51 protein-coding genes (2 of these 51 only partly in view) are annotated in these 56,878 nt (G+C 73.3%); 25 read left to right on the top strand and 26 right to left on the bottom strand.

Annotation, left to right across the window (positions count from 1 at the left end; all coding sequences use genetic code 11):
* Together ACGFH8_RS05050 and ACGFH8_RS05045 are read right to left on the bottom strand one after the other, a co-directional pair.
* On the bottom strand, positions 1–998 hold the 5' portion of the coding sequence (locus tag ACGFH8_RS05050; protein ID WP_393363513.1) for a trehalose-6-phosphate synthase. It extends 520 nt beyond the left edge of the window; 998 of the gene's 1,518 nt are visible here — the first part of the coding sequence; the start codon lies at positions 996–998; its stop codon lies off the left edge, out of view.
* A 158-nt stretch (positions 999–1,156) separates the two neighbouring features.
* The gene (locus tag ACGFH8_RS05045; RefSeq protein WP_393363510.1) at positions 1,157–2,008 is read right to left on the bottom strand and encodes a DUF308 domain-containing protein; all 852 of its coding nucleotides are present in this window, start codon (positions 2,006–2,008) and stop codon (positions 1,157–1,159) included.
* A 268-nt stretch (positions 2,009–2,276) separates the two neighbouring features.
* Here ACGFH8_RS05045 and ACGFH8_RS05040 point away from each other — a divergent pair, with 268 nt between their 5' ends.
* The gene (locus ACGFH8_RS05040; protein WP_393363507.1) at positions 2,277–2,585 is read left to right on the top strand and encodes a hypothetical protein; all 309 of its coding nucleotides are present in this window, start codon (positions 2,277–2,279) and stop codon (positions 2,583–2,585) included.
* Between the two features lie 152 nt (positions 2,586–2,737).
* Here ACGFH8_RS05040 and ACGFH8_RS05035 read toward each other — a convergent pair whose 3' ends face one another.
* Positions 2,738–6,262, bottom strand: a complete 3,525-nt coding sequence (locus ACGFH8_RS05035) for an adenylate/guanylate cyclase domain-containing protein (protein WP_393364518.1) — start codon at positions 6,260–6,262, stop codon at positions 2,738–2,740.
* Between the two features lie 162 nt (positions 6,263–6,424).
* On the opposite strand from ACGFH8_RS05035, the gene ACGFH8_RS05030 reads away from it, so the two are divergent.
* Complete coding sequence (locus tag ACGFH8_RS05030; RefSeq protein ID WP_393363505.1) at positions 6,425–6,622, top strand: hypothetical protein; 198 nt, start codon at positions 6,425–6,427, stop codon at positions 6,620–6,622.
* A 76-nt stretch (positions 6,623–6,698) separates the two neighbouring features.
* On the opposite strand, the gene ACGFH8_RS05025 is transcribed toward ACGFH8_RS05030, so the two are convergent.
* A complete protein-coding gene (locus ACGFH8_RS05025; RefSeq protein ID WP_007463121.1) occupies positions 6,699–7,391 on the bottom strand; it encodes a Crp/Fnr family transcriptional regulator in 693 nt (230 codons plus the stop codon).
* Between the two features lie 269 nt (positions 7,392–7,660).
* On the opposite strand from ACGFH8_RS05025, the gene ACGFH8_RS05020 reads away from it, so the two are divergent.
* From ACGFH8_RS05020 to ACGFH8_RS05000, 5 genes are all read left to right on the top strand, one after another.
* A complete protein-coding gene (locus tag ACGFH8_RS05020; RefSeq protein ID WP_393364515.1) occupies positions 7,661–8,164 on the top strand; it encodes a polyadenylate-specific 3'-exoribonuclease AS in 504 nt (167 codons plus the stop codon).
* Between the two features lie 89 nt (positions 8,165–8,253).
* Positions 8,254–8,757, top strand: a complete 504-nt coding sequence (locus ACGFH8_RS05015) for a pyridoxamine 5'-phosphate oxidase family protein (RefSeq protein ID WP_393363502.1) — start codon at positions 8,254–8,256, stop codon at positions 8,755–8,757.
* A 171-nt stretch (positions 8,758–8,928) separates the two neighbouring features.
* Positions 8,929–9,957 (top strand): 6-phosphofructokinase, encoded by a 1,029-nt coding sequence (locus ACGFH8_RS05010; RefSeq protein WP_393364513.1) that lies wholly within the window; start codon positions 8,929–8,931, stop codon positions 9,955–9,957.
* 72 nt (positions 9,958–10,029) lie between these two features.
* On the top strand, positions 10,030–10,848 hold the full coding sequence (gene proC / locus ACGFH8_RS05005) for a pyrroline-5-carboxylate reductase (protein WP_393363499.1): 819 nt from the start codon (positions 10,030–10,032) through the stop codon (positions 10,846–10,848).
* Positions 10,849–10,934: 86 nt separating this feature from the next.
* Positions 10,935–11,285 carry a DUF2203 domain-containing protein gene (locus ACGFH8_RS05000; RefSeq protein ID WP_393363496.1) on the top strand — a complete coding sequence of 117 codons (351 nt, stop codon included), beginning with the start codon at positions 10,935–10,937 and terminating at the stop codon, positions 11,283–11,285.
* 266 nt (positions 11,286–11,551) lie between these two features.
* Here ACGFH8_RS05000 and ACGFH8_RS04995 read toward each other — a convergent pair whose 3' ends face one another.
* The 3 genes from ACGFH8_RS04995 to ACGFH8_RS04985 form a co-directional block, all read right to left on the bottom strand.
* Positions 11,552–12,232: a class F sortase gene (locus tag ACGFH8_RS04995; RefSeq protein WP_393363493.1), complete on the bottom strand. Its 681-nt coding sequence runs from the start codon at positions 12,230–12,232 to the stop codon at positions 11,552–11,554.
* On the bottom strand, positions 12,229–13,098 hold the full coding sequence (locus tag ACGFH8_RS04990; RefSeq protein WP_393363490.1) for a DUF4397 domain-containing protein: 870 nt from the start codon (positions 13,096–13,098) through the stop codon (positions 12,229–12,231). The genes ACGFH8_RS04995 and ACGFH8_RS04990 overlap by 4 nt, the downstream gene beginning before the upstream one ends.
* Positions 13,099–13,246: 148 nt before the next feature.
* Complete coding sequence (locus ACGFH8_RS04985) at positions 13,247–13,918, bottom strand: class I SAM-dependent methyltransferase (RefSeq protein WP_393363487.1); 672 nt, start codon at positions 13,916–13,918, stop codon at positions 13,247–13,249.
* A gap of 127 nt (positions 13,919–14,045) precedes the next feature.
* Between ACGFH8_RS04985 and ACGFH8_RS04980 the strand changes: the two genes are divergently transcribed.
* Complete coding sequence (locus ACGFH8_RS04980) at positions 14,046–15,647, top strand: glycosyltransferase 87 family protein (RefSeq protein ID WP_393363485.1); 1,602 nt, start codon at positions 14,046–14,048, stop codon at positions 15,645–15,647.
* A gap of 22 nt (positions 15,648–15,669) precedes the next feature.
* Here the strand turns inward: ACGFH8_RS04980 and ACGFH8_RS04975 are convergent, their stop codons facing one another.
* Positions 15,670–16,344, bottom strand: coding sequence for an NADPH-dependent F420 reductase (locus ACGFH8_RS04975; protein ID WP_393363482.1), 675 nt, complete (start codon positions 16,342–16,344; stop codon positions 15,670–15,672).
* A 185-nt stretch (positions 16,345–16,529) separates the two neighbouring features.
* Positions 16,530–17,018 (bottom strand): glutathione peroxidase, encoded by a 489-nt coding sequence (locus ACGFH8_RS04970; protein ID WP_393363479.1) that lies wholly within the window; start codon positions 17,016–17,018, stop codon positions 16,530–16,532.
* 168 nt (positions 17,019–17,186) lie between these two features.
* On the opposite strand from ACGFH8_RS04970, the gene ACGFH8_RS04965 reads away from it, so the two are divergent.
* The 4 genes from ACGFH8_RS04965 (at position 17,187) to ACGFH8_RS04950 (ending at position 22,088) form a co-directional block, all read left to right on the top strand.
* Entirely contained in the window at positions 17,187–18,818 is a 1,632-nt protein-coding gene (locus ACGFH8_RS04965; RefSeq protein ID WP_393363476.1) for a glycosyl hydrolase family 18 protein, read from the top strand.
* A gap of 181 nt (positions 18,819–18,999) precedes the next feature.
* Positions 19,000–19,509 carry a hypothetical protein gene (locus tag ACGFH8_RS04960; RefSeq protein WP_393363473.1) on the top strand — a complete coding sequence of 170 codons (510 nt, stop codon included), beginning with the start codon at positions 19,000–19,002 and terminating at the stop codon, positions 19,507–19,509.
* An 87-nt stretch (positions 19,510–19,596) separates the two neighbouring features.
* Positions 19,597–21,003: a class II 3-deoxy-7-phosphoheptulonate synthase gene (locus tag ACGFH8_RS04955; RefSeq protein ID WP_393363470.1), complete on the top strand. Its 1,407-nt coding sequence runs from the start codon at positions 19,597–19,599 to the stop codon at positions 21,001–21,003.
* Positions 21,004–21,053: 50 nt separating this feature from the next.
* Positions 21,054–22,088, top strand: a complete 1,035-nt coding sequence (locus ACGFH8_RS04950) for a threonine aldolase family protein (protein ID WP_393363467.1) — start codon at positions 21,054–21,056, stop codon at positions 22,086–22,088.
* 142 nt (positions 22,089–22,230) lie between these two features.
* Here ACGFH8_RS04950 and ACGFH8_RS04945 read toward each other — a convergent pair whose 3' ends face one another.
* Together ACGFH8_RS04945 and pknB are read right to left on the bottom strand one after the other, a co-directional pair.
* Positions 22,231–23,097: a deoxyribonuclease IV gene (locus tag ACGFH8_RS04945; RefSeq protein WP_393363464.1), complete on the bottom strand. Its 867-nt coding sequence runs from the start codon at positions 23,095–23,097 to the stop codon at positions 22,231–22,233.
* Positions 23,097–25,079: a Stk1 family PASTA domain-containing Ser/Thr kinase gene (gene pknB / locus ACGFH8_RS04940; RefSeq protein WP_393363461.1), complete on the bottom strand. Its 1,983-nt coding sequence runs from the start codon at positions 25,077–25,079 to the stop codon at positions 23,097–23,099. Before pknB ends, ACGFH8_RS04945 begins: the two co-directional genes overlap by 1 nt.
* Positions 25,080–25,256: 177 nt before the next feature.
* On the opposite strand from pknB, the gene ACGFH8_RS04935 reads away from it, so the two are divergent.
* On the top strand, positions 25,257–25,646 hold the full coding sequence (locus ACGFH8_RS04935) for an Rv2175c family DNA-binding protein (RefSeq protein WP_393363458.1): 390 nt from the start codon (positions 25,257–25,259) through the stop codon (positions 25,644–25,646).
* Between the two features lie 179 nt (positions 25,647–25,825).
* On the opposite strand, the gene ACGFH8_RS04930 is transcribed toward ACGFH8_RS04935, so the two are convergent.
* Both ACGFH8_RS04930 and ACGFH8_RS04925 read right to left on the bottom strand, forming a co-directional pair.
* Positions 25,826–26,908 carry a polyprenyl synthetase family protein gene (locus ACGFH8_RS04930; protein WP_393363455.1) on the bottom strand — a complete coding sequence of 361 codons (1,083 nt, stop codon included), beginning with the start codon at positions 26,906–26,908 and terminating at the stop codon, positions 25,826–25,828.
* A 58-nt stretch (positions 26,909–26,966) separates the two neighbouring features.
* A complete protein-coding gene (locus tag ACGFH8_RS04925; RefSeq protein WP_393363452.1) occupies positions 26,967–27,473 on the bottom strand; it encodes a helix-turn-helix domain-containing protein in 507 nt (168 codons plus the stop codon).
* Between the two features lie 267 nt (positions 27,474–27,740).
* On the opposite strand from ACGFH8_RS04925, the gene metF reads away from it, so the two are divergent.
* Positions 27,741–28,658, top strand: a complete 918-nt coding sequence (gene metF, locus ACGFH8_RS04920; protein ID WP_393363450.1) for a methylenetetrahydrofolate reductase [NAD(P)H] — start codon at positions 27,741–27,743, stop codon at positions 28,656–28,658.
* Between the two features lie 44 nt (positions 28,659–28,702).
* Complete coding sequence (locus ACGFH8_RS04915) at positions 28,703–29,392, top strand: CDP-alcohol phosphatidyltransferase family protein (RefSeq protein WP_393363448.1); 690 nt, start codon at positions 28,703–28,705, stop codon at positions 29,390–29,392.
* Between the two features lie 39 nt (positions 29,393–29,431).
* Here ACGFH8_RS04915 and ACGFH8_RS04910 read toward each other — a convergent pair whose 3' ends face one another.
* From ACGFH8_RS04910 to ACGFH8_RS04885, 6 genes are all read right to left on the bottom strand, one after another.
* Positions 29,432–30,919 carry a phytoene desaturase family protein gene (locus ACGFH8_RS04910; protein WP_393363446.1) on the bottom strand — a complete coding sequence of 496 codons (1,488 nt, stop codon included), beginning with the start codon at positions 30,917–30,919 and terminating at the stop codon, positions 29,432–29,434.
* Between the two features lie 11 nt (positions 30,920–30,930).
* Complete coding sequence (locus ACGFH8_RS04905) at positions 30,931–32,055, bottom strand: glycosyltransferase (RefSeq protein WP_393363443.1); 1,125 nt, start codon at positions 32,053–32,055, stop codon at positions 30,931–30,933.
* The gene (locus tag ACGFH8_RS04900) at positions 32,052–32,909 is read right to left on the bottom strand and encodes a carotenoid biosynthesis protein (protein ID WP_393363440.1); all 858 of its coding nucleotides are present in this window, start codon (positions 32,907–32,909) and stop codon (positions 32,052–32,054) included. The genes ACGFH8_RS04905 and ACGFH8_RS04900 overlap by 4 nt, the downstream gene beginning before the upstream one ends.
* A complete protein-coding gene (locus tag ACGFH8_RS04895) occupies positions 32,906–33,457 on the bottom strand; it encodes a GNAT family N-acetyltransferase (protein ID WP_393363437.1) in 552 nt (183 codons plus the stop codon). The genes ACGFH8_RS04900 and ACGFH8_RS04895 overlap by 4 nt, the downstream gene beginning before the upstream one ends.
* Positions 33,454–34,191 carry a monooxygenase gene (locus ACGFH8_RS04890; protein WP_393363435.1) on the bottom strand — a complete coding sequence of 246 codons (738 nt, stop codon included), beginning with the start codon at positions 34,189–34,191 and terminating at the stop codon, positions 33,454–33,456. Before ACGFH8_RS04890 ends, ACGFH8_RS04895 begins: the two co-directional genes overlap by 4 nt.
* 104 nt (positions 34,192–34,295) lie before the next feature.
* Positions 34,296–34,784 carry a YbaK/EbsC family protein gene (locus ACGFH8_RS04885; protein ID WP_393363432.1) on the bottom strand — a complete coding sequence of 163 codons (489 nt, stop codon included), beginning with the start codon at positions 34,782–34,784 and terminating at the stop codon, positions 34,296–34,298.
* Between the two features lie 443 nt (positions 34,785–35,227).
* Here ACGFH8_RS04885 and ACGFH8_RS04880 point away from each other — a divergent pair, with 443 nt between their 5' ends.
* The 9 genes from ACGFH8_RS04880 (at position 35,228) to ACGFH8_RS04840 (ending at position 45,639) form a co-directional block, all read left to right on the top strand.
* Entirely contained in the window at positions 35,228–35,677 is a 450-nt protein-coding gene (locus tag ACGFH8_RS04880) for an SAV_6107 family HEPN domain-containing protein (RefSeq protein ID WP_007463070.1), read from the top strand.
* 105 nt (positions 35,678–35,782) lie between these two features.
* A complete protein-coding gene (locus ACGFH8_RS04875; RefSeq protein ID WP_393363430.1) occupies positions 35,783–36,508 on the top strand; it encodes a hypothetical protein in 726 nt (241 codons plus the stop codon).
* A complete protein-coding gene (locus ACGFH8_RS04870) occupies positions 36,505–38,118 on the top strand; it encodes a DNA polymerase Y family protein (RefSeq protein WP_393363427.1) in 1,614 nt (537 codons plus the stop codon). Before ACGFH8_RS04875 ends, ACGFH8_RS04870 begins: the two co-directional genes overlap by 4 nt.
* A 33-nt stretch (positions 38,119–38,151) precedes the next feature.
* Positions 38,152–41,538 (top strand): error-prone DNA polymerase, encoded by a 3,387-nt coding sequence (locus ACGFH8_RS04865; RefSeq protein ID WP_393363424.1) that lies wholly within the window; start codon positions 38,152–38,154, stop codon positions 41,536–41,538.
* Positions 41,539–41,631: 93 nt separating this feature from the next.
* Complete coding sequence (locus ACGFH8_RS04860) at positions 41,632–41,808, top strand: hypothetical protein (RefSeq protein ID WP_393318609.1); 177 nt, start codon at positions 41,632–41,634, stop codon at positions 41,806–41,808.
* An 18-nt stretch (positions 41,809–41,826) separates the two neighbouring features.
* Positions 41,827–42,576: a methyltransferase domain-containing protein gene (locus ACGFH8_RS04855; RefSeq protein WP_393363421.1), complete on the top strand. Its 750-nt coding sequence runs from the start codon at positions 41,827–41,829 to the stop codon at positions 42,574–42,576.
* Positions 42,573–43,745, top strand: coding sequence for an alkaline phosphatase family protein (locus ACGFH8_RS04850; protein WP_393363419.1), 1,173 nt, complete (start codon positions 42,573–42,575; stop codon positions 43,743–43,745). The genes ACGFH8_RS04855 and ACGFH8_RS04850 overlap by 4 nt, the downstream gene beginning before the upstream one ends.
* A gap of 119 nt (positions 43,746–43,864) precedes the next feature.
* Positions 43,865–45,124, top strand: coding sequence for a DNA polymerase IV (locus ACGFH8_RS04845; RefSeq protein WP_393363416.1), 1,260 nt, complete (start codon positions 43,865–43,867; stop codon positions 45,122–45,124).
* A gap of 116 nt (positions 45,125–45,240) precedes the next feature.
* On the top strand, positions 45,241–45,639 hold the full coding sequence (locus ACGFH8_RS04840; RefSeq protein ID WP_110564093.1) for a DUF3040 domain-containing protein: 399 nt from the start codon (positions 45,241–45,243) through the stop codon (positions 45,637–45,639).
* A gap of 658 nt (positions 45,640–46,297) precedes the next feature.
* Here the strand turns inward: ACGFH8_RS04840 and ACGFH8_RS04835 are convergent.
* From ACGFH8_RS04835 to ACGFH8_RS04825, 3 genes are read right to left on the bottom strand one after another with little or no spacing between them, the layout of a single operon-like run.
* The gene (locus ACGFH8_RS04835; RefSeq protein ID WP_393363413.1) at positions 46,298–48,775 is read right to left on the bottom strand and encodes a transglutaminaseTgpA domain-containing protein; all 2,478 of its coding nucleotides are present in this window, start codon (positions 48,773–48,775) and stop codon (positions 46,298–46,300) included.
* Between the two features lie 16 nt (positions 48,776–48,791).
* Entirely contained in the window at positions 48,792–50,090 is a 1,299-nt protein-coding gene (locus tag ACGFH8_RS04830) for a DUF58 domain-containing protein (RefSeq protein ID WP_393363410.1), read from the bottom strand.
* A gap of 1 nt (position 50,091) precedes the next feature.
* Positions 50,092–51,144 (bottom strand): AAA family ATPase, encoded by a 1,053-nt coding sequence (locus tag ACGFH8_RS04825; RefSeq protein ID WP_387197722.1) that lies wholly within the window; start codon positions 51,142–51,144, stop codon positions 50,092–50,094.
* Positions 51,145–51,546: 402 nt separating this feature from the next.
* Between ACGFH8_RS04825 and leuS the strand changes: the two genes are divergently transcribed.
* Positions 51,547–54,387 carry a leucine--tRNA ligase gene (gene leuS, locus ACGFH8_RS04820; protein ID WP_393363407.1) on the top strand — a complete coding sequence of 947 codons (2,841 nt, stop codon included), beginning with the start codon at positions 51,547–51,549 and terminating at the stop codon, positions 54,385–54,387.
* Positions 54,388–54,489: 102 nt separating this feature from the next.
* Here leuS and ACGFH8_RS04815 read toward each other — a convergent pair whose 3' ends face one another.
* The 4 genes in view from ACGFH8_RS04815 to ACGFH8_RS04800 are tightly spaced (at most 2 nt apart) and all read right to left on the bottom strand, a layout consistent with a single transcriptional unit that may run on beyond the window.
* The gene (locus ACGFH8_RS04815) at positions 54,490–55,254 is read right to left on the bottom strand and encodes an aminoglycoside phosphotransferase family protein (RefSeq protein ID WP_393363404.1); all 765 of its coding nucleotides are present in this window, start codon (positions 55,252–55,254) and stop codon (positions 54,490–54,492) included.
* A gap of 2 nt (positions 55,255–55,256) precedes the next feature.
* The gene (locus ACGFH8_RS04810) at positions 55,257–55,940 is read right to left on the bottom strand and encodes a TVP38/TMEM64 family protein (RefSeq protein WP_393363401.1); all 684 of its coding nucleotides are present in this window, start codon (positions 55,938–55,940) and stop codon (positions 55,257–55,259) included.
* Positions 55,937–56,656 carry a type 1 glutamine amidotransferase gene (locus tag ACGFH8_RS04805; RefSeq protein ID WP_393363398.1) on the bottom strand — a complete coding sequence of 240 codons (720 nt, stop codon included), beginning with the start codon at positions 56,654–56,656 and terminating at the stop codon, positions 55,937–55,939. The genes ACGFH8_RS04810 and ACGFH8_RS04805 overlap by 4 nt, the downstream gene beginning before the upstream one ends.
* Positions 56,646–56,878, bottom strand: the end of a protein-coding gene (locus tag ACGFH8_RS04800) for a MurT ligase domain-containing protein (RefSeq protein ID WP_393364511.1). The gene runs 1,015 nt beyond the window's last position; the window shows 233 of its 1,248 coding nt (coding positions 1,016–1,248); its start codon lies beyond the right edge, outside the window — the gene reads right to left on this strand; the stop codon is at positions 56,646–56,648. Before ACGFH8_RS04800 ends, ACGFH8_RS04805 begins: the two co-directional genes overlap by 11 nt.

Below are 56,878 nucleotides of genomic sequence, written 5' to 3'. Positions count from 1 at the left end.
AACTCGCCGTTGATCCGGCCCACCTCGCGCTCGATCCGCTCACGCAGGATCTGGTACTGGCCGACGCGCTCGCGGCTCGGCATCGCGACCTGCACCAACACCGTGTCGCGGACCTTGACGTCGCCGCTGGCCAGCAACTCGCTGTACGCCTTGAGGCGCTGCTCGATGCCCTTCGTGTAGTCCATCCGGTCCACGCTGAGGATGACCTGCCGGGGGTCGCCGAGGTCCTGACGTAGGCGGCGGGCTCGGGCGGCCACGTCGGGGCGGGCGGCGAGCGCGCCCATCTCGGCGGTGTCGATGGAGACCGGGAACGCGCCGATGCGGACGACCCGGTCGTCGATGCCGATCCGCCGGTCGGTGGCCGGCAGATCCAGCACCCTGGTCACCAGTTGGGCGAAGTTGTGCGCCGCCTGCACCCGCTGGAAGCCGACCAGGTCCGCGCCGAGCATCCCGCGCAGCAGTTCGGCCCGGCGCGGCAACTGCATGAACAGCTCCGGCGGCGGGAACGGCACGTGCAGGAAGAAGCCGATGCGCAGGTCCGGACGGAGCGCGCGCAGCAGACCGGGGACCAGTTGCAGGTGGTAGTCCTGGATCCAGACCACCCCGCCCTGCTCGGTGACCTCGGCGGTCGCCTCGGCGAAGCGTTGGTTGACCCGCTGGTACGCCTCCCACCACCGCCGGTGGTGCTGCGGCTGCTCGACGGCGTCGTGGTAGAGCGGCCAGAGGGTGGCGTTGGCGAACCCCTCGTAGTGGTCGCGCAGATCTTCCGGGCTGAGCGCGACGGTGTGCATCCGGACCCCGTCGACGTCCGGTAGTGCGGGGGCCGGACCGGTGCCGCCGGCCCAACCGACCCAGGTCGCCGGGGTGTGTCGCAGGAGCGGGTGCAGCGCGCTCACCAACCCACCCGGGCTGCGCCGCCACTCGCAGGCCCCGTCGGGCGCCTGACTGTCGTCGATGGGGAGGCGGTTGGCCACCACCACGAGAGAACTCTGTCGCATCTCGGGCATTCCGATCAGCAGAGGACTGACCGCCACGAGCAAGGGAAAACCGGTCAGTCAGCGGGGGAAGTGACGTACAGCGGTATTCCTACTGACAGTAAGTTACACCACTGTTACGCCCCGGGCGGGTCGGAGCCGTCCCGGGATGCGGGCCAGGATCAGACGACGGCGCCGTTGTCCGGGTCGTCGTCGTCCTCGTCGCCGGGGCGCAACCGCCAGATCAGCGTGACGAAACCGGCCAGGATGCCGGTGAACCCGAACAGGGTGACCGCCGAGCGGTCCACCGGGATCAGCGACGGGAAGAGGAAGAGCACGAAACCGAGGACCACGCCGAGCACACCGACCACCGCGTACTTGCTGACCCGCGGCAGCGGCGGTGGCGGGGGCGGGTGGTAACCCTCGTCGTCCTCGTCGTCGGGCAGGTTGGCCCCGAAGGTGTCCAGCCCGTCGAGCAGCGACGGCTCGTCCGGCCGGGTGCCGCGCCCGACCGAGATCCCGGAGATGTCGGTGGCGGAGGGCAGCCGGCGGGTGTCGGTGGCGGTCGGACCGGGCTCGTCGGTGCCCGCGCGGGCCAGCGGACCGGCGGTCGGCTCGTCCCGGGCGTCCCGTTCGTCCACGTCCTCCGCGGCCGGCCACGGGTGGTCGCCGACGGTGGACGAGGTGTGGAAGCCGGCCACGATCCGCGCCCACTCGGCGTCGATGTCCGGTTCGTCGCGCGCCGGCGGCTGCTCCGGGGTGGTCTCGTCCGCGAGCTGGGTCAGATAGTCCCGTGCGGTGGTCAGGTGCGAGCGGTCGACGTAGAGCCGGTCGACCGGCCGGGCCGGCACGGTGGTCGTGCGGGTGACCGGGTTGAGGTCGGCCGAGGGCTGCAGGTAGGCGGCGATCCCGCCGGCGGCCAGCACGTCGAGCAGGTGCTCGCCGACGCGCGGATCGACGTCGCCGACGACGGCGTACTCGTTCGCGTCGAGCCCGTTGTCCCGCCGTCCCCGGCGGGCACCACCCGCTGACACCCGGACATCCCCCTTAAGCGCCTCACGGCGCGACCCTCGACGCCCGTCCGCACGCCGTGCTCTGAATCGTGACACGTCAGGGCATGGTTCCGGGAGTGCGTTGTGTCGCGTCTTCCAAAGTCACGGCTGCCGCCGCAGGTCGCGACCGGGGTTCTTTGTCCGTTCTTGCGCGAACAGCGCCATCTCGGTGATCGTTGGCGGCGGAGCGACCCGACACGCCGGGCGCCGCGCTGCTGAGCTGCCAACGATCGAGAGCTGAGGGGCACACGTGGCCGCTGGGGAGTACGAGGAACTGGACATCCCGCCGCAGTTCCAGACTCTCGCCGACCGTCACCGCCTCGAATACCGGCAGTCGCCACCCGGGATCGCGTTCTGTCTGGGCCTGGGCTCGACCCTGCTGGGTCTGCTGCTCAGCGTGGGCCCCGTGCAGCCCGGCGACCGGATCCTCGGCTACCTGATGCTGGGCGGCGCGGCCGTGCTCCTCATTGCGGCCCGGGTGCCGCACCGGCGCATGCGAAGGCGGGAAGAGGAGCTGTACCGCGAGTACCTACAGTGGAAGAAGGGGCGGAGCGAGTAGCCAGCAGTGCACCGAGGGGTCGGGGTGGATCTGACGCTGATCATCATCCGCTGGCTGGCCGGTCCCGTGGCGTCTTCCTGCGTGAACTCGCCGCTGTATCCACCGACGGCGGCATCCTCCTCAACCGAAGCGGCCGGACGCCTGAGTCCGCGTCAGCAGGCCACGGCGGGACCGGTCGGGCTGATCGGCCGCCCGGCCAGGGCGAGCAGGCCGGGGGCGTCGTTGCGCAGCGCGAAGGTGCGTACCTCGGCCCGGGTCGCCCGTGCGCCCGCCGGGTCGCCGGCGCGGGTCAGCTCCGCCGCCGCGAGCGTGAGCGCCAACACCCGGTCGCTCACGTCCGGGATCCGCCCGTAGGTCTCGGCGGCGGCCAGGTGCAGCTCGGCGGAGCGGCGGTGGTCGCCGTCCGCCGCGGCCAGGGCCGCCGTCACGGTCCGCAACGCCGCCTCCGACCAGGGCGTGCGGTGCCCGACCCGGCCCAGCATCGTGCGGACCCGCACGGCCGCGTCGCGACCGCTCAGGGCGGCGGCGTACGCGGCCGCGGCGATCCACTCACCGCTGGCCAGGGCCGGCACCGCCGACCAGCACCCGTCCAGCTCCTCGATCAGCTCCGCCGCCTCGGTGTCCCGCCCCTGCAACGCCCGACACAACGCGGCCATGCTCAGCATCGTCCAGAGCAGCCGGTGGAACCCGCTGCGCCGCGCGGTGTCCAACGCGTCGGTCAGGTCGTCCGGATCCTCGTCGTCGCGCAGCACCAGCAGACAGCAGCGCAACCCGCGCACCTGCATGTCCCAGCTCCCGGTCGGCGTGTCCACGAACGCCTCCGCCGCCGCGAGGAGCCGGCCGAAGTCGCCGTCGAACCAGGCGCGCATCGCCTCCGCCGAGTAACTGGTGGTCAGGGTCTGACCGCTGGCGGTCCGCGCCGGCGCGGCCGAGAGCAGGGCGTTCGACCGCAGCCAGTCGCCCTCCTCGCGGATCGCCCAGGCGAGGTTCTGGGTGGCCCGGGGCAGCGCCAGCAGTTGACCGGCGCGGGCGAACTCGACGATCGCGTGCAGCTCGTCCAGGCCGACCCGGTCCCCGGACTGGTAGCGGGCGGTGGCCGCGGTGATCCGGGCGTTGGTGCGGGTCTCGGTCAGGCCCAACCGCTCGGCGATCTCGGCCGCCGTGTCCGCCGCCGCCACGGCCGGGTCCCGCTCGTAGTTGAGCATGTGCAGCCGGCCCATCTCGGCGTACGCGTCCGCCTTCTGCGGGGTGTCCGGTAGTGGCTCGAACAACTGCACCGCGCGGTCCAGGCAGGCCAACGCGTCGCCGCGGTCGGCCCGCAGCCAGGCGGCCTGGCCGAGCAGCGTCCACGCCCGGGCGGCGCAGGCGTTGTCGCCGTGCGACAGCAGCCGGTCGGCGAGGGTGTGCACCTGCTCCGGACCACCGCCGGAGAGGAACGCGTTGCCGTCCCGGTAGAACGAGATCTCGGTGCTCAGCAGCTCCAACTGGAGCCGGCCCACCGGGTCGCTGTCGTCGGCCAGGCCGAGTGCCCGGCCCGCGTGGCTGGCCGCCGCGTCCAACCCGTGCAGCGCGTACGCCCGCCGGGCCGCCCGGTGCAGCGCCTGCCGCGCCGGCCCGGCGTAGCGCTGCACCTGCATGCCCAGCGAGCGGGCGATCTCGTGCGCGGCCCAGCGGTGGTGGGCGAGCACCTCGGCCAGGTCGGTGTCGCGGGAGTGCGACAGCGCGTCGAGCCAGTCGGCGGCCCGCTCGTGGCGGGCCACCCGCTCGGTGCGCGGCAACCGCTGGTAGCAGACGTCACGGACCAGCACGTGGCGGAACCGGTACTCGGCCTGCCCGGCCATCGTCGACGCGGCCTGCTCGTGCACGAAGTCGCGCTGTTCGAGTCGGCGCAGCGAACGCTCGACCGACTCGATCTGTTGCCCGAGGGCGGCGGCGACCGCGCCGGGCCAGAACTGCACCCCGACCACCGACGCGGCGAGCAGCACCGCGCGGTCCTTGGCGTCCAGCAGGTCCACCCGGTTGGCGATCACCGCGTGCACGCTCTCCGGCATGGTCAGCTCAAGCTGCTTGTCCAGCGACCAGCCCCGCCCCGACTGGCGCAGCGCCCCCTGCTCGATCAGCATCCGGACGTACTCGTGGGCGTAGAGCGGGTTGCCGCCGGCCACCTCGATCAACGGGGTCAGCATGTCGGCGGAGAACGCGGCCTGGCCGAACAGGTGCGCGTACAGGGCGGCGATGCCGGTGTCGCGCAGTGGCGGCAGGGTGATCGTCACCGAGCCGGTGATCGACCCGGCCCAGCTCGGGTCCCGGTCGACGAGCTCCGGGCGGGCGGTGCAGAGCAGCAGCAGCGGCACGTCACGGGCCGCCGCCCCGAGCAGCTCCACGAAGCGCAGCATCGCGTCGTCGGCCCAGTGCAGGTCCTCGAAGACCAGCACGGTGGGACGCCGGACGGCAAGCGCCAGCAGGAAGCGACGCCACGCCGACTCCGCCTCCTCGGCCGGCAGCGGCGTGCCGGGCAGCCCGACCAGCGGGCGCAGCGCGTCCGCCACTCGGTCCCGTTCACCCGGGCCGATGAGCTCGCCCACGGCGGCGGTCAGCCGTTGCGCGGCGCTTGTCGCCGGGTCGGTGTCGAGGATGCCGGCCTCGGACTTCACGATGTCGGCGAGCGCGGCGAAGGTGACGTTCTCCCCGAACGGCGGGCAGCGCCCGGTGTGCCAGGTCAGCGGCTCGTCGACCAGCCGGCCGGTGTGCAGGTAGAGCTCGCGCAGCAGCCGGCTCTTGCCGATGCCGGCCCGGCCGAAGATGGTGACCACCTGCGGTCGCCTGTCGCGCAGCGACCGGTGCAGGGCGTTGACGAGCATCCCCAGTTCGTGTTCCCGGTCGACGAGCGGCGTGGTGTCCGGTTCCCGGTCGGTGGGTTGGCGACGCAGCGGGGACAGGGCGAGCCACACCTCGGTCGGCGACGACCGGCCGCGCAGGGTGACCGGGGGCTGCTCCTCGTAGCGGATCGCGTCCTTGGTGAGCGCGTGGGTGGTGCCGCAGACCAGCACCCCACCGGGTGGCGCGACCGACTGCATCCGGGAGGCCGTGTTGACCACGTCACCGGCCACGATGGCCTGTCCGCCGTCGCGCGCGGCGGCCACGTCGACAAGCGCCTCGCCGGTGGCCACCCCGACCCGGAACCGCATCTCGGTGCTGCCGGTCGGCGCGAACCGGGTGAGCACCCGTTGCAGCTCCAGACCGGCCCGTACGCAGCGCAGCGCGTCGGTCTCGGTGGCGATCGGGGCGCCGAAGAGCGCCATCACCGCGTCTCCGATGTATTTCTCCACCACCCCGCCGTACTGACCGACCACCCGGCGGGCGGCGGAGAAGAACCCGGTCTGCATGCCCCGGACCTGCTCCGGGTCGGTGCGCTCGACGTACGGCGTGAAGTCGATCAGGTCCACGAAGAGCACGCTCACCCGGCGGCGGTCCTCCTGCGGGGTGACCGTGGCCGGTCGGTCGGCGCCCGGCCGGGGCGACCCGCAGGACGTGCAGAAGGTGACGTCCGAGGCGAGCGGGCGCAGGCAGTGCGGGCACACGGCGCCCAGCTCGGCGCCGCAGCCGCCGCAGAAGCGGTCCCCGTCGGCGGCCGTGCGGCCACAGCGTCCACACTGCGCGGCGATGACATCCCCCAGAGGTGAACGGGTCGACGCCCATGGCGTCCCCTGCCCAGAATTATCGCCCCAGTCGGCCGCTGTCAGGTACCGGCCTGTTGGCTTGTGGACAGTCACCGAGGGTGCTGACCGACTAGATTCAGGCGGCCAGATATCGATCAGGGACCAGAGGGGGACAGGTCAATGGTGTACGTCAAGCTGGAGAGCGACTGGACCGACGGCAACGGGGTCAGCCACTCCGCGGGCGACTCGGTGGACGTCGACGCCGCCACGCTCGCCACGCTCCAGGCCGAGGGCATCGTCAGCGAGCAGACCCACGGCCCGGGTGGCGACGGCAAGGGCCCGGACAAGTGGGCCGGGCCGGGCAGCTCCGGGGCGTGACCCCACGCCGATGACGCCGAAACGGCCGGGTCGCCCACGGGGCGGCCCGGCCGTTTCGTGCTGCTCGGGTGAGGGGTCAGCGGTCGTTCATGCCGGCGCGGCGGCGCAGCGCGGCCACGTCGGTCACCACGATCCGGCGCCCCTCGGTACGCAGCCAGCCACGGCTGGCGAACGAACCGATCGCCTGGTTGACGCTCTGCCGGGAGCCACCCGCCATCTCGGCCAGTTGACTCTGGTTGAGCTCGATCGTGATCATCGGCGCCTGGCTCTCGCCCGCCAACCGGACGAGCGTCTTGGCCACCCGACCCGGCAGGTCGAGGAAGACGTGGTCGGCGTTCTGCTCGGTCAGCCGGCGGATCAGCCCGCCCAGCGACCGCATCACCGCGTCCAGGATGCGCGGGTTGGAGTGCACCAGCTCCATGAACGCGCCGCGCGAGAGCGCGAGCGCCGCGCAGTCCTCGATGGCCTCGGCCGAGGCGGACCGGGTGGACGCGTCGAGCAGGGAGACCTCGCCGAGCACGTCCGGGGGACGGATCACCGACAGGACGGCCCGCTCACCCGTGGGTGCGGTGCGGAAGACGGCCACCGCACCGCGGCGCAACACGATGAGCGACTCACCCGGGTCGTTCTCCACGAAGAGCAACTGCCCCTTGCGGTAGGTGCGCGGAACGGCGGCGGCGATGACGCGCTGCCGCACCTCGGGCTCCAGACCAGCGAACATCTCGACACCCGTGAGCGCGTCACCCGGCTCCGGCAGGCGCATCTCCACGGCCCAACCCCTCCCCGGTCATGGACCACAAACTCGCTCACCGGGTGAACCTGATGGCCCTGACAAGGTGAACTGACACCGATTCGGCATCCGGTAGCGGTACACATCAGATCATGACGGTCCGGTCGCTTGCTGTACACCCCTCGAAGCACTTCCGTGACCGTCGCGAGCTGCCGCGTACCCTCGTTGAAGTGCCGATCCGGCCCGTCACCAGCGGTGCGGCGGCCCCGCCGGGCGCGGCCGGGCGGCGGTGGGCGAGGATGGTCGGAATGGTCTACCGCTATTTCTACGACTGCGAGTTCATCGAGGACGGCACCACCGTCGACCTCGTCTCGATAGGTGTCGTCGACGAGTACGGCCGCGAGTTCTACGCGGTCTCCACGGAGTTCGACGATTCCCGTGCCGTGCCCTGGGTCCGGCGCAACGTGCTGGACAAGCTGCCGTCCCCGGCGGACCGGGCCTGGCGGTCGCGCGAGCGCATCCGCGACGACCTGTTCGACTTCCTGGTCGAGCCCGTCCGGGACCGGCCGGGGGAGCAGTTGGAGCTGTGGGCCTGGTACGCCGCGTACGACCATGTGGTGCTCGCCCAGCTCTGGGGTGCGATGCCGGCGCTGCCCCGGGAGATTCCCCGTTACACCAAGGAGCTGCGGCAGCTCTGGGACGACAGCGGTCGGCCGACCCTGCCGGACGCCGACGCGGCCCGGCACGACGCTCTGGTCGATGCCCGGCACAACCTGGCCCGGTGGCGGGCGATGACGGCCGGCGGGCGATGACGATCCGCCGAGCGACGGTCGTACCGTCGTAGGTTTGACCGGTTCTGTCCCGGGCATCGGTTCGACCAGCCGAGCCGAGGGAGAGTGCCATGAGCAACCAGCCCACCAGCGCCGCCGAGGCGCGAGCCCGGGTCACCGAGCTGGCCCGGGCCGCGCGGATCTGCATGCTCACCACGACCGCCCTGGACGGGCGGCAGGTGAGCCGACCGATGGGGCTCCAGGAGGCCGAGTTCGACGGGGAGCTGTGGTTCTTCGCCCACGCCGACTCGGCGAAGGTCCGTCAGCTCCGGGTGAATCCGGAGGTGAACGTCGCCTTCTCCGACCAGAAGCACAACGCCTGGGTGTCGATCTCCGGCACCGCCACCGAGGGGCTGGACCGGGCGCGCGCCGAGCGGCTGTGGAACCCGCTGCTCAAGGCGTGGTTCCCCGACGGGCTGGACACCCCGGGGCTCACCCTGATCAAGGTGCACGCCAGCTCCGCCGAGTACTGGGACTCGGCGAACAGCGCCGTGGTCAACCTGCTCGGTTACGCGAAGGCCGCCGTCACCGGGCGGCCGCCGGAGGCCGGCGAGAACCACGAGGTGACGTTCTGAGCAGCGCTCGTCGGCCCGCCGGCCCGGGGCGCGCTGTCGTCGCACCGGCGGGCCGACTACAGTGCGCAGTGACGGCCCGCCCCGGGCCGGCAACGGCGCCGATGGTCTGATCTGACACATACCCTGGGGCAATTCGGGCTTTACCTGATGCTCCAGGAGGATGAGCGGATCATGCGTATCGGCGTGCTCACCGGCGGCGGCGACTGCCCAGGTCTCAACGCGGTCATCCGGGCGGTGGTCCGCAAGGGCGTCGCCACCTACGGTCACGAGTTCGTGGGCTTCCGGGACGGTTGGAAGGGCCCGCTGGAGGGTCTGTCCCGGCCCCTCGGCATCGCGGACGTCCGTGGCATCCTGCCCCGCGGCGGCACCATCCTCGGCTCGTCCCGGACCAACCCGTTCAAGATCGAGAACGGCGTCGAGCGGATCAAGGACAACCTCGCCGAGCAGGGTGTCGACGCGCTGATCGCGATCGGCGGCGAGGACACCCTCGGCGTGGCCACCAAGCTCTACGAGCTGGGTGTGCAGGTCGTCGGCGTGCCGAAGACGATCGACAACGACCTCGGCGCCACCGACTACACCTTCGGCTTCGACACCGCTGTCAACATCGCGATGGAGGCCATCGACCGCCTGCACACGACCGCGGAGAGCCACCACCGCACCCTGGTCGTCGAGGTGATGGGCCGGCACGCCGGCTGGATCGCCCTGCACGCTGGCCTGGCCGGCGGCGCCAACGTGATCCTGCTGCCCGAGCGGCAGTTCGACGTCGACCAGGTGGCCGGCTACGTCGAGAAGCGCTTCCAGCACCAGTACGCCCCGATCGTCGTGGTCGCCGAGGGCGCCCAGCCGCTGGACGGCCAGATGGTCCTCGCCAACCAGGAGCTGGACTCGTTCGGCCACGTCCGCCTCGGCGGCATCGGCCAGTGGCTCGCCGAGCAGCTGGAGGCCAAGACCGGCAAGGAGGCCCGCACCGTGGTGCTGGGTCACATCCAGCGCGGCGGCACCCCGACCGCCTTCGACCGGGTGCTCGCCACCCGCCTGGGCCTGCAGGCCATCGACGCGGTCAACGACGGCGACTGGGGCAAGATGGTCGCGATGCAGAGCACCGACATCGTCCGGGTGCCCCTCGCGGAGGCCACCCGCGAGCTGAAGACCGTGCCGCTGGAGCGGTACGTCGAGGCCGAGGTCTTCTTCGGTAGCTGATCGACAGTTCGTGGCACGGCGGGCCCGCGGGTCCGCCGTGCCACGACCAGACGCGAGGGGGTACGGGCCGACATGTCCGCCGGGGTGCACACGGTCGCGGTCATTGGCGCGGGCAAGATCGGCGAGCTGATGCTCTCCGGGCTGCTGCGCTCGGGATGGCCGGTGGACCGGCTGCTGGCCACCGCCCGCCGGCCGGCCCGCGCCGACGAACTGACCGCCCGCTACGGCGTACGGGTCGTCGACAACCTGACCGCGGTGGACGAGGCGGCGGTGCTCGCGGTCTCGGTGAAGCCGCAGGACGCCGCCGCGCTGCTCGACGAGATCGGCCCCAAGGTGCCGGCCGACAAGCTCGTCATCTCGCTCTGCGCCGGCCTGCCCACCAGCTTCTTCAACCGCCGGCTGCCCGAGGGCACCCCGGTGGTCCGGGTGATGACCAACACCCCGGCGCTCGTCGACGAGGCGATGACGGCGATCTCGGCGGGCGCGCACGCCACCGGGGCGCACCTGGCGCTCGCCGAGGAGATGTTCAAGCCCCTCGGCCAGACGATCCGGGTGCCCGAGTCACAGCAGGACGCGGTCACGGCGCTCTCCGGCTCCGGGCCCGCCTACTTCTACCTGCTGGTCGAGGCCATGATCGACGCGGGAATCCTGCTGGGGTTGCCCCGGCAGGTGGCGCACGAGCTCATCGTGCAGACCGCCATCGGTTCCGCCGTGATGCTGCGGGATTCCGGGGAGCACCCGGTCAAGCTGCGCGAGGCGGTCACCTCGCCGGCCGGCACCACCATCTCCGCGATCCGCGAGTTGGAGAAGCACGGCGTACGGGCGGCGCTGCTCGCCGCGCTGGAGGCCGCCCGGGATCGTGCCCGGGAGCTGGCCGCCCAGGCCGACTGACCCGCTGGCCGTTCGGGGTGGGACGGCCGCAAACCGGGTGGCCGTTGGGGTGCGTCGCGGGGCCGTGCGTGCCGCATACTGGCCCGGTGTTCACACTTGCCCAGGCCCGGCACCTGGTGGCTACCCTGCAGCCGCGCATCGACGAGTTGATCCGCGTCCGGGCCGACCTGACCGAGCTGCGCGTCGACCTGGCCGACCACGGTGTGAGCGCGCTTGGTGGGCTGGCCGAGGTCAAGGGGCTGGAAGCCCGACTGCACGCCGTCGTCGACGAGCTGCACCAGCACGACATCCAGGTCAAGGGCATCGCCCCGGTCCTGCTCGACTTTCCCGGCGAGCGCGACGGCCGTGCCGTGCTCTGGTGCTGGCTGGAGGGCGACTCCGACGTGCGCTGGTACCACCGTGCCGAGTGCGGCTTCGCCGGCCGCCGCCCGCTCTGACGCCGTCCGTCCGCCGGCCGCGCTGACCCGCCCGTCCGCCGGCCGCGCTGACCCGTCCATCCGCCGGTCGCGCTGACGCCGCGCGCCGCTTGCCGGCGGCGCCGAGGGCCGGGTTGAGCCCTTGATCCACTCGGGGTCTTGAAAGTCGCGGCATCAGGCCTTGCCGGACACCGCGACCTCCGGGAACCCGAGTGGATCAAGCCGGGCCGAGGGCGTCAAGCCGGGCCGGGGGCGTCACGCCGTGCGGCGGGCGGCGGGGCGTGCGGTCAGCCCGCGGCGGAGTCCGGCAGTGCCGGGCTGACGGCCTCGGTCACCGCGAAGACGACCACGTTGTCCCGGTAGTGCCCCTTGCGCCGGTCGAAGTCGCCCCCGCAGGTGACCAGCCGCAACTCCGCTCCGGGCGTCGGACCGTAGACCACGTCGGTCGGGAAGCTGTCCTTACGGGTACGCAGCGACCCGGTCACCCGGAACGCCAACCGCTGCCCGCCACGCCACACCTCGACCCGGTCGCCGGGCCGCAGCTCACCGAGCCGAGCGAACACCGCCGGGCCGCGTCGCGAGTCCAGATGCCCGGCGAGCACAGCCGGGCCGGTGTCGCCGGGCGCCGGGCCGCCGCCGTACCAGCCGGCGGTGTCGAAGTCGGTGGGCGGAATCAGCGCGCCGGCGCGGTCCAGGCCCAACACGGTGAGCGCGGAGTCGACGTCGATGCGCGGTATGCGTACCCGGGTGGGTGCGGGACCGTGCGGCGCGGGCGTGGCGGCCACCGACGGGCAGTGGTCACCGCAGCCGGGGTGCCAGCTCGCCGCCGGCGGTGGCGGCGAGGCGGTGGTGGCCAACCCGACGCCGGTGCCGGCGGCGAGGCAGACCGCCGCGCCGGCCGCGACAAGCGCGGCCAGTGGCCGGCGGTCGCGGTGCCGACGGATCGACGGGTCCGGCCCGGCGTTCACCAGGTGGTGCGCCGCCGCCGACGCCAGAGCAGCAGGGCCACCGCGCCGGCGAGCGCGGCCAGAGCGCCGGCCACCAGGGGGTACGCGCCGAACCCGGTCGCGGCGGTGCCCCCGGCGCCGGTGTCCACCCCACCGGCCGGGACGACGGCGCCGCCCTCGGCGTCGCGGCGCAACTCGGCGGTGAGCCCGCCCTGCTTCGCGTCGAGCACCAGCAGCGAGTAGACCGCGCCGCCGGTGAGCCGCACCTCGGCGTCGGTGCTCGGCCCGTCGGCGCCCGCCAGCCGCAGCCGCCAACTGCCCGGCTCGACCTGCTCGTACTCGGTCGTGGAGGCGAACTGCACGTCGTTGGCGATCATCGGACCGTTCGCGGCGGCCACGTCCAACACCGGGGTACGCACGGAAGCCTGCACGACGCGCACCTTGGCGCGGCCCTGCGTGGGCGCGCTGAGGTCGTCGTTGAGCACCCGCAGGCCCAGGTCCGCGTGTCGGCCGACACCGGCCACCGTGTACGCGTCGCCGCTGGTGACCGCGACCTCGGTGGTGAGCACCGGGGGGTCGCTGGCGGGAGCGCCGGCCTCCCGCATCGCCACCGCGTACCGGCCCGGCGCCAGTTCCAGGTAGTCGGAGACCACGCCGTACCCGACCCCTTCGAAGACCTGTGGTTTCGTGGCGTTCGGGGCGGTCAGGTAGACGTCCACCGCCGGGGTGTCGGGGGAGAGGTGGGCGAGCCGGACGTATCCGACGGTGTCCGCCCCGGTCGCGGCGGTGGCCGGCGTCGGCGTGCCGGTGGCGGCCAGGGCGGTGCTGAGCAGGAGCGCGCCGGAGCCGGCCAGCAGCCGGCGGGTGGCGGTACGGAGCGTGTGCATCTCGCCTCCGGAAGCACGGTTGGTGAGCGGGCGGCAACCCAGAGAACAGAGTCCCGTTTACAGGACTCCAGCGCAAGTTGCCCACGCGATGTTTTCTGTCGCCGTCCCGACCCTCGCCCGCGTCGGCACGCAGGCGTGCGACGTCTCGCTACCGCTCCCGGACGGCGAGGAGGCCGAACAGGTCGGGGACTCCACCCGGGCCTGCCTCGGCGACCCGGACCAGCCGCAGACCGGCGGCCCCGATCGCGTTGACCAGGTCGGCGAGGGGGAGGTGCCAGGCTCCCACCCGGACCCGCACGCCGCCGGTGTTCCAACTGTCGAAACTGCGGGACCGGTCGGCGTACCGCTGGTCGACCACCACCCTCGGATGCTGGCCCCAGTCGGCGAACGCGCCCACGAAACACGGGTGCACGCCCACGTGCACGAAACGTCCGCCGGGGCGCAGCACCCGGGCGACCTCGCGGACCAGGGCCGGGTAGTCGGGCATGTCGGTGCTGGCCAACACGCACATCGCGGCCGGCAGCGACGCGTCGACGACCGGCAGGGCCGTCGCGTCGCCCTGGGTCACCGGCAACCGCCCGCGCGCGTGCCGCAACTGCCCACCGGACAGGTCCACGCCCATCGGCGTCCACCCCAGACCAGCCGGTACGGCCGCGTGCGCGCCCGTGCCGCAGCACACGTCGAGGCAGACGCCCTCGCCCGGCCCGAGCAGGTCCGCCACCGTCGCGTGCACCCGGCGGAGATAGTCACCCGCACCCGAGACGAAGCCCTCGTACCAGTCCGCGTGGGCGTCGTACGCCGGCGCGCTCGTCGTTCCCATCCACCGATGCTAGGGATCGGCGCCGCGCCTCAGGTGTCCGTTCTGCCGAGGGCAGAGGTGGCGCCACCCGCGTCCGCCGCCGCCCTTCGGGCCGCCGCACATCGTCGCGCTGGCCTATTCTCGGTCGATGCGAGATCGCCGGGTGGCGCTGGTGTGGACGGCCTTCGTCGTCGTCGCACTGGTGTCCTGCGTGCTCGTCCTGCGCCGCGACGACCGCCTCTCCGACCTGCACATCTACTACGGCGCACTGTCCGACCTGCACGCTGGTCGCCCGCTGTACGAGTTCCGGGCGGCCAACGGCGGGCCGTTCACCTACCCGCCGTTCGCCGCGCTCGTGCTGGGTCCGATCACCGCCGTGCCGGAGGGCGTACTCCAGGGGATCTGGCTGGTGGCGACGTGCGCGGCGGTCGTCGCCATCGCCGGGGCGGTGGGTGTCGCGCTGCACACCCGGCGGTCCCGGCGACCGCTTGTCGTGGCGGTGGCCGCCACCGTGCTGATGCTCTCCGCGCCGGTGCAAAGCAACCTGCGCTTCGGTCAGGTGAGCGTCTTCATCGTGCTGATGGCCCTGCTCGACGGGATGGGCGTCGGTCCGCCCCGGCTGCGCGGGATGCTGGTGGGGGTCGCCGCGGCGATCAAGCTGACCCCGCTGCTGTTCGTGGTCTACTTCCTCGCCACCGGCCGCTATCGTGACGCCGCCCGCGCGGTGGCGACATTCCTGGCCTGCGCGGGTCTCGCCGCGCTGGTGCTGCCCGCCGAGAGCGTGACGTACTGGACCGAGGCCGTGCGGCAGACCTCACGCATCGGCAACCTCGCCTCGCTGGGCAACCAGTCCCTGCACGGGATGTTGCTGCGCGTCGGCGTCGACGAGACGACGTTGCCCCTGCTCTGGGCCGGTCTGGTGGCACTCGTGTGCGCGGCGGCGCTGCTGCGGGCGCGACAGTTGGCGGCGCGGGGCCGCCCGGGTCACGCGGCCGTGCTCGTCGGTTGCGCCACCATCGCCGCGTCCCCGGTGTCGTGGACCCACCACCAGGTGTGGCCGGTGCTCGCCGCGATGCTGCTGATCGGCGCGTCCGGTGTCACCCAGCGGGCCGCCGGCGTGGGGCTGCTCGCCGCCATGGTCGTCTCGTTGGGCGCGGTCCTCAGCCCGGTGTCGACACGGCCGGGTGTGCAGTTCCTCTTCGAGAACGCCCGCGCGATCGGGGTGAGCCTGCTGTGCCTGGTCGGCTTCGGCGGTGTCGCGGTCGCCGCCCGCCGGACGTCGCGCCGGCCGACCGGCGGGCGGGGCTGGTTGCGGGTGGGCGTCACGGCCACGGTGGCGGTCGCGTTCTTCGCCGTGCAGCCGTTGCCCGCCGGGGCGGATCCCACCTTCAAGGCGTACGCCCTCGACGACGTGGTCAACCCGCGCTACTTCTTCGTCTGCCGTGGCCCGGTCGAGTGCGCCGCCTACGGCACCGGCGCGCCGGTCACCTTCGGCACCCGCGCCGAGAAGACGAAGGTCCGGGTCAACGGCGTGGTCTCCCCGCAGGTGAGCCGCCTGGAATACTATTCGGCGCCCGGCGGGGCGCCCCGGGCCATCCCGCTGCTCGACGCGTACCCGGGAAGCCGGACGTTCTCGTTCCGCTCGGCGAGCATGGCGCAGGGGCGGCTCGTCGCGTACGCCTCGGACGGACGGCCGATCGCCAGCTACGACGAGGAGTTGGCCGCCGCCCTCCGTGCCACCACCCGGTGACGGGGGAGGGCGGCGGCGTCGCTCAACGGGTCGCCGCGGCCAGGGCGGCGCGCACCTTGTCGGCCTCAGCAGGTGCCGGGTGCTCCCAGTCGGTGGGGCTGGCGGAGTAGAGCGTGCCGTACGCCGGGGTGTCCGGCTGGTAGCGCCACCCCTCGGCGAGCGGGCCGGCGTCCACCGCGTCGTAGCCGATCCGGTCCAGGAAGGCCGTCACCTCGGCCTTCGCGGCGGCGTCGTCACCGGCGATCGCGAGGGCGCTGCGGTCGGTAGCGCCGGCCGGCCGGGGGAGCGCGGCGAGACCCTTGTAGTAGATGTTGTTGAAGACCTTGACGACCCGGGACTCCGGCAGGTGCCGCTGGAGCAACTCGCTGCTCGTGGTCTCGCCCGAGTCCAGTTCCGGGAAGGTCCCGTCGCGCTGCGGGTAGTAGTTGTTGGTGTCGATGACGACCTTGCCGACCAGTGGCTCCACGGGCACCGCGCGGTACGCCTTCAGCGGCACCGTGACCACCACCAGGTCGCCGACCTGCGCCGCGTCCTGTGCCGTGCCGGCGCCGGCGTGCTCGCCCAGCTCGTCGACCAGATCCTTGAGCGTCTCCGGGCCGCGCGAGTTGCTCAGCACCACGTCGTAGCCGGCGTCCACGGCCAGCCGGGCCAGGGTGCCGCCGATGTTGCCGCTGCCGATCAGTCCCACAGTTGTCATGTTGGTTCCCAACTCCGTCCACCCGCGACGCATTCCCGACCAGTCCGGTGGGTAATTCCGGTTGCCGCGCGAGCCGGCAACATCGCGCTCGATCCGAATCTAGTGGCATCCGAAAGGTCGGGGGCCGCTACATCCAGGATCGAGCGCGATCAGGGTGGAGCCAGGCGTGTCCGGCCGACTGGCCTTCAGGCGGGGAGGGCCTTGTCGATTGCGGCCCGGAGGTCGGCGTCGTCGGGGGTGACCGTGGGGGCGAAGCGGGCGGCGACAGTGCCGTCCGGGGCCACCAGGAACTTCTCGAAGTTCCACCGGACGTCCCCGGTGTGCCCGTCGGCGTCCGGGGTGTCCACGAGTGCGGTGTAGAGCGGGTGCCGGTTCGGGCCGTTGACGTCGACCTTCTCGGTCAGCGGGAAGGTCACCCCGTAGTTGACCTGGCAGAAGTCGCTGATCTCGGCGGCGCTGCCCGGCTCCTGGCCGGCGAACTGGTTGCACGGTACCCCGAGCACCACCAGGCCGCGCTCGGCGTAGGAGTCGGCGAGCGTCTGGAGGCCGGCGTACTGCGGGGTGAGGCCGCAGCGGGAGGCCACGTTGACGACCAGCAGGGCCTTGCCGCGGTAGCGGGCCAGCTCGGCGGGGCCGCCGTTGAGGGCGTCGATCGGGATGTCGAAGACGGTCATGGCCCGAGGCTACGCGCCGACCGTGTGGCGGCCCGGAGGCGGGCGGAGCGGGTGTAATCCGCCCATCACCGCAAATCGAAACATGCACATCTTGACGAAGTGATGACGCCGTGAGTACCGTCTCACCATCTCTTTTGGAAAGTTTCCTAACAGTTCGGGAGACGCCTCATGAAAAGATCGCTCCGCCGGGCCCTCTGGGCCGGTGCCGTGGTCGCCGTGACCGTCGCAGCGGTGCCGATGACCACCGCGTTCGGCGCCGGCAGTGTCACCACCACGTTCACCAGAGCACAGGACTGGGGGACCGGTCACGAGACGAGGGTGACCGTCACCAACGGGTCGAGTGCCGCCGTCGCCACCTGGCGCATCGAGTTCGACCTGCCGTCGGGCACCACCATCAGCAGCGCCTGGGACGCCGACGTGACGAGCAGCGGCAACCACTACGTCGCGGTCAAGAAGAGCTGGGCCGGCGGCCTCGCCCCGGGCGCCTCGTTCAGCTGGGGTTACAACGGCAGCGGCGCCTACAAGGCGCCGCTGAACTGCACAGTCAACGGGGCTCCCTGTGGCGGCGGCACCCCCACCAGCCCGCCGACCACGAGCGCACCGACCACCGCGCCGCCGACCACGGCGCCGCCCACCACCGCGCCACCCACCACGGCGCCGCCGACCACCACCCCGCCGAACCCGGGCGGCAAGAAGGTCGTCGGCTACTTCGCCGAGTGGGGCGTCTACGGGCGCAACTACCACGTCAAGAACATCCAGACCAGCGGCTCCGCCGCCAAGCTGACCCACATCCTGTACGCCTTCGGCAACACCACCGGCGGCCGCTGCGCCATCGGTGACAGCTACGCCGACTACGAGAAGGCGTACACGGCGGCGGACAGCGTGGACGGCGTCGCCGACACCTGGGACCAGCCGCTGCGCGGCAGCTTCAACCAGCTCCGCAAGCTCAAGCAGCTGAACCCGCACCTCAAGGTGATCTGGTCGTTCGGCGGCTGGACCTGGTCCGGCGGCTTCACCCAGGCCGCACAGAACCCGGCCGCGTTCGCCGAGAGCTGCTACAACCTGGTCGAGGACCCGCGCTGGGCGGACGTCTTCGACGGCATCGACGTCGACTGGGAGTACCCGAACGCCTGCGGTCTGACCTGCGACACCAGCGGCCCGAACGCGTTCAAGAACGTGATCGGCGCATTGCGGTCGAAGTTCGGGTCCAGCGCCCTGGTCACCGCGGCCATCACCGCGGACGGCAGCAACGGCGGCAAGATCGACGCCACCGACTACGCCGGCGCCATCGGCAACCTCAACTGGCTGATGCCGATGACCTACGACTACTTCGGCGCGTTCGCCGCCCAGGGCCCCACCGCCCCGCACTCCCCGCTCACCTCGTACACCGGCATCCCGCAGCAGGGCTTCAACTCCGACGCGGCGATCCAGAAGCTCAAGAGCAAGGGCGTCCCGGCCAACAAGCTGCTGCTCGGCATCGGCTTCTACGGCCGCGGCTGGACCGGTGTCACCCAGGCCGCACCGGGTGGCAGCGCCACCGGGGCGGCGCCGGGCACCTACGAGGCGGGCATCGAGGACTACAAGGTCCTCAAGAACACCTGCCCGGCCACCGGCACGGTCGCCGGCACCGCGTACGCCAAGTGCGGCAGCAACTGGTGGAGCTACGACACCCCGTCGACGATCAACGGCAAGATGACGTACGCGAACAACCAGGGCCTCGGTGGCGCGTTCTTCTGGGAGCTCTCCGGTGACACGAGCAACGGCGAACTCATCGGCGCCATCAAGGGCGGTCTCGGCTGAGTCACAGGCCGGCGCACCACCCACACGCTGGGGAGGAGCCCGCACCGCTCCTCCCCACCGGTGAGACGACGGCCCGGTCGACGCCAAGCGTCGGCCGGGTCGCCGTCGTTGGGGTCTGGGCAGCTCGATGTGACAGACTCGCGGCGCGGCAGGTCTCGATCTCACCGTCGAGGAGGTGGTCATGCGCCCGACCCACCGCAGGCTCGCGGCAACCGCCGCCGGGCTGGTGCTGCTGCCGGCCGCCCTGGTCGGGTGCGGGATCGGCCACGACGACAAGGTCAAGCCGCCGGCCGCACCCGCGCCCAACCCCGCCGAGGAGGCCACCACCCGCTCCCGGGAGCGCGTGCAGGCATACCTCGACGCGATGACCGCTAAGGACGTCGCCGCCGGCCGGAGTCAGCTCTGCGCCCTCCTGCACGACGCCTTCGACCTGGCCGCCACCAGCCCCAACGGCGACTTCGCCGATCACTTCCAGGTGCCCGAGGCGGCCATCACCGACATCCGGTCCGGTCCGCTCGGCCAGGAGGTGAGCGTCTCGGTCTCGGTCACTGCCGGCAAGGTCACCGTCGCCCGGCCGCTGGTGTTCACGGTGACCCGTCAGGGCAGCGACTGGTGCATCGCCGGGGAGTCGCCGGGCGGCGAGGCCGCCACGCCGACGCCGACCGGGGCCGTCCCGACCCGCGCGTCCTGACCATCGTCCGGCGGGTTGATCTCCCATCTGCCGGAACCGTCCCCCTCGCCCCCCGCGCGCCCCGACCGTCGCCGTACGCTTTCTGTCATGCGCCATGAGTGGCATCAGCTGAGCCATCCCGCGGTAAGCAGCCCGGGCCTGCAGACCAGTCGACCGACAGCCGACTCCGCCGAGGACGCCGCGCTCGGCCTGGACCGGTGGCGGGAGCTGCCCCGCGAGCAGGTCCCGCCGTGGTCCGACCCGGCGGCCGTCGCGGCGGTCTGCAAGGTCCTCGACACCGTGCCGTCGGTCGTCGCGCCCTACGAGGTGGACCAGCTCCGGCAGAAGCTCGCCCTGGTCTGCGAGGGCAAGGCGTTCCTGCTCCAGGGCGGTGACTGCGCGGAGACGTTCGTCGACAACACCGAGAGTCACCTGCTGGCCAACGCCCGCACCCTGCTCCAGATGGCGATCGTGCTCACCTACGGCGCGTCGCTGCCGGTGGTCAAGGTCGCCCGGGTCGCCGGGCAGTACACCAAGCCCCGCTCGCTGCCCACCGACGCCCGGGGTCTGCCCGCGTACCGCGGCGACATGATCAATTCGCTGGAGACCGATCCGGTCGCCCGGGTCGCCGACCCGCAGCGCATGATCCGGGCGTACGCCAACTCGGCGGCGGCGATGAACATGCTCCGGGCGTACCTCGCCGGTGGGCTCGCCGACCTGCACGCCGTGCACGACTGGAACAAGGGCTTCGTGAAGACCTCCCCGGCGGGGGAGCGCTACGAGGCGATCGCCCGGGAGATCGACCGGGCGATCGCCTTCATCCGGGCCTGCGGGATGACCGAGGACGACGCGCTGCGGACGGTCACGCTCTACTGCTCCCACGAGGCCCTGGCCCTGGAGTACGACCGGGCGCTCACCCGGGTCTCCGACCGCCGGGCGTACGGGCTCTCCGGGCACTTCCTCTGGATCGGCGAGCGCACCCGGCAGATCAGCGGCGCGCACATCGACTTCATCTCCCGGATCGCCAACCCGATCGGCGTCAAGCTCGGCCCGACCACCTCGCCGGACGAGGCGATCGAGCTGTGCGAGAAGCTCAACCCGGACAACATCCCCGGCCGGCTCACCCTGATCAGCCGGATGGGCAACCACCGGGTACGCGACGCCCTGCCGCCGATCGTCGCCAAGGTCACCGCCGCCGGCGCGAAGGTGGTCTGGCAGTGCGACCCGATGCACGGCAACACGCACGAGTCGTCGAACGGCTACAAGACCCGGCACTTCGACCGCATCGTCGACGAGGTGCTCGGCTACTTCGAGGTGCACCGGGGGCTGGACACCCACCCCGGTGGCCTGCACGTCGAGCTGACCGGCGAGGACGTCACCGAGTGCCTCGGCGGCGCCCAGGGCATCGAGGACCTCGACCTGCCCGACCGGTACGAGACCGCCTGCGACCCCCGACTCAACACCCAGCAGTCGTTGGAGTTGGCGTTCCTGGTCGCGGAGATGCTCCGTGGCTGACGCGCGGAGTGAGCTTGCGAGCCCCGCAGTCGGCAGCCGAAGGGACAACAGTGGCTGATCTGTTCGTGGACCTGCGCTCCGACACGGTGACCCGGCCCACGGCCGGGATGCGGGAGGCGATGGCCACCGCCGAGGTCGGTGACGACGTCTACGGCGAGGACCCGACAGTCAACGCGCTGGAGGCCGAGGTCGCCGCGCTGTTCGGGCACGAGGCGGCGCTGTTCGCCCCGAGCGGGTCGATGGCCAACCAGATCGCCCTGCAACTGCTGGTGTCGCCCGGCGACGAGCTGCTCTGCGACGCCGACGCGCACGTGGTCACGTACGAGATCGGCGCCGCTGCCGCGTACGGCGGGATTTCCTCGCGGACCTGGCCCGCGGTCGGCGCGGACATCGACCCGGAGAGGGTGGCCGCGATGATCCGGCCGGACGGCTACTTCGCCGTCCCCACCCGCGCGATCGCCGTCGAACAGACCCACAACCGCGGCGGTGGCGGGGTGATTCCGCTGGCCACCCTGCGGGACCTGCGCGGCGTCGCCGACGACGCCGCCGTCGCGTTGCACTGCGACGGCGCCCGGATCTGGCATGCGCACGTCGCCGACGGGGTGCCCCTGATCGAGTACGGGCGGCTCTTCGACACGCTGTCGGTGTGTCTGTCCAAGGGCCTCGGCGCCCCGGTCGGCTCGCTGGTGGTGGGCAGCGCGGAGAAGATCGAGCGGGCCCGGATGATCCGTAAGCGGATGGGCGGCGGCATGCGTCAGGCCGGCATCCTCGCCGCCGCCGGCCGGTACGCGCTCGCGCACCACATCGACCGGCTGGCCGACGATCACGCGAGGGCGGCCCGGCTCGCCGAGACCGTCGCGCCGTTCGGGGTGCTGGCCACCACGGCCCGCACCAACCTGGTCGCACTCGACCTGACGAAGCACGCACTCGACGCGCGTGCCCTGGCCGCTGCCGCGCGGGCCGAGGGCGTACTCGTCTCGGTGCTCGGCCCCCGCACCGCCCGTCTGGTCACCCACCTCGGCCTCGACGACGCGGACATCGACCGAGCGGTCGCAGCCCTACCCCGCATCCTCGACCAGTCCTAACCCACCCCACCGACCCCACCCCACCCCCGCCTCACCCTGTTGATCATGAGGTTATTGCCGCTCGGATCGGCGTGTCGTGGCTATAACTCCATGATCACCGCGCGGGCGAGGCGGGTGGGGGCGCCTGGGGAGGGGGTTGGGGTTAGCGGGTTAGGCGGGTGAGGGTTGTTATGTCGGCGGCGTGGCCGAGCTGCTTCTCGCTCGGGGTTTCCACCACGATCGGGATGCCGGCGGTGGCCGGGTGGGCCATCAGCTCGGCGAAGGCGGGCTCGCCGATGGTGCCCTTGCCGATGTTCTCGTGCCGGTCCCGGGTGGAGCCGCACAGATCCTTCGAGTCGTTGGCGTGGACCAGCCGCAGCCGGTCCGCGCCGACAGTGGCCACAAGCGTGTCCAGGGTCGCCGTCATGCCGCCCTCGGCCGCCAGGTCATGGCCGGCGGCCCAGGCGTGGCAGGTATCGAAGCAGACCCCGAGCATGGGGTGCCCGTCCACCGCGTCCAGGTAGGGCCCGAGCTGCTCCACGCGGGAGGCCAGGGACCGGCCACCACCGGCGCTCGGCTCGACAAGCAGCATCGGCCCGCCGACGTCGGCGGCCCAGTCGAGCAGCGGCAGCAACTCCCGGCGGACCTGCCGCATCGCCGTCTCGGCGTACCCCTCGTCCACCGAACTGCCCGCGTGGAACACCACCGCCCGCGCGCCGATCGCCACGCCCCGACGAAGCGCGTGGGCCAGGGTCTGCGCCGACTTCTCGACCGTGGCCGGGGTGGGCGAGCCGAGGTTGACGAGCAGTGAGGCGTGGATGAACGCCGGAATGCCCCGCTCGGCGCAACCCTCGCGGAACAGGGCGTCCTGGCCCGGGTCTCCGTCGGGCAGCGCCCAGCCCCGTGAGTTGGAGACGTAGACCTGCACCACCTGGGCGCCGGTCGCGTCGGCGTACGGCAGGGCGGCCTTGGCCAGCCCACCCGAGGTCGGCGTGTGCGCGCCCACCGGACGCGAGGTGACCGCCGGCATCAGAAGCACGTGAGGGTGACCGGGGTGCCCGGCGGCACCTGCGAATTCTCACCCGGGAGCTGGATCCGGACCACGGCGTTCGGGTTGACCGCGACCGTCACCGGGAAGCCCTGGCTCTCCAACACCTGCTTGGCCTGCTGACACGGCAGGTCGACCACCCGGGGCACGGCGACCGCGGCCGGGCCCTTGCTGACGTCCACCTTTACCTGGGTGCCCTTCTCCACGCCGGCACCGTCGGCCGGGCTCTGCCCGAGGATCTCGTCCCGGGGCTTGTCGGAGTCCTTGTAGGTCTCCACGAGCACCAGGTTGAGCTGGGCCAGGGCGGCGCGAGCGTCGTTGAGGTTCTTACCGACCAGGTTCGGCACCGTCACCGGCGCCCTGCCCCGGCTCAGAATGAGGGTGATCTTCGCGCCGGGTTTGACCTCGGTGCCCACCGGGGGGGCGGTTTCCAGCACGACCCCGGCCGGCAGGCTGTCGTCGTAGCGGGGGGCTCCCTTGGCCACCACCAGCTTCACGTTGACCAGGTCCGCCTCGGCGAGATCGAACTCCTTGCCGATCACGTCCGGCACGGGGAAGCGTTCCGGGCCGAGGGAGAGGGTGAGGGTGATCGTGCCACCCTTGACGATCTTGGTAGCCGACGCTGGGCTCTGCCCCAGCACGCTGTCCTTCGGGGCCTGTTCGTCGAAGCGCGGCTCACCGTACTTCAGGGTGAGCCCGGCGCTGTCGGCCTGCGCCTGTGCCTCGGCCTTGCTCAGGCTCACCAGTTGCGGGGCGTCCGTGTAGCGGCCGACGCCGAACCACCAACCCCCGAGCGCGGCCACCAGGCCCAGCGTCACCACCACCGCCGCGACGGCCAGCCGGCCGCGCGGGCTCGCCAGCAGCGTGCCGCGCAGCGCCGCGAGTCGGGACCCCAGGCCCTCCGCGGGTTCCGGAACGGCCCGCCGCCGACCCGGCCCCTGGCTGGCCCCCTCGGGCAACCGTGCCCAGGACGGGCGGTCGGTCGGGCGGATCGCCGCGACCACCATGGTCGGCTGGGAGAGCGGCTCGCCGCTCACCGGGCGGAGCACGGCGGTGTGGCTGTTGGCGTCACCCAGGCGATCCTTGGCGACCTGCACCTCGGCCAGCAGCGCGCCGGCGTCGGCGGGCCGCGCGGCCGGATCACGCCGAGTGGCGCGCTGCACCAGCTCGTCGAGGATCGGCGGCAGACCGGGCACCAGCGTCGAGGGCGCCGGCACGTCCCGGTCGACGTGCTGCCAGGCGACATCCACCGGGCGGTCCCCGTCGTACGGGACCCGGCCGGCGAGCATCTCGAACAGCACGATGCCGGCCGAGTAGACGTCGGTGCGGGGATCGGCGCGGCCCTCGGTGACCAGTTCCGGTGCGACGTACGCCACGGTGGCCATCAACTGGTTGCCCTGGTCCTCGTCGGCGCTCGCCTCGACCGCCCGGGCCAGCCCGAAGTCGGCCACCTTGACGACGCTGTCGACCAGATTGGCGACACCGCCGGTCGGGGCCTCGGCGACCAGCACGTTCTCCGGCTTGACGTCGCGGTGCACCAGCCCGGAGCGGTGCGCGGCGGCGATCGCGGCGAGCATCTGCTCGACGATGGCCAGTGCCTCGTCGGGGTTGAGCCGGCGTCGCTCGGCCAGCACGTCGCGCAGCGTGCGGCCGCGCACGTACTCCATCACCAGGTACGGCAGACCGGCGTGCGTGCCCTGGTCGTAGACCGCCACCACGTTCGGGTGGGTCAGCCGGGCGATGGTCTTCGCCTCGTCGGTGAACCGCGCCACGAAGTTGGTGATCCGGGCCCGGGCCTCGGGGGCCTGGGTCGGGTGGATGATCTTGACAGCGACGGTGCGCTCGAGGCGTTCGTCGGTGGCGGTGTACACGGTCGCCATGCCACCACGGGCCACGCGACCGCGAATGCGGTAGCGCCCGTCGATCAGCGAGCCCAGCAACGTGTCGGCGACCTGAGTGTCCATCGGCAGCGAGTCTATGTGTCCAGGGGGTGAAGGATGAACAGGATGCTACAGCCGGACGCCGAACGGGTCCGTCCCGTTGCGCTGCTCGTTTCCTCAGCCGCAGGTCAGCGGTGCCACAGGAGCGGTCGTCCGGGGTGCCGGTGGCCCGCCGCGACGGTGGCGTGGCAGGGTGGTCGGGTGACCGAACCCGTACCCGACCAGGCCGTGCCCAGCCTGGAGCTCGCCGGACCCGCCGACCCGGCCGGCTGGCTGACCCTGCCCGACGTCGCCGAGCGCCTCGACGTGTCGATCAGCAAGGTGCACCAGATGATCCGTGACCGGGAGTTGCTGGCGGTTCGCCGCGACGGCGTCCGCCGCATCCCGGCGGACCTGGTCGCCAACCAGACCGTGCTCAAGCACCTGCCCGGCGTGCTCAACCTGCTCACCGACAACGGTTACGACGACGAGGCCGCCCTGCGCTGGCTGTACGAGCCGGACGACATCCTCCCCGGTGGCACCCCGGCCACCGCCCTCTCCGGCGACCAGGCCCGCGAGGTGAAACGAAGAGCCCAAGCCCTGGGCTTCTAACCCCCCTGCCCCCGGCCCGCCCTCCCGCCTCCGGCCTCCCGCCTCCGGCCCTCCTGGGCCCCCGTTGATCATGAGGTTATTGTCACGACACGCCGAGCGCGTTGGCAATAACCTCATGATCAACGCCGGGGCGAGGGCCAACGCCGGGGGCGGGGGCGGGGCCCGGGCGGGTGGGTGGGTTAGTCGGCTCGGCGGGTTGCGGCGATGGCTAGGTCCACCAGGGCTTGGCGGGCCTCGGTGTCGAGGTCGGCGGCGGTCAGTGCCGTCAGCGCGGCGTCGGTGAGCGTGACGATCCGCTGCTCGGTGCGGGCCAGCGCCCCGCTCGCGGTGATCAGCTCGCGGAGCCGAGCCACCCCCTGCTCGTCCAGGCCAGGGTCGCCGAGTTGGCTGAGCAGCAGCTCGCGGCCGGCGTCGTCGGTGGTCTCCACGGCTGCCGCCACCAGGTAGGTGCGCTTGCCCTCGCGCAGGTCGTCCCCGGCCGGCTTGCCGGTCAGCGCCGGGTCACCGAAGACACCCAGCACGTCGTCGCGGAGTTGGAACGCCTCACCCAGCGGCAGCCCGTACGCCGAGTAGGCCGCCCGTACGTCGGCCGTCGCGTCGGCCAGTGCGGCGCCGAGCAGCAGCGGCCGCTCGACTGTGTATTTCGCCGACTTGTACCGGGCGACCTTGCTGGCCCGTTCCACCGAGGTGTCGCCGGTGACCTGCGTCAGCACGTCGAGGTACTGCCCGACGGTGACCTCGGTGCGCATCTCGTCGAAGACCGGTCGGGCCCGCGCCAACGACCACAGGTCCAGCCCCGCGGAGTGCAGCAGCTCGTCGGACCAGACCAGGCACAGGTCGCCGAGCAGGATGGCGGCGGCGTCGCCGAAGCCGTCCGGGTCACCGCCCCAGCCGGCCTCCCGATGCCGTGCGGCGAACCGCCGGTGCACCGCGGGCTCGCCGCGTCGGGTGTCGGAGCGGTCCATCAGGTCGTCGTGGATCAGGGCGCTGGCCTGGACGAACTCCAGCGCGGCCAGGGCGGTGAGCACCTGGTCGCTGTCGAGCCCACCCGCGCCCCGGAACCCCCAGTAGGCGAATGCCGGGCGGAGCCGCTTGCCGCCACCGAGCACGAAAGCCTCGATCGCCTCCGCCACCGGGGCCAGGGCGTCGTCCACGGCGGCGAGCCGAACCCGCTGGCCGGTCAGGAACTCGCTGAGGGCTTTGTCGACCCGCTGCCGTAGGCCAGCACGGTCGACGGGAGAGACGGGGGCAGCGTGGGTCACGCACCGACGCTAGCGGGTCGCCGTAACCCGCGCCGTACCGCCACGCGTAGGGCCTGGGTCAAAGCCCCTGGCCGGCCTGCGGCGGGGCCGGACGACGACCGGCCGCGTTGGAGGTTGGCCCGGATACGACACCGGGATCCGGGCCAACTTCCGCCCTACCGGACCGCCGTCTGGCCTCCGCCTCGGCTCGACCCAGGACTGTGACACGGGCCCTGGTCCCGTCGGTGCGGCCGGGACCGGTACGCCCCGCCGGTCGCGTGCCGGCCCCCGCCGTACGGCCCGCTCCGGGGGCTCGCGTCGCGCCGGCCCGGCGGGTGCCCGCGGCGGCCTCGGTGAGCGTCACCAGCGGCACGTCCAGGACGACGGCGAGCCAGCCGAGCCAGAACCCGCCCGGCACACGACGCTGCCGTTCCCACCTCGACACCTCGTGCCGGCTCAACGTCGGCACCCCGGCGGCGGCGCACAACTCGGCGGCGGCGCGCTGCTGGCTCCAGCCCCGGGCCAGTCGGTACCGGGCCAGCAGCGGGCCGAGCTGCGCCGGGCGCGGCGAACGGGGCGGGGTCATGGGTCCTCCTGGCGGGCGTCGGCGCGGTGACGACCACCCGCCCCGACCGGACGGGACCGGCGTCACCGCGTGTTGCTGACCCCCGCGCGGGACCCGGGCGCCGCCCCCGCCGCCCCTCCCACGCCACCCATTCCTACCCCCGGGGTACGACGCCTTCCGCCGCCGGACCCGGCGAGCGGTCCCGCCGGACCCGGCGAACGGCGCGGTAGGGGACCGCGAGGTGGAAAGCGCCTGGGCCGTGGTGGCGTCGCCCGCTAGAGTCGGGTCGTGGCGCTCGGTCTTCCCTCGGTACTCCCCAATCCGCAGCCGGCGATCGGGGAGCTCATTCGCGAGCGCCAACCGACCTTCTCGTTCGAGTTCTTCCCGCCCAAGACACCGGCGGGGGAGACGCTGCTCTGGCAGGCCATCCGCGAGCTGGAGTCGCTGCGCCCCTCGTTCGTGTCGATCACCTACGGTGCGGGCGGTTCGACCCGGGACACCACCGTGGCGGTGACCGAACGGATCGCCACCGACACCACCCTGCTGCCGATGGCCCACCTGACCGCCGTCAACCACTCCGTCGCCGAGCTGCGGCACGTGATCGGCCGGCTCGCCGGGGTGGGGGTGCGCAACGTGCTGGCGGTGCGCGGCGACCCGCCGGGCAACCCCGGCGGGGAGTGGGTCCGCCACGCCGAGGGCGTCGACTACGCCGAGGACCTGGTCCGCCTGGTCCGCGACGCCGGTGACTTCAGCGTGGGCGTGGCGGCCTTCCCGTACAAGCACCCCCGCTCACCCGACGTGGCAAGCGACACCGCGCACTTCGTCCGCAAGTGCCGGGCCGGCGCCGAGTTCGCGATCACGCAGATGTTCTTCGACGCCGACGACTACCTGCGGTTGCGCGACCGGGTGGCCGCCGCCGGCTGCGACACCCCGATCCTGGCCGGGGTGATGCCGGTGACCCAGATCGGCACCATCGAGCGGTCCGTGCAGTTGTCCGGCGCACCCTTCCCGCCGGCGCTGGCGGCCCGCTTCGAGCGGGTCGCCGACGATCCGGAGGCCGTCCGGCGGCTCGGTGTCGAGCAGGCCAGCGAGATGAGCCGCCGGCTGCTGGACGAGGGCGTGCCGGGCATCCACTTCATCACCCTCAACCGGTCCACCGCGACCCGCGAGGTCTGGCAGAACCTGAAGGCCGGCGCACGGGTGTGAAGGCCCGGTCTGCGACACCTGATGCCCGGCACGACGGTTGATCCGTGGTGGGCACACAGCTGAACTGGGACCAGTACGCGACGGCGTGGGCGCGGTTGCACGGTGGGTTCGACCCTCGGGTCGCGGCGCCTGTGGTGCGCGCGTGGCTGCGGTTCGCCTACCACGTCGGGTACGTGCTGGGGCGGCTGCGGGTCAGCCCCACCGCGGTCACCGTGGCCGGGGTGCTGCTCTGTTTCTGCGTACCGTTGCTTGTCGCCAGGCCGGGTGACGGGCCGTTCCTGGGCGCGTTGTTCGTGCTGCTCGCCGCCGTGGCGGACAGCGTGGACGGCGCGGTGGCGGTCGCCACCGGCCGCACCACCCGACTCGGCTACGTCTACGACTCGGTCGCCGACCGACTCGGTGAGGTGGCCTGGCTGCTGGCGTTCTGGCTGGTCGGCGCGCCGGGTGCGCTCGTCGTCGCGGGCGGCGCGCTGTCCTGGCTGCACGAGTACGTCCGGGCCCGGGCGGTCGCCGCCGGCATGCGCGACATCGGCGCGGTCACCGTCGGGGAACGCCCCACCCGGGTCTCGGTGGCCCTGGCCGGCCTGGTGGTCGCCGGGCTGGCCGGGCTGATCGAGGCGGACCTGGCCGCCGGCACCATCACCATGGCGACCGCGGTGTGGGTGCTGCTGGCCGGCTTCGGCCTCGGGCAACTGCTCTCCAGCATCCGCCGCGCCCTGCTCGACGCCGGCTGAACGGCGCCACCGCCTACCCGGCGCGCCACCGCCCACCGCCTACCAGGCGGGGCCGATCTCGTCGGCGACGATCTGTGCGGAGAGGGTCACCATCGGCAACCCGCCGCCCGGGTGGGTGGAGCCGCCCACCAGCCACAGCCCGTTCGCCGGCCCCCGGTTGGCGGGCCGGAGCAGCCCGCCGGCGGTGCCGTAGATCGAGCCACCTGGAGCGCCGGTCGCCGCGCCCAGGTCGGCGGGGGTACGGATCTCCCGGAACAGCAGCCGGTCGCGCACGTCCACGCCGCGCCGCGCCAGCACCTCCAGGATCCGGTCGGCGTACGCGTCGGCAAGCCCCGGGCGTCGCCAGTCGACGGCGCCCGCCGCGCTGCCGTGGCGGGGGGCGTTGACGAGCACGAACCACGCCTCGTGTCCGGCTGGGCGGACCATCGGGTCGTCGGCCACGGTGACGAACACCGTCGGGTCGACGGCCGGCCGGGCCCGTACGCCGCGTCCCGGGTTTCCGAAGACCGCGTCGAACTCCGCGTCGTAGTCGTCCGGGAAGAAGACTGTGTGGTGGGCCAGCCCGGTGCTGCCGGAGACACCGAGCAGCAACACGAAACCGGCGAGGCTGCGGTCGGTCAGCCCGGCCAGCCGACGCGGGTGCGGCAGCAGGTCACGGTAGACGGTCAACGCGTCCACGTTCGCCACCACCACGTCGGCGGGCACCGGCGCGGTGACGCCGGCGAGGCGTACCCCGTGCACCCGGCCGCCGGTGGCGTCGATCCGGGTGACCGTGGCGTCGGTCTGCACGACCACGCCGAGGTCCAGGCAGCGGGTCAGCAGCGCGTCGGCGAGTGTGCCCAGCCCACCGCGCAGGTACCAGCCACCGAAGGCCAGCTCGGCGTAGGGGACCGCGACCAGCGCCGCCGGCGCCCGGCGCGGGTCGGCGCCGGTGTAGGTGGCGTACCGGTCCAGCAGCATCCGCAGCCGCGGGTCGGACAGGTGCCCGCGGCCCAGCCCGCGCAGGGTGCGACCCGGGGCGATGGCGGCCAGGTCGCCGAGCCGCCAGGCCAGTGACGCGAGATCGCGGGGGGAATCGACGGTACGGCGCAGAATGTCGCGCTCGGAGGCCCGCCACACCCGTTCGGCGCGACGCCACAGCCGCTGCCAGTCGGCCGCCGCCCGGTCACCGAGGGCGGCCCCGATCCGGGTGGCGAACTCCACCGGGTCGGCGCACGAGTCCAGGGTCGGGCCACCGTCTCCGAAGACGTGCCGGACGATCGGGTCCAACGGGACCAGGTCCAGGTATTCGTCGAGCTTCGCCCCGGTCGCCTCGAACAGGTCGTGGAAGACCTGGGGCAGGGTGAGCAGGCTCGGCCCGGTGTCGAAGTGGAACGACCCGGCCGGGGTGTCGTGCGCGTACCTACCGAGCTTGCCACCGACCGTGTCGGCGGCCTCGAAGACGGTCACCTGGTGCCCGGTGGCGGCCAGCCGGGCGGCGGTGGCGAGGCCACCCACCCCGGCGCCGACGACCACGATCCGCGCCATGCCGCGCCCTCCTAGCTGACCGGGCGGCCCCGCCAGGTCAGGCGGCGTCGCTTTCGCAGATGGTACGACCGCAGGGTCAACCAACCGAGGACCACGACCGACACGGGGTGTGCGAGCGCGTCGGGCCACCACCGTCCTCCGGTCGCGCGGGCGGTGAGCACCCGCCCGGCCACACCCAGCAGGTATGCGATGAGCGCGACCATTGACACCCGGGGAGCCGTCGAGACGAACCCGAGCGCGACGAGCGGCGGGGCGGTGTAGAGCAGCAACAGCGCCGCCACCACCGCCGCCGCCGCGCCCGGGTGCCCGAACGACGCCCAGAGCGACTTCGAGTACCCGTCGCGCAGTTGCGGCCAGTCGTCGTACATCCGGCAGGTGGCCAGCCGGGAGCCGTCGGCCAGGGCGATCCGCCCACCGGCGCGCTTGACCGCCCGGGCCAGCTCGACGTCCTCCAGGATCTTGTCGGCGACCGCGGCGTGCCCGCCGGCGGCGGTGTAGCCGGCCCGGTCCAGCACCAGGAACTGCCCGCCCGCAGCGGCCAGCGACGGCCGCCGCGAGCGTTCCATCGCGCGCAGCGGCAGGAACGTCAACCAGAGCCACTGCAGCAGCGGCTGCACCAGCCGGTCGGCCGCCGTCGCCACCACGATCCGGGGGTACGGCGACAGCAGCGTCACGCGGGCGGCGCGCAACTCGGTGACGGCCGCCGCGACGGCGTGCGGGGCGAGCACCACGTCGGCGTCGACGAAGACCAGCGCGGTGGCGTCCGGGTCGGCCCGGGTGGCCAACTGCCAGCACGCGTGCGGCTTGCCCAGCCAGCCCGGCGGCGGGGCGACCCCGGTGAGCAGCGTGACGCGGGGGTCGTCGCCGGCCACCGCGCGGACCACGTCGGCGGTGCCGTCGGTGGACCCGTCGTCGAGGACCACGACGCGCAGCCCCGGCACACCGCGTTGGGCGAGCAGCGCGCGCAGGCATCCGGTGACCCGGGTGGCCTCGTCGCGCAGCGGCAGCAGGACGGCGACCGGCTCGTCGAGGGCGTCGGGTCGGTCGGTGGGCCGGCGCAGCCACCGGGCGGCGTTGAGCCAGGTGTGCCCGGTCAGCGCGGCGACGGCGGCCAGCAGGGCGAGCAGGACGGTCATCGGGTCGCGTCGACGCCGGGGCGGTGCGGCTGGTGGTCCTCCCGGCGGGTGTCCCGGCCCCGGCGGGCCCGCAGCAGGGTCACCGCCAGCGGGACGGCGGTCACCGCCATGCTGGCGGCCCCCCAGAGCGCCGACGCGGGCAGGTCGAGGAAGACGGCGTGGGCCAGGATGCTGGAGAAGTACGTCCACAGGTAGAGCGCGATCATCGGGTGGTCCCGCCGATCGGTGTGCGCCGCGCTCGGCCCGGCCAGCGGACGCAGCGCGCTCATCAGCAGCACCGCGAAGAGCAGCCAGCCCAGGTAGTTGCTGACCGGGATGCCGGCCAGGCCGGGCAGGGCCGGCGTGGCGTCGCGCCACCGCCAGTAGCCCTCGGCCACCATCTGCGGGTCGAGGAAGAGGTCCCAGGCGGCCAGCCCCACGGTGGCCAGCGCGATCCGCCGTACCCACAGACCGGCCGCCGCGCCGCTGCCGCTGACCCGTGACGCGCTGCCGCCGGTCAGCCGGACCGCCGCCAGCCAGGCCGGCCAGGCCATCCAGGTCCAGGCCAGCGGAATGATCAGCGGCACTCCGGCCAGCTTGGGACCCAACTCGCCGGAGTAGTCGTAGCTGCCGAACGGCACACCGGTGGCCACGCCGAGCGCCTCGATCGCGAACCCGCCGCCGGTGGCCACCGCGACCAGCGCCGCCGCGACCCGCGGGCCCCGGCTGAGCAGCGCGTGGCCCACCGAGAGCAGCCACCCGAGCACGACGGTGGCCACGGTGAGCCCGGCCCTGGTGGCGCCGGTGGTGAGCGGGTAGCAGATCTGGGCGAGCACCAGGACGGCGAGCAGTGTCCAGGAGATCCGCCGGGTCATGACGCCGGTGGCTCGAGCGGCAGATCCCGACCGAGTACGCCGAACGGTCGTTCGTCACCGGGGAAGTGGAAGTTGCGCAGCACGTCGACGAAGCCGAAGCGCCGGTACAACCGCCAGGCCCGCGAGGTCTGCTCGTCGGCCTCCGGGGTGGACAACAGCACGGTGTCGCCCTCGGCCATGCCGAGCAGCGCGCGCAGTTGGCCGGTGCCCAGGCCGTGTCCCTGTGCCGGTGGCCGGACGTGCAACTCGACCACCTCGAAGCAGTGGGTGAGCCAGCGCTGGCGGGTCGGGGCGTCCAGTGCCCGGTGCACCTGGTCGTGCCACCACTGACCGGAGGCGCCCAGGTAGCCGTAGCCGAAGCCGGCGAGGTGCCCCTCGCTGGTCAGGCTGGCGACCGCCCGGAACCCCGGCCGGCGGACGTGGGTGGCGATGTAGCCGCGCCGGGCCTCCAGCAGGTCGGTGCGGTATCCCATCGCCTCGCCGTAGACGGCCACCACGTCGTCCAGCCGCCGGACGAGATCGTCCGGCGTCCAGCGCACCAACCTCATGCCCGTCCACCCTTCACCGTTTCGGGGCCACCGTCGGCGACCCACCCGAGCACCGTCCGGTCGCCGACCACGTCGCGCACCTCGAACCGGGCGAACAGTTCCTCGGCGTACCAGCCCGCGGTGGGGGTTCGCATGATCGCCGCCCGGTGCTCCGGGTGACGGTACGCGAACGCCACCAGGTCTGTCGGGTCGCGCCACACGCTCACCGTGCCCTGCCAACCCAGCGGTGCCTCCCCGACCCCGAACCGGGCCAGCAGGCCGGGCGCGTCGCGCAGGGCGGCGGCCACCGGAGGGATCGCCCGCCAGAAGGTGGCCGCCCGACGGACCCGCAACCGGGCCCGGGTCAGCGCCAGCACCGGGCCGGTGACCCGACCGGCGGTGGGCTCGCCGAACGGTCGTCGGCCGGACCACTCGCCCCGGCTGGTCAGCGGACGCATGTCGATCCGGGCCTGGGCGCGGGCGATGCGGGCCCAGGCGCGGCCGACCGGCGAGTCGTCGAAGCCGGCCGCCGCGGCGGGGGAGTCCCAGACGGTCAGCGCCGCCCACCGGGTCAGGTCGGCGTCGCCGGGCCCGAAGCCGGTGCCGGTCCCGGTGCCCAGCAGCTTGCCGAACCGGACGCCCGGGAGGGCCCGCAGCCGGCGCGGGTCCACCGCCATCCGGGTCAGCGCCCGGGGCAGCGCGCCGGAGGAGGTCCGCCAGACGTGCAGGGTGACCAGCTCCGGAGCAGTGCTCACGCCGCTGTGCTTGCCGGTTCGCTCGCTCCGCTCGCTCACGCCACCGCTTCGCGGCGTCGCGAGCGCGTCGCCGCTGTGCTTGCCGGTTCGCTCGCTCCGCTCGCTCACGCCACCTCGGCCGGGCTGCCGGAGGTGACCCGCAACAACTCGGCGTAGGTGGTCGGGAAGACCGCCTGCGGTACGCCGCCCGCCGCCCAGATCTCGGGGTACGTCGCCAGCGCCGTGTCCACAAGTGTGCGCAGCGGGTGCGGGTGCCCGAGCGGGGCGACCCCGCCGATCGGCTGCCCGGTGTGCGCCCGGACGAACTCCGGGCTGGCCCGGCGCAGCCGGGTGACCCCGATCGACGCGGCCAGGCTGGCGGTGTCCACCCGGTGCGCGCCGGAGGTGAGCACGAGCAGCGGCGCGTCGTCCGCGTCGAAGACCAACGAGTTGGCGATCTGGCCGACCTCGACGTCGAGCGCCTCGGCGGCGGCTGCGGCGGTGGGCACCGCGTCGGGCAGCAGGCGGATCGTGCTGGGCTCACCGGCGCCGTCGAGCGTGCCGGCGGCGGTGAGCGCGTCCTGCACCGCCCGTACGTTCGGGTGTGGCTGCATCCCGCCATTCTTCCCGGTCCGCTGGGGGCCGGTTCAAGCGGCCGGCACGGCCGGCGCGTCACACGTTGCATTTTCGTCGGTGGGGAGGTGTACTGTCAGCAGCAGTTAGAACGAGTGTTCGATTGCCTCGAACGCCCGTTCCAACCAGCCGGGGTGCGGCGTTTCGCGGCGCCAACTCCGGCCGGTGCGGCTCCGCGGGCCGCACCTGGGTTTCCGGGCAGTCGCGAGCCTGGTCCCGACAGGCAGGAGCGTCGTCCGCCGCCCACGACCCCCGGGCAGCGGGCGACGCACCCGCCGGTACGCCGGCCGGGTGTGGTGTGGGGAAGCGTCCACACCCGGCCGGCCACACCCGGTGCGTCTTCCTCCGCACCACCCGACCTCGGCGTCTCGTCGGCGGCACCAACGCGCCGAGGCGACGCCCGGCCACGTGGAGGAGACACCCCATGCCGACCAACCCGGCTCAGGCACCGACGGTGCCGGCGCACGTGCTGCCGCACCGCACCCCCGCCCAACTCCTCACGTTGGCTCGGCGCGGGCTGGTCGAGGCCGGCCAGACCCGACCCGACGGCCTGCGCTACGCGGCTGCCCACCTGGCGGCGCTGCGTGCGGCGGCTGCCCTGCTCGCCGCCCGGGCCCGGCCCGCGCCGAGTCGGCGCAACCGGATCACCAGCGTCTGGGTCCTCCTCTGCGCCGTCGCTCCGGAGCTCGACGAGTGGTCCCGATTCTTCGCCGCCGGAGCCAGCAAGCGCGCCGCCGCCGAGGCCGGCATCCCCCGGGTGGTCAGCGCCCGGGAGGCCGACGACCTGCTCCGCGCCGCCGAACAGTTCGTCACGGTGGTGGAGACCGCGCTCGGCGTGGCCCACCAACCGGCCCTGGACGGCCTCGCCGCCTGATCCCGCCGTGCCACCGACCGCCCCGCGGGGGGAGCCGGGCGGCCGGTGGCACGGCGTGCCGGTCCTGAATGTGATCCACAGCAGCAACGACGGGGGGTTGGTCCAATGGCGGGCCGCATGGTGGTCGGTTCCGCCGCACTTGCCGATCTGGTGCGCCCGGCGAGCGCGCCCGACCCGGTCGGTGGCCACCGTGTGCTGCCGGTGGCACCCGAGCTGACCGGTCTGCTGCCCAATCGAGGTCTGCGCCGGGGGAGCACCATCGCGGTCGCCGCCGGCCAGCCCCAGCGCAGTGGCGGCACCTCGCTGATGCTGGCCCTGCTCGCTGAGGCGTCCCGGGCCGGCTCGTGGTGCGCGGTGGTCGGGGTGCCGACGTTCGGTGCGGGTGCGGCCGCTGAGCTGGGCATCTCCCTGGACCGGTTGGCCCTGGTGCCGAATCCCGGCCCGGAGTGGGCCACCGTGATCGCCGCGCTGATCGACGGGGTGGACGTCGTGGTGACCACCGTGCCGGCATCGGTCTCCGCCTCGGTCGCCACCCGGTTGGCCGCCCGGGCCCGGCAGCGCGGCAGCGTGCTCGTCCCGTACGGCCGGTGGGACGGCGCGGACGTGACACTGCAGGTGGTCCGTGGGGTGTGGGAAGGGCTCGGGCAGGGCCGAGGGCGGCTGCGCCGCCGGGAGGTCACCGTCTCGGCGCGCGGGCGCGGGGCGGCCGCCCGACCCAAGGAGATCAAGGTCTGGCTCCCGGGTGACGAGCTGACCCGGGTCATTCCCCGCACGGTCTCGTCGACCGTGGGCCGACCGGCCGCGCCGCTTGCCCTGGTCGGTCGGGGGTGACCGGTTCTCCGCCCCGCACCCTGCTGTTGTGGTGCCCGGACTGGCCGGTGCTCGCCGCCGAGATCGTCGACGGGGTGCCGGCGACCGGCCCGGTCGCCGTGCTGCACGCCAACCGGGTGGTCGCCTGCTCCGAGCGGGCCCGCGCCGAGGGGGTCCGCCGAGGTCTGCGCAAGCGGGAGGCGCAGGGTCGTTGCCCGCAACTCACAGTCGTGGAACACGACCCGGGCCGGGACGCCCGGGCGTTCGAGCCGGTGGTCGCCGCGGTGGAGGAGTTGGTCGCCGGAGTGGAGGTGGTCCGTCCGGGCGCCTGCGCGGTGGCCGCCCGGGGGCCGGGCCGTTACCTCGGCGGCGAGGAGGCGGCCGCCGAGCGGATCATCGAGCACGTCGCCCAGTCGTGCCTGGTGGAGAGCCAGGTCGGCATCGCCGACGGGGTGTTCGCGGCCGGGTTGGCCGCCCGCGCCGGCCGGGTGGTGGCACCGGGCGGGACACCGGAGTTCCTGGCCGGGTTGCCGGTCGAGGCGCTCGGCCGGTCGGCGTTGGCCGACCTGCTGCGCCGGCTGGGGGTGCGTACCCTCGGCGAATTCGCCGCGTTGCCGGCCGGCGACGTGTTGGCCCGGTTCGGGTTCGACGGGGCGTTGGCCCACCGGCTCGCGGCCGGGCGCGACCACCGCCCGCTCGCCGTCCGGCAGCCACCGGCCGACCTGACGGTGACCGCCGGGTACGACGAGCCGATCGACCGGGTCGACGCGGCGGCGTTCGCGGCCCGCGCGTTGGCCGAGCAGTTGCACGAGGGGCTGGCCGGGCACGGGCTGGCCTGCACCCGGCTCGGCATCGAGGCGGTCACCGAGCACGGTCAGGAGCTGCACCGGGTCTGGCGGCACGATGGCCTGCTCACCGCCACGGCCATCGCCGACCGGGTGCGCTGGCAGCTCGACGGTTGGCTCTCCGGCAGCAACGGCCGTACCGGCGCCCGACCGGCCCGGCCGACGGCCGGCATCATCCGGTTGCGGCTGGTCCCGGACGGGGTGATCGCCCAGGCCGGTCTGCAGGTCGGCCTGTGGGGCGAGGCCGGTGCGGAGCGGGAACGGGCACACCGGGCGTTGAGCCGCGTGCAGGGCATCCTCGGCCCGGAGGCGGTGGTCACCGCGGTGCTCGGCGGTGGTCGCTCCCCGGCCGACCAGGTGCGACTGGTGCCGTGGGGCGACGAACGCGTCCCCGCCCGTCCCGGCCCGCCGACCGCTGCCGGCGCCGACCCGGCCACCGGCCGGGGTGGAGGCGGGGCCCCGCCGTGGCCCGGCCGGCTGCCGGCGCCCGCGCCGGCGGTGGTGCTGCCCAGTCCGCTCGCGGCGACTGTGCACGACGCCGCCGGCGAGCCGGTGGTGATCAGCGCGCGGTTGGCGGTGAGCGCCCCACCGGCTCGGCTGGTGGTCGGCAACGGCCGGCCGGCGGAGATCGTGGGCTGGGCCGGGCCGTGGCCGGTGGACGAGCGGTGGTGGGCGCCGGTCGAGGCCCGCCGCCGGGCCCGGTTCCAGGTCAGCCTGGCCGACGGTGCCGCCCTGCTGCTGGCCGTCGAGGCCGGGCAGTGGCTGGTGGAGGCGATCTATGACTGAGCCGCTGCTTCCCAGGTCGGGGGCGGGTGCTCGATGAGCTTCCACAACCCGAAGATGCCCTGGTCGGAGTTGGAGCGGGTGCTCTCCGGGCGGACCGATGGCAGGTCGGGCGGTTCCGGCGGCGGGCGGTCGCGCGAGGAGCGGCACCTGCACGTGGTGGACCCGCTCGCCGTGGACGCCGACGGTGGCGACTCCCCGGCCTGGAGTCGCCGCCGCGAGCAGTACCAGCCACCGGAGCTGACCCGCCCGGACGGCGTGGTGCCCTACGCCGAGCTGCACGCGCACACCAACTTCAGCTTCCTCGACGGCGCCAGCCACCCGGAGGAGCTGGCCGAGGAGGCGGCCCGGCTGGGGCTCACCGCGCTCGCCGTCACCGACCACGACGGCTTCTACGGGGTGGTCCGCTTCGCCGAGGCGGCTCGTACGCTGGGCCTGCCGACCATCTTCGGCGCGGAGCTGTCCCTCGGACTGCCCGGCCCGCAGAACGGCGAACCCGACCCGCACGGCGCGCACCTGCTGGTGCTCGCGCACGGCCACGAGGGGTACGCCCGGCTGGCCACCACCATCGCCCGCGCCCAGCTCCGCGGCGGGGAGAAGGGCCGCCCGGTCTACGGGGAGCTGGAGCAGGTCGCCGCCGAGCTGCGCGACCACGTGCTGGTGTTGACCGGCTGCCGCAAGGGACACGTGCCGGGGGCGCTGCTCACCGAGGGCGTGGACGCGGCGGCCCGCGAGTTGGACCGGCTGACCGCGCTCTTCGGCGCGGAGACGGTGGCGGTGGAGCTGACCGACCACGGTCATCCGATCGACGCCGACCGCAACGACGCGCTCGCCGAGCTGGCCGCCGCGGCCGGGCTGCCGACGGTGGCCAGCAACAACGTGCACTACGCCAGCCCCGGCCGGCGTCGGCTGGCCACCACCGTCGCCGCGGTGCGAGCGCGGCGCAGCCTGGACGAGATCGACGGCTGGCTGCCCGCGGCGGCCACCGCCCACCTGCGCAGTGGCGCGGAGATGGCGGCCCGGTTCGCCGCGTACCCGGGTGCGGTGGCGCGGGCCGCCGAGTTCGGCGCCGAGTTGGCCTTCGACCTGCAACTTGTCGCGCCGCAGTTGCCGGCGTACCCGGTGCCTCCGGGGCACACCGAGATGAGCTGGCTGCGCAAGCTGACCGCCGACGGCGCGCACGAACGCTACGGGCCGCCGCAGGCGCACCCGGCGGCGTACGCGCAGCTCGACCACGAGCTCAACATGATCGAGGAGCTGGGCTTCCCCGGCTACTTCCTGGTGGTCTACGACATCGTCACGTTCTGCCGGGACCAGGACATCTACTGCCAGGGTCGGGGGTCGGCGGCCAACTCGGCGGTCTGCTACGCGCTGCGGATCACGAATGTGGACGCGGTCCGGCACCGGCTGCTCTTCGAGCGTTTCCTCGCCCCGGAGCGGGACGGCCCACCGGACATCGACGTGGACATCGAGTCCGACCGTCGGGAGGAGGTGATCCAGCACGTCTACACCCGCTACGGCCGGGAACACGCCGCCCAGGTCGCCAACGTCATCTCCTACCGGCCCCGGTCGGCGGTGCGGGACGTGGCCAAGGCGTTCGGCTTCTCACCCGGGCAGCAGGACGCCTGGAGCAAGCAGATCGACAGGTGGGGCTCGGTGGCCACGGTCGACGTCGAGAACATCCCCGAGCAGGTGGTGGAGTACGCCAACGAGTTGCAGACGTTCCCCCGGCACCTGGGCATCCACTCCGGCGGCATGGTGATCTGCGACCGGCCGGTGATCGAGGTCTGCCCGGTGGAGTGGGGGCGGATGCCCGGCCGCAGCGTCCTGCAGTGGGACAAGGACGACTGCGCCGCGGTCGGCCTGGTGAAGTTCGACCTGCTCGGGCTCGGCATGCTCTCCGCCCTGCACTACGGCTACGACATGATCGGCGAGAGCCTCGACCTGGGTGACATGACCCTGGACGACCCGGAGGTCTACGACATGCTCTGCCGGGCCGACTCGGTCGGGGTGTTCCAGGTGGAGAGCCGCGCCCAGATGGCCACCCTGCCCCGGCTCAAGCCCCGCGAGTTCTACGACCTGGTGGTCGAGGTGGCCCTGATCCGCCCCGGCCCGATCCAGGGCGGTTCGGTGCACCCGTTCATCAGGCGCAAGAACGGCCAGGAGCCGGTGACGTTCGCGCACCCGCTGATGCGCAACGCCCTGGAGAAGACCCTCGGTGTGCCGCTGTTCCAGGAACAGCTGATGCAGCTCGCCATCGACCTGGCCGGCTTCGACGCGGCCGAGGCCGACCAGTTGCGCCGGGCGATGGGCGCCAAACGGTCGGTCGAGCGGATGACCCGCATCGCCGACCGGCTCTACGCCGGGATGGCCGAGCGGGGCATCACCGGCGAGCTGGCCGACGACGTCTACCGCAAGCTCACCGCGTTCGCCAGCTACGGCTTCCCGGAGAGCCACGCGATGAGCTTCGCCTACCTGGTCTACGCCAGCTCCTGGCTCAAGCGCTACCACCCGGCGCCGTTCCTGGCCGCGCTGCTCAACGCCCAGCCGATGGGCTTCTACTCCCCGCAGACCCTCGTCGACGACGCCCGCCGGCACGGGGTGGAGGTCCGTCGCCCGGACATCAACGCCAGCGGTGCCGCGGCGGTGCTGGAGTCCACCCCGGACACCCGGTGGGGCAGTGGGCCGGGGGAGCCGCCACACGCCTGGGGGCTGGGCGGCCCGGCCGTCCGGCTCGGCCTGTCCAGCGTACGGACCCTCGGCGCCGACGTGGCCGAGCGGATCGTGGCGGAGCGGGACGCCGGTGGGCCGTACCGGGACATGCCGGATCTGGCCCGGCGGGTCGGTCTCACCGCGGCGCAGCTGGAGGCGCTTGCCACCGCGGACGCCTTCGCCTGTTTCGGGCTGACCCGGCGGGAGGCGCTCTGGGCCGCCGGCGCGGCGGCCCAGGACCGGCCGGGCCGGCTGCCCGGCACGGTGACCGGCGCGGCGGCGCCCACGTTGCCCGGGATGGAGGCGGTGGACCGGCTGGTCGCCGACGTGTGGGCCACCGGGCTGTCCCCGGAGAGCCATCCGGCCCGGTTCATCAGGGGTCAGCTCGACGTGCTCGGCGCGGTGCCGATCGCCCGGCTGGGCCGGGTGGAGCCGGGGCAACGGATCCGGGTCGGCGGCATCGTCACCCACCGGCAACGTCCGGCGACCGCGGGCGGGGTCACCTTCCTCAACCTGGAGGACGAGACGGGAATGCTCAACGTCACCTGCTCGCCGGGGTTGTGGCAGCGCTACCGGCGGGTGGCCCGGACCAGCGCCGCGCTCGTGGTCCGGGGGCGGTTGCAGCGCCACGAGGGGGTGACAAACCTGGTCGCCGACCGACTGGACGCCATCGAGCCACCGGTCAGCCCCGCCTCCCGTGATTTCCGCTGATTCAGTGATCCACATTACGGTTTCCCGCGCCGTCGAGCGGGAGACTCGTCCTGAGCGGGCAGAGCGGCCCGCGATCCGTGAGGGAGAACGACAGTGACGGGAAATCACGCGTACACCGGTGGAATCGCCAACGCCCGGCGGACCCGGCTGGGCACCGGCTGGGTGCCGGCGCACCTCGCCGACCCCCGCGAGTACGAGGTGACAAACGGGCCGGTGGCCAACGAGCGCCGGTCCCGGGCCGAGGACGAGGCCGAGGGCACCGACTCCTGACCCACTAGGCTCGACCGGGTGGAGCAGACCCGAGGCCGGTTCGCCGGGCCGCCGCTGACACCCCGTACCGCCGTGATCTGGTCGGTGCTCCGCGCCGAGCTGGACCGGCGCGGCGACGCCGAGCTGACAGTGCTCGACGTGGGCGGCGGCACCGGCGGTTTCGCCGTCCCGCTGGCCCGCGCCGGACACCGGGTCACAGTTGTCGACGCCAGCCCCGACGCCCTCGCGGCGCTCACCCGTCGGGCCGCCGAGGCCGGGGTGGCCGACCGGATCGCCGCCGTGCAGGGCGACGGTGACGCTCTCGCCGGGCTGGTCGAGCCGGCCGGCGTCGACCTGGTGCTCTGCCACGCCGTGCTGGAGGTGGTCGACGACCCGACGCCCGTGGTGTCCGCGCTGGCCACCGCGCTGCGTCCCGGCGGCGCGGCAAGTGTCCTGGTGGCCGGCCGGGCCGCCGCCGTGCTGGGCCGGGCGATGAACGGGCACCTGGACGTGGCGACCGCCCTGGCCGCCGATCCGGCCGGCACCGCCGGGCCGCGCGACACGCTGCGCCGGCGTTACGACGCCCCCGGCGCCGCCGCGCTGCTCGGCGCCGCCGGGCTGGTCGTCGAGGAGATCCACGGGGTACGTGTGCTGGCCGACCTGCTGCCGGCCGCGGTCGCCGACGGGCAGTCCGCCGCGGTGGTCGAGCTGGAACGCGCGTTGGCCGCCCAACCGCCGTACCGGGATCTGGCCGCCCAACTGCACCTGTTCGCCCGCCGCCCCGCATGATCGCCGAAGCGGACGGCACGCCGGCGCCGCTGGCGGTCCTCGGGCCGGACCACGGCGGCGGCCGTCTCGCCGACGTGCTGCCCAGCGCGCTCGCCGTGCTGGGCGTGCCCGGCGCGGCCGACCCGCTCGGGTTGGCCCCCACGCTGGCCGGGGTACGCCGGATCGCCGTGCTGCTCGTCGACGGGCTCGGCTGGTACCAGCTGCCGACCGCCGCCCCGTACGCGCCGACGCTCGCCGGACTCGCCGCGACGGCGGGCCGGCCGCTCCTCGCCGGTTTCCCGTCCACCACCCCGACCAGCCTGGTGTCGCTGGGCACCGGCGTGCCGCCCGGCGCGCACGGGGTGCTCGGCTTCACCGTGCGGGTGCCCGGCACCGACCGGGTGCTCACCCACACCGACTGGGCCGGAGATCCGTCGCCGCTGAGCTGGCAGCCGGTGACCACCCAGTTGGAGCGCGCCCGCGCCGCCGGCGTGACGACGACGGTGGTGAGTCGGCCCGAGTTCGGCGGCAGCGGGCTGACCCTGGCCGCCAACCGGGGTGGCGACTTCCGGGGCGCCGCCGGCGGGGACGCGGTGGCCGCCGCCATGCTTGCCGCGCTGGCCGCAGGCGTCGGGCCGACGCTGGTCTCCGGTTACCACGCCGACCTGGACCGGCACGGCCACCTCAGCGGCGTCGACTCGGCGCCCTGGCGGGTCGCCGCCACCGAGGTGGACGCGCTTGTCGCCCGACTTGTCGACGGACTCCCGCCGGACGCGGCGCTGCTGGTGACCGCCGACCACGGCCAGCTCGACATTCCCGCCGCGCACCGCTTCGACCTGGACACCGACCCCCGGCTGCGTGACGGGATCCGGGTGGTCGCCGGTGAGGCCCGGGTGCGGTATCTGCACGTCGCGCCGGGCGCGCTCGACGACGTGGTGGCCGCCTGGTCGGCGGTGCTCGGCGACGCCGCGCGGGTACAGACCCGCGACGAGGTGGTGGCTACCGGCTGGTTCGGGCCGGTGCCCGAGGAACACCTCGCCCGGATCGGCGACGTGGTGGTGACCTGCAACGACACCTACGCGGTCATGGCCAGCCGCACCGAGCGGCCGATGGCGTCGAAGCTGGTGGCGTACCACGGGTCGGACACCGCCGCCGAGCTGACCGTGCCGCTGCTGGTCGTCCGCGGCTGACCGGCGTACGGTCCGGCCCGCCGGCGGCTGGTGGTGTCGTACCTCCGGGTTAACCTGCCGGGGTATGGTCCGGCCCGCCGGCGGCTGGTGGTGTCGTACCTCCGGGTTAACCTGCCGGGATGGGCCGCAGTCAGTCGTTGCCCCGGGGCGGGGATCCGCGCTTCGGGCCGGATGCCGACGATTCCGGCAGCCCGATCCTGCACGTCGACATGGACGCCTTCTTCGCCGCCGTCGAGGTGCGCCGCCGCCCGGAGCTGCGCGGCCGGCCGGTCATCGTCGGCGGTGTGGGGCCGCGCGGGGTGGTCAGCTCGGCCAGCTACGAGGCCCGCCGTTACGGCGTCCGCAGCGCGATGCCGACCAGCCAGGCTCGGGCGCGCTGCCCGCACGCGGTCTACCTGCCACCGGAGTTCAGCGCCTACACGGCCGCCTCCCGGGCGGTGATGCAGATCTTCCGGGACGTCACCCCGCTCGTCGAGCCGCTCTCCCTCGACGAGGCGTTCCTCGACGTGAGCGGCGCCCGCCGGCTCTTCGGCTCCCCGGCCGCCATCGCCCGGCGGATCCGCCGGCGGGTCGCCGAGGAGCAGGCGCTCACCTGTTCGGTCGGGGTGGCGCCGAGCAAGTTCGTGGCCAAGCTCGGCTCCACCCGGGCCAAGCCCGACGGCCTGCTGGTGGTGCCCTCGGGGCAGGTGCTCGACTTCCTGCACCCGCTGCCCGTGGACGCTCTCTGGGGGGTGGGGGAGCGCGCCGCCGAGTCGCTGCGCAGGCTGGGCCTGACCACCGTCGGCGACCTCGCCGAGGCCCCGCTGGGCATGCTCCGCAAGGCGGTCGGCGCGGCGTCGGCGGCCCACCTGCACGAGCTGGCCTGGGGACGCGACGCACGCCGGGTCACCCCGGAGCACGTCGACAAGTCGATCGGCGCCGAGGTGACCTTCGACGTCGACGTGGCCGACCCACTGGAGATCCGCCGCGCGTTGCTCGCGCTCAGCGCCAAGGTCGGCGTCCGGTTACGCGGCTCCGGGCAGGTCGGGCGCACCGTCGCCCTGAAGGTGCGGTTGGCCGACTTCCGGACCGTCAGCCGTTCCCGCACCCTCGACGTGCCCACCGACACCGCCCGCGAGATGTTCGACACGGTCTGGGCGCTCTACACCGCACTGGACCCGGGCGAGCGGATCCGGCTCGTCGGTGTCCGGGTGGAGGGGCTCGCCGCGGCGCGGGGCGCGCCCCGGCAGCTCACCCTCGGCGCGCCCGAGCGCGGTTGGCGGGAAGCGGAAGCTGCCGCCGACGCCGCCGCTGCCCGATTCGGGCGGTCCGTCATAGGTCCGGCCAGTCTGATGGGCGACCGTGACGCTCACCGGAAGGAAAATCCACCCCACCCGTAGGTCGTCCCGCTTTCCGACGCGCGAGCCCCCTCGTAGACTTGCGGGTAAGCAGCCGGATGGCTGCCACGGTCTGTCGGCCCGAGTGGGCCCGACCAACGTGACCGGGGAGGAGTGCCGTGCCGCTCTCGGAGCACGAGCAGCGGCTGTTCGAGCAGATCGAGCGGTCGCTTGCCGAGGACCCCAAATTCGCCTCGGCCGTGCGCGCCAGCGATCCGCGCTTCCATGCGCGGCGTCGCCTGCTCGTCGCCGCCGGCGTCATCATCGCTGGCCTGGCTCTACTGGTCTACGGGGCGGTGATCAAGACTCCACCGCTGGCGGTGGCGGGCTTTGTCGTCATGCTGGCCTCGGCCGCGTATGCGGTGCAGTCGCACCGGCGAGCGCAGTCACCCGACCTGCACGTGGTGGGCGGCACGACAAGTCGTCGTCGTCCCCGCGGTGGCCGGTCCGGTCGCCGGTCGTCGATCCTGGACCGCATGGAGGACAGGTGGCGGCAGCGCCCGGAGGGGCACCGCTGAGTCGGTCCCGCCGCTGAGGCGGGCCGAACGCCGCGACGAGCGGGTCGCCGGGCAGAGCCCCGGCGACCTCCGTCATATCCGCGCGCCCTTCTCCACCGCTGCCCGCAGCGCCTCGCGCGTGCCTCGAACCCGCGTGGCCTTACTCAAGCGCAGCGCCCCGCTCATGCGTCAGAACCCGCGTGGCTTGCCCAAGCGTCGGGATCTGCCTGGCCTTGCTCAAGCGTCGGGATCTGCCTGGCCTTGCTCAAGCGTCGGGATCTGCCTGGCCTTGCTCAAGCGTCGGGATCTGCCTGGCCTTGATCAGGTGATGAAAAGTAGGGCCCAGAGGCTCGCCAGACCTACTTTTCATCACCTGATCGAGGAGTCGGCGGGGACCCGGATGCGGTGAGGGACCCGGAGGCGGCGGCACGCCTGATGTGGTGGGCCCGGCCGCCGGGCGGGGCGGACTGTCGGCTCGGGTGGGGCCGCCCGTCGTCGGCTCGGGCGGGGCCGCCCGTCGTATCGAGCGGCGGGGTGGGCCGGGCTGTGTCCGGCGGGGTGGCGGTTCGAGCGGGGCCGGGCGGTGCGCGGCGGGGCGGGGCGGTGCGGGCTCTCGGGCGGGGTGGCGGTTGGTAACCGCCACCCCGGCTCCGAACGGGCGTCGCTCAGCCGGCCCAGGTCAGCGGGCCGCTCGGTCCGCCAACAGCCGTCGAGGGTTCCAGCGCAGCAACCGGTACCGGGCTCGCCCGGTCAGCGCCACCATCCGGCCGGACGCGTCCGCCATGGAGGTCCGCCACCGCAGCAGCACCGACGGCGGCAACACGGCGGCGACCAGGCGGGTGCGGCGGTCGGCCCGTGCGGCGAGCGCCCCGCGGACCGCGCGCAGCGCAGGCGGCAACCGCTCACCGGTGAGCGGGTCCCGTGCGTAACGGGCCCGCTCCTCCGCCTGGCCGAGCAGTCGCGCCGACCCGGTCGCGGCCGTGTCGTCGCCGAGGGTGTCCCGGACCAGCCGGTCCGCGGTCGCCCGGGGCGTCTCGGTCAGGTCGACCGGGACCCGGAAGTCCACCATGGTGTCGAGCAGTTCCGCCCAGGCGGCGTGTGCGTCAGCGCGGGCCCGGTCGGCGTCCACGCCGACCACCACCACCCGCGCCCCCGGATCGACACCGTCGCCGACGGCCGCCGTGGGGGCCACCGCGGCGCTCGCCGGCTGGCCACCCCGTCGGCGGCGCAGCGCCAGCCGGCGCAGCGCGGGAATGGCGAGCAGCGCCAGCAGGGCCAGCAGGCCCGCCGTCCACCAGGGCCAGACCGGTGGCTGCTCGGCCGGCGTGGTGCCGCCCAGGGACAGCCCGTCGTCGACGTCCCGGTCGGCGTTGTCCGGACCGGCCGGACCGGCCGACGCCTCGGGGCCCGTCGGGGTGTCCGTGACGCCGGTGCCCGGTGTGGTCGGTTCCGGCGCGTCCGTGTCCGGTGCCCAGGCCGAGCGGGTGGACCCCGGCACCCCGTACGTCGGGGTGGCGTCGAACGGCACCCAACCGACCTCGTTGAAGTAGACCTCGGTCCAGGCGTGCAGGTTGAGGTTTGTCAGCGTGAACGTGTCACCGTCGCGCTTGCTGCCGTTGGTGAACCCGAACGCCACCCGCGCCGGGATGCCCGCCGAACGGACCAGCCACGCCATCGCGGCGGCGTACTGCTGGCAGTAGCCGACCTTGTTGGTGAGGAAGTTGACGATGTCCTGCCCGCTGCTGCCGCTCTCGGTGCTCAACCGGTAGCTGAACCCGTTGTCCGCCGAGAAGTGCTTGTAGATCGCCAACACCCGGTCGTAGTCGGTGCGCTTGTCCTGGATCAGTCCCTTGACCAGCTCCTCCACCTCGGGCACCGGCCCAGGGGTGGCGGTCATCTGCCGTCGTAACGGGTGGTCGGTCGGCAGCGATTGGGTGGCCCGCAGCGTCGTCGGCGTGTACGTCGAGCGGACGTAGTCGAAGGAGTACTTCCGGCCCCGGGAGTTTTCCCGGTTGGAGAAGACGACCTGCTGGTTGGGGTCGTAGAGCCAGTTGCCGCTGAGGTCCTCGGCGCGGATCGGCTCGGCGTACACCGGCATGAGCGACATGCTCAGGCTCTTGGTGACCTCGACGGTCGCCCGGTAGGTGGTGTGCTGCACACCGGGGCGGGCCCGCTCGGCCGGGTTGGGCAGGTCCCGGTTGACCGCTCGGCCGGCCGGGTTGCGTGCCTGGAAACCGGTCGGGCGCAGCTCGTCGGCGACCGCGTAGCGCAGGTAGAACGGGTCGGGTTCGGATGTGGTGACCTTTACCAGCTCGGCCACCTGGGACTGGTTGAGCTGACCGGCGAGCGAGGCGAACAGGTCGATCCGACCCGAGGTGCCGCCCGAACCGGGCCCGTTGCCGGTGCCGTTGCCCGGACCTCGGCTGAGGGAGTCGAGGAGCCCGCCGCTCATGCCGGGCACCGCCAACGGCAGCGCCACGGCCAGCACCACCCCGATCACCGCGAGCCGACGGCCGGCCGACGCCAGCGGCGAGGCCTCCCACACGTCGACGTCGCGGCCGTCACCGGTGAACCGGCGCCCGAACCTGCGGACCCGGTCGACGTTGTCGGTGACCAGCAGCCAGAGGTAACCGGCGGCGCCCACCACGAACGGCGTCGCGGGGACGCTGTTCACATAGACGGCGACCGGCACCGAGTAGATGGCGAGCATCGGCAGCCCCGCCAGCGCGGGCCGGCGCAGCCCCACCGCGAGGACATCCACGAGTACGGCGACCGCGCCGACGCCGAGTACGGCGATGAACAGCAGCGGGTCGGTGTCCGGGACCTCGACCCCGTACGAGCGCATGTCCTGCATGGAGCCGCTGAGCAGGTCGTTGAAGTGCGCGAACGTGCCCGGCGTGGGCAGGACGGTGAACAGTTCCTGGTTGCTGGGGAACAACCAGGTCAGGGCGAGGACCAACCCGGCCAGCATGCCCAGCACCTGACCCCACAGTGGTGCCCGGACGAGCCTGGTCAGCGCGGCCGCCCCGGCCACCACGGCGACCGCGATGACCGACTGGACGAGCCACGTCCAGCTCTGGAAGATGGCCGACAGCGGCGCGGCGGCCAGCAGCGTGGCCGTGGCCGCCACCAGGCCGATGTTCCGACTGGCGATCATGAGGGGACCCTTCCGTTCATCGCACGCCGCCGGCGACCGTCTCCGCCAGCGCGGCGCGCAGGGCGAAGCCCTGGGAGCCCCGGCCGGTCTGCGGCCACAGCGCCGGCAGTCGGGCGCCGTGGTCGACGCCGACGACGCGCCAGCCACTCTGCAACATGGCGAGGACGGCGGCAGCGTGCGCGTGTTCGGCCTCGGCCCGGGCCTTCTCCGGCAGGCTGAGCCAGGTGGAGCTGTTCAGGAGGAAACCGATGCAGGTGGCGCCGTTGCCCCGCAGCCCGGCCAGCAGCTCGGCCTCGGCCACGCTCACCGTGCCGAACAGCCCGATGATCAACCCGCCGTCGGCGCGCTGGCGGACCCGCTGCACGAGACCTGCCACGTCGGCGCGCTGATCCAGGCGCACCTCCGCGAGGTGATCGAGCAACGCCCCGTCACCGCCGGCCTCCGACGCATCCACGTCGACGCCCGAGCCGCTGACCAGGCGCAGCTTGTAGCCGGCCTGGCGGAGGTGGACGGCGACGCTCGCGGCGGCGGAGACGGCCCACTCGAAACTGGCGGTCGGCCCCTCGCCGCGGTGGCCGTACGCCCGGGTGTCCAGGACGACTGTCGCGCGGCTCTCCCACGGCTGCTCTTCGCGGCGCACCATCAGCTCGCCGGTGCGCGCGGTGGACTTCCAGTGCACCCGGCGCAGGTCGTCGCCGCGCCGGTACTCCCGGGTCGCCGCGTCGTCCTCGCCGTGCACCGCCACCGACCGGGCCCGGCTGTCGCCGCTGCCCGCGTACTCCCCGGGGAGCCGGACCGACGGCAGGGGAGCGACCTGCGGGATGACCGTCAGGTGGTCGGTGCTGGGGAAGGAGCGGGTGAGCTCGCAGAGACCGAACGGGTCGGTTATCCGGACCACGAGCGGACCCACGTCGTACCGGCCTCGCACGTCGGCCCGCACGGTGTACGCCACGGAACTGGCCTGGTGCGCGCCGAGCCGCTCCAGCACCACCCGGGGCCGGCTGCCCAGCGCGTAGGGCAACCGGTCCTCCAGCAGGAGGGTGCCGGTCGGTAGCCGGGACAGGTTTTGTAGACGCAGCACCACGCGGGAGTTGGCGCCGACCGGAACCCGGTGCGGGTCCAGGGACCGGTTGCAGGCCAGCTTGTAACGGCTGCGCCCGACGTAGGCCGCGGCCAGCAACGGCAGGACGGCCAACAGCACCGCCACCCGGAGCAGGTCCTTCTCGCCGAGGATGCCGGACGAGAGCGCCGCCGCGACCGCGGCGGCGAGGAAGGAGCGCCCGCGGGTGGTCAGCCCGCGCAGCCCGGCACGCACGTCATGGCCTCCGCGGCTCGTAGGGCGCGCGGCCGTTGCCGGAAGCGGGCCGGGTGTCGTACTGGTTGCGCTGCCGGTCGTGCGGCAGCGGCAGGCGGTGCACCAGCTCCGAGACGATCGCGTCGGTGGTGCGCCGGGCGAGCTGCGCGTCGGCGGTCGGGATGATCCGGTGGGCGAGCACCGGCACCGCCAGGGCCTGGAGGTCGTCGGGGAGGACGTAGTCGCGGCCCTCCAGGGCGGCGACCGCGCGGGCGGTGCGCAGTAGCTGCAGGGTGGCTCGGGGGGAGGCGCCGAGCCGCAGGTCGGGGGCCTCGCGGGTGGCGGTGACCAGGTCGATCGCGTACTGCTTGACCGCGTCCGCGACGTGCACCTGCCGGACGGTGGCGATGAGCTGCCGGACGATGTCCGCGTCGGAGACCGCGCGCAGCTCGTTCAGCGGGTCGGTGGCACCGTGGCCGTCGAGCATGGCCAGCTCGGCGTTGGCGTCCGGGTAGCCCATCGCGATGCGGGCGGTGAACCTGTCGCGCTGCGCCTCGGGCAGCGGGTAGGTCCCCTCCATCTCGATCGGGTTCTGGGTGGCGATGACCATGAACGGGGTCTGGAGCTGGTACGTCACCCCGTCGACGGTGACCTGACGCTCCTCCATGCACTCCAGCAGCGCCGACTGGGTCTTCGGCGAGGCCCGGTTGATCTCGTCGCCGACCACCAGGTTGGCGAAGACGGCACCCGGGCGGAACTCGAAGTCGTGCGTCTCCTGGTTGTAGACGCTGACCCCGGTGACGTCGCTGGGCAGCAGGTCGGGGGTGAACTGGATCCGTCGTACCGTGCAGTCGATGGACCGCGCGAGGGCCTTGGCCAGCTTGGTCTTGCCGACACCGGGAACGTCTTCGATCAGGAGGTGACCCTCGGCGAGCAACACGGCCAGGGCGAGCCGCACGGTGGCGGTCTTACCCTCGATGACCTGCTCGATGTTGGCCACGATGGCCTCGCTGGCGGCGCGGAACTCGTCGTGCGGCAGTAGGCCGCCAACCTCGTCCCAGGTCTGTTGTGTCACGGGCCTCCTCCTCGTCGCCGTCACGGCAGCTCTGTAGAGAGCACCTGGACCCGCCGTTGGGTTCGCGACGTCGAGCCTCGTTTGCCGCAGGATTCTCACTAGCCTCTCAGGCTAACCATGTTTGTCGTTATCGCCGACCCCCGCAGGTAGTCCGTCGGTTACGCCCCGATATTCGCCACCTCGGGGGACCCGGCCCGGCGTACCCCTGCGGCCGGCGGGGCGGGCCGCCGACGCGGTACACTGCCGAACATGGCCGGAGTCTTCCTGCTTCTTACCGGGCCGTGCTGATGCGCTGAAGGCGCGACAGCACGGCGGCCCCTCCTGTGCGAGGGGCATTTTTGTGCCCGCCGCCGGCCCGGCCCGGCGCCGCCGAGACGAAGCGAAGCGAAGCGAGGAGAGACGATGAGTGAGGCAGCCGCACCGGCGGGCGACATTCCCCCGTTCCGGTACACCGCGGCCCTGGCCGACGAGATCGAGATCCGTTGGCAGGACACCTGGGCGCGCGAGGGCACCTTCCACGCACCGAACCCGACCGGCCCGCTGGCCGACCCGACCCACCCCCGGGCCGGCGCGGAGAAGCTGTACGTGCTGGACATGTTCCCGTACCCGTCCGGTGCCGGCCTGCACGTCGGCCACCCGCTGGGCTACATCGGCACCGACTGCTACGCCCGCTACCAGCGGATGGCCGGCCGCAACGTGCTGCACGCGATGGGCTTCGACGCGTTCGGCCTGCCCGCCGAGCAGTACGCGGTGCAGACCGGCACCCACCCCCGGACCACCACCGTGGCGAACATCGAGCGGTACAAGACGCAGCTGCGCCGGCTGGGGCTGGCACACGACGAGCGCCGCTCGGTGGCCACCATCGACACCGACTTCTACCGCTGGACCCAGTGGATCTTCCTGCAGATCTTCAACTCCTGGTACGACGGCGACGCCGGCCGGGCCCGCCCGATCGCCGAGCTGATCGCCGAGTTCGAGGGCGGTAACCGACCCACCCCGGACGGCCGCGCCTGGGCCGAGCTGAGCGTCGCCGAGCGCCGCCAGGTCGTCGACGACCACCGCCTGGCGTACGTCTCCGAGGCCCCGGTCAACTGGTGCCCCGGGCTGGGCACCGTGCTGGCCAACGAGGAGGTCACCGCCGACGGTCGCTCCGACCGGGGCAACTTCCCGGTCTTCAAGCGCAACCTGAAGCAGTGGAAGATGCGGATCACCGCGTACGGTGACCGGCTGCTGGACGACCTGGACACCCTGGACTGGCCCGAGCCGATCAAGCTGATGCAGCGCAACTGGATCGGCCGCTCCACCGGCGCCCACATCGACTTCCCGACCGAGCAGGCGCCGGTGCGGGTGTTCACGACCCGGCCGGACACCGTCTTCGGCGCCACCTACATGGTGCTGGCGCCCGAGCACGAGCTGGTCGACGCGCTGACTCCGCACGCGTGGCCGGACGACGCGAGGGACGCCTGGACCGGCGGGCACGCCAACCCCCGGGCCGCCGTCGAGGCGTACCGGAAGGCGGCGGCGGCCAAGACCGACGTCGAGCGGCAGTCCGACACCAAGGAGAAGACAGGCGTCTTCATCGGCGCGTACGCCACCAACCCGGTCACCGGCGCGCAGATCCCGATCTTCATCGCCGACTACGTGCTGGCCGGCTACGGCACCGGCGCGATCATGGCGGTGCCGGCCCAGGACGAACGGGACTGGGCGTTCGCGGAGGTCTTCGAGCTGCCCATCGTGCGTACCGTGCAGCCGGCGGAGGGCTTCGACGGCAAGGCGTACACCGGGGACGGCCCGGCGATCAACAGCGCCGCGCCCGAACGCGGCCTGGACCTGAACGGCCTGGGGGTCGCCGACGCCAAGGCGGCGATCATCGCCTGGCTGGAGGCGAACGGGCACGGCACCGGCGCGGTGACCTACCGGCTGCGCGACTGGCTGTTCTCCCGCCAGCGTTACTGGGGTGAGCCGTTCCCGATCGTCTACGACGAGACCGGCGCGGCCATCGCCCTGCCGGAGGAGATGCTGCCGGTCGAGCTGCCGGAGGTGGACGACTTCTCCCCGAAGACGTTCGCCGCCGACGACGCGAACAGCAACCCCGAGACCCCGCTGTCGCGCCGGCGCGACTGGGTCGAGGTCGAACTGGACCTGGGTGACGGGCCGAAGCGCTACACCCGGGAAACCAACGTGATGCCGCAGTGGGCCGGCTCCTGCTGGTACGAGCTGCGCTACCTGGACCCGACGAACAGCGGGCGGTTCGTCGACGCGGAGAACGAGCGCTACTGGATGGGCCCGCAGCGCGAGGGTGACTGCGGCGGCACCGACCTGTACGTCGGCGGCGCCGAGCACGCCGTGCTGCACCTGCTGTACGCGCGGTTCTGGCACAAGGTGCTGTTCGACCTGGGTCACGTGTCGTCGTTCGAGCCGTTCCGCAAGCTGTTCAACCAGGGCATGATCCAGGCGTACGCGTACACCGACTCGCGCGGCAGCTACGTGCAGGCCGAGGAGGTCATGGAGCGCGACGGCGCCTACTATCTGGGCGACCTGGCGGTCAACCGCGAGTACGGCAAGATGGGCAAGTCGCTGAAGAACGTGGTGACCCCCGACGACATGTGCGCCGCGTACGGCGCCGACACCTTCCGGGTGTACGAGATGTCGATGGGCCCGCTGGAGGTGTCCCGACCCTGGGAGACCCGGGCGGTGGTCGGCTCGTACCGGTTCCTGCAGCGGGTCTGGCGGGCCGTCGTCGACGAGCAGACCGGCGCCCTGCGGATCACCGAGGACCCGGCCGACGAGGCGACCCGCCGGCTGCTGCACAGGGTGATCGACGGGGTCCGTGGCGACATGGACGGCATCCGGTTCAACACGGCGATCGCCAAGCTGATCCAGCTGACCAACGGGCTGACCGGGCTGTCGGCGACGCCACGCGAGGTGGCCGAGCCGCTGGTGCTGATGGTGGCCCCGTTCGCCCCGCACCTGGCCGAGGAACTGTGGCGCAAGCTGGGCCACGACACCTCGCTGACGTATGCGGACTTCCCGACCGCCGACCCGGCGCTGCTGGTGGCCGACACGGTGACCTATCCGGTGCAGGTCAACGGCAAGGTCCGTGGCCGCGTCGAGGTGCCCGCCGACGCCGCCGAGGAGGTCGTCCGCGCGGCGGCCCTGGAGGCGGTGGCCGCGACCCTGGCCGGCAAGGAGCCCCGCAAGGTCATCGTCGTCAAGGGCCGAATGGTCTCGGTAGTGGCGTAACTCGCCTCCGCGCCTCCGCGCCTCCGCGATCTTGCACTTTCGGTCCCTGTTTTGCCCTTTCGTGGGCGGTATGTCGGGACAGAAACTGCAAGATCGCGGGGATCAGAGGGTCAGCGCCGCCTGGACCACGGCGCTGTGGGTTTGTAGCCACTCGTGCCAGCGGGCTATCAACGTGCTGACGCCTGCCTCGCGGAGGCGGTGCATTGCCGGGTCGGTGCTCGCGTCGATGGTGCGCCAGGTGCTCCCGATCTGGTCGAGCATCAGATCCACCAGCTCCGTCCGGGGCAGCACCCCCGGGCCGGCTGCGTCATAGGCGTCGCAGAGGACGCGACAACGCCGGCCCAGCTCGGCCGGGTCGGCGCCCTCGCCCAGCGGGGCCCAGTGCCAGCCAGCGAACGCCACATCCTCGATCCGTCGTCCCGGCCTGGCCAGATCCCAGTCGATGAAGGACACGGGCAACGGCCCGGCGGGGAAGTCCCGGTACACCGTGTTCTTCGGCGACAGATCGCGATGGCACACCGTCTCGGCGTTGCCCGCCAGCCCGGTGCCCGCACACGCGTCGTGCAGCCGCCGGATCAGCTCCGCCAGCCGCACCAGCGCCGCGTCGGCGAAGAACGCCGGATCCTCCCGGTCCCGCCAGGGCACCCGACCCGCGACGTAGCTGAGCATCTGCCGACCGTGGGCGTCCACGCCCAGGTGGCGGGGCGCGAGGTCGGCGCCCACCTCGGCCAGGTGGCGCAGCAGCGCACCGACGAAGTCCAGGTTGGCGGGCGGGGTACGTCGTACCGTGTCGCCGATCCGGACCACGTCGGCGACGAACCCGCCGGACAGGGGCTCCTCGGCCGGGCTGACGGTTGGCTCGGGCACGGTCAGACCGGCATGGAGCGGCGGGCTCGCTCGGCACGCCACCACCGGTAGATCAGCACCCCGCTGGCGATGAGGCCGAGGCTGGCCGGGGCGGCGGCGTACCAGTTGATGTGGCCCGGTGAGCTGACCGACGCGCCGATCGCCGCGTAGCCGAAGGCGGTCGGCGCGGAGGCGATCACGCTCCCGGCCAGGAACGGCAGCACCCGGGCGCCGGTCGTGCCGTAGCCGTAGCTGACCAGCCCGAAGCCGGCGATCGGCAGCAGCCGGACGGTGACCACACCGACCACGCTCTGCCGGGCGAACCAGCCGTCGAGGCGGGCCAGGCGGCCACGGACCCTTTCGGCCACGAACTCTCGCCCGAGCAGCCGGCCGACCGTGAACCCGATCGCCGCGGCCACCAGCGCGGCGCCGAGGGCGTACGCGGCGCCCTCCAACGGGCCGAAGATCGCGCCCGCGGCGAGCGTGACGAAGGTCCGGGGGACCAGGGCGACCAGCAGCAGCGCGCCGCCGAGGACGGCCGCCACCGGGGCGAGGTCGCCCAGCCGGTCGGCCAGCAGCGGCAGTTGCTCCGGATCGGGTCGGGGCGCCAGGAGCAGCAGCAGCCCGCAGCCGCCGATCAGCAGCACGAGCAGGGCGAACCGGGCGGCCGACGGCTGCCGGAGCAGCCGCCGGACGGCACGGATCATGCCCGGGCGACGGCCACCGCGGAGCGGCGCTCGTTGCGGAGCCGGTCCGACCAGGTGTCGTCCAACGGCGGGAGTTGGTGAGCTCCGGTGGCCCAGCGCAGCAGCAGGTCGGCCAGGGCGGGGTTGCGGGCCAGCGCCGGCCCGTGTGAGTAGGTGCCCAGCAGCTTGCCGCGCCACGCGCCCTCGGTGGCGCCGTTGTTGCCCACCCCGGCGGTGACCCGGGCCAGCGGCGAGACCTCCGGGCCGAGGTGGGTCCGGCCGCCGTGGTTCTCGAAACCGGTGAGCGGGGGTAGCCCCAGGCGGGGGTCGATCTCGCCGGCCAGCTCGCCCACGGCCCGGCTCTCGCCCCGGTCCGACTGCAGGTCGAGCAGCTCCAGGCCGCGGCACTGCACGCCCTTGGCGAAGAACGAGGCGCCGAGCAGTTGGTAGCCGGCGCAGACCCCGAACACCACCGAGCCCTGCGCGACGGCGCGGTGCAGGCCGCCGTCGGCGAGGAGCCGCTGGGCGCCGAGCGCCTGCGGGCCGTCCTCGCCGCCGCCGACCAGGTAGATGTCGGCGGTCGCGGGCAGCCGCTGGTCGGAGCGGACCTCCAGCACCTCGACAGGCATTCCGCGCTGACGGGCCCGGCGGGCGAGGATCAGGGCGTTGCCCCGGTCTCCGTAGGTGGAGAGCAGGTCGGGGTAGATCCAGACGATGCGCAGACTCTCAGATGACACGGTCCAACTCCGCTCGGATGTCCTGGAACGCGGTGTAGTTCGCGATGACCTCCAGCCGCCCGGGCGGGACCGACCGGAGCGCGTCGTCGAACGTGCGGACGTGCTGGAACGGCACGTCGTTGACGTCCAGTCGAACCGCCAGGTCGTATGCCCGGTCACCGGTGATCAACACCTGCCGGCCGCGGAGCGGGGCGAAGTCGACGTCGTAGAGCCAGGAGGTGT

The sequence above is a fragment of the Micromonospora sp. NPDC049175 genome (genome assembly GCF_043197345.1).
Taxonomy (GTDB): Bacteria; Actinomycetota; Actinomycetes; order Mycobacteriales; family Micromonosporaceae; genus Micromonospora.
The sequence above is the reverse complement of the archived record's forward strand: the minus strand, read 5'-3'. Positions and strand labels throughout refer to the sequence as shown.

Bases quoted from the DNA above. Each gene is read 5' to 3' on its own strand.
- ACGFH8_RS04980 (WP_393363485.1), top strand. From the start codon at position 14,046: ATGCGAGATCGCCGGGTGGCGCTGGTGTGGACGGCCTTCGTCGTCGTC.
- ACGFH8_RS04990 (WP_393363490.1), bottom strand. From the start codon at position 13,098: ATGCACACGCTCCGTACCGCCACCCGCCGGCTGCTGGCCGGCTCCGGC.
- ACGFH8_RS04880 (WP_007463070.1), top strand. From the start codon at position 35,228: ATGCCGACCAACCCGGCTCAGGCACCGACGGTGCCGGCGCACGTGCTG.
- ACGFH8_RS04900 (WP_393363440.1), bottom strand. From the start codon at position 32,909: ATGACCCGGCGGATCTCCTGGACACTGCTCGCCGTCCTGGTGCTCGCC.
- pknB (WP_393363461.1), bottom strand. From the start codon at position 25,079: ATGGACACTCAGGTCGCCGACACGTTGCTGGGCTCGCTGATCGACGGG.
- ACGFH8_RS04910 (WP_393363446.1), bottom strand. From the start codon at position 30,919: ATGGCGCGGATCGTGGTCGTCGGCGCCGGGGTGGGTGGCCTCGCCACC.
- ACGFH8_RS04845 (WP_393363416.1), top strand. From the start codon at position 43,865: ATGGGCCGCAGTCAGTCGTTGCCCCGGGGCGGGGATCCGCGCTTCGGG.
- ACGFH8_RS05015 (WP_393363502.1), top strand. From the start codon at position 8,254: ATGAGCAACCAGCCCACCAGCGCCGCCGAGGCGCGAGCCCGGGTCACC.
- ACGFH8_RS04905 (WP_393363443.1), bottom strand. From the start codon at position 32,055: ATGACCGTCCTGCTCGCCCTGCTGGCCGCCGTCGCCGCGCTGACCGGG.
- ACGFH8_RS04970 (WP_393363479.1), bottom strand. From the start codon at position 17,018: ATGACCGTCTTCGACATCCCGATCGACGCCCTCAACGGCGGCCCCGCC.
- ACGFH8_RS05030 (WP_393363505.1), top strand. From the start codon at position 6,425: ATGGTGTACGTCAAGCTGGAGAGCGACTGGACCGACGGCAACGGGGTC.
- ACGFH8_RS04895 (WP_393363437.1), bottom strand. From the start codon at position 33,457: ATGAGGTTGGTGCGCTGGACGCCGGACGATCTCGTCCGGCGGCTGGAC.
- ACGFH8_RS04960 (WP_393363473.1), top strand. From the start codon at position 19,000: ATGCGCCCGACCCACCGCAGGCTCGCGGCAACCGCCGCCGGGCTGGTG.
- ACGFH8_RS04945 (WP_393363464.1), bottom strand. From the start codon at position 23,097: ATGCCGGCGGTCACCTCGCGTCCGGTGGGCGCGCACACGCCGACCTCG.
- ACGFH8_RS04875 (WP_393363430.1), top strand. From the start codon at position 35,783: ATGGCGGGCCGCATGGTGGTCGGTTCCGCCGCACTTGCCGATCTGGTG.
- ACGFH8_RS04810 (WP_393363401.1), bottom strand. From the start codon at position 55,940: ATGATCCGTGCCGTCCGGCGGCTGCTCCGGCAGCCGTCGGCCGCCCGG.
- ACGFH8_RS04955 (WP_393363470.1), top strand. From the start codon at position 19,597: ATGCGCCATGAGTGGCATCAGCTGAGCCATCCCGCGGTAAGCAGCCCG.
- ACGFH8_RS05020 (WP_393364515.1), top strand. From the start codon at position 7,661: ATGGTCTACCGCTATTTCTACGACTGCGAGTTCATCGAGGACGGCACC.
- ACGFH8_RS04850 (WP_393363419.1), top strand. From the start codon at position 42,573: ATGATCGCCGAAGCGGACGGCACGCCGGCGCCGCTGGCGGTCCTCGGG.
- proC (WP_393363499.1), top strand. From the start codon at position 10,030: ATGTCCGCCGGGGTGCACACGGTCGCGGTCATTGGCGCGGGCAAGATC.
- ACGFH8_RS04965 (WP_393363476.1), top strand. From the start codon at position 17,187: ATGAAAAGATCGCTCCGCCGGGCCCTCTGGGCCGGTGCCGTGGTCGCC.
- ACGFH8_RS04925 (WP_393363452.1), bottom strand. From the start codon at position 27,473: ATGACCCCGCCCCGTTCGCCGCGCCCGGCGCAGCTCGGCCCGCTGCTG.
- ACGFH8_RS04865 (WP_393363424.1), top strand. From the start codon at position 38,152: ATGAGCTTCCACAACCCGAAGATGCCCTGGTCGGAGTTGGAGCGGGTG.
- ACGFH8_RS04885 (WP_393363432.1), bottom strand. From the start codon at position 34,784: ATGCAGCCACACCCGAACGTACGGGCGGTGCAGGACGCGCTCACCGCC.
- ACGFH8_RS04975 (WP_393363482.1), bottom strand. From the start codon at position 16,344: ATGACAACTGTGGGACTGATCGGCAGCGGCAACATCGGCGGCACCCTG.
- ACGFH8_RS05010 (WP_393364513.1), top strand. From the start codon at position 8,929: ATGCGTATCGGCGTGCTCACCGGCGGCGGCGACTGCCCAGGTCTCAAC.
- ACGFH8_RS04985 (WP_393363487.1), bottom strand. From the start codon at position 13,918: ATGGGAACGACGAGCGCGCCGGCGTACGACGCCCACGCGGACTGGTAC.
- leuS (WP_393363407.1), top strand. From the start codon at position 51,547: ATGAGTGAGGCAGCCGCACCGGCGGGCGACATTCCCCCGTTCCGGTAC.
- ACGFH8_RS04835 (WP_393363413.1), bottom strand. From the start codon at position 48,775: ATGATCGCCAGTCGGAACATCGGCCTGGTGGCGGCCACGGCCACGCTG.